The organism is Streptococcus sp. ELY_137, from assembly GCF_058314515.1.
Genome location: NZ_JBZFUL010000011.1, coordinates 1 through 57,671 on the forward strand (window position 1 = coordinate 1; position 57,671 = coordinate 57,671).

A 57,671-nucleotide genomic window follows, 5' to 3' on the forward strand; every position below is an offset into this window, starting at 1 on the left:
TCAGTTGGTAGTAGCGCATGACTGTTAATCATGATGTCGTAGGTTCGAGTCCTACTGGCGGAGTTTAGTAGAGAGGAGGAAGTCCTTCTCTTTTTTTGTGTTTTGGGAGGCAGGCTAGGGGGGGGTGACTGGAGAACTTCATTTGTAAACTTTTTTACTTAGATAGGTGTGGGGGTTGACGGTTTAGATGCGAGATGTTAAGATACTAATTGTTAACTAGTTAAGGAGTTTTTATGTCAGATTTAGCTCATCATTTAGATCGTTTTTTTAATACTATCCTACTTTTGGCTGAACATCAAAATGAGTTGTTGTTAGGGCGTTGTCAATCTGATTTGGAGTTGACTAATACTCAAGAACATATTCTAATGCTCTTAGCCCAAGAGCGTCTTACAAATTCTGAATTAGCTAAACGATTGAATATTAGTCAGGCAGCAGTAACTAAGGCGGTTAAGGCGATGATTAGACAGGATTTGCTGGTGACGACGAAAGATAGTGCAGATGCTAGGATTTCATATTATAGTTTGACAGAAATCGCCAAAAATGTAGCTCAGGAGCATGATGAGCATCATCAGGCGACCTTATCTGTTTATGATAATATTTTAGAGGATTTTTCTGTGGAGGACCAAGAGGTGATTGCATCTTTCCTTGAAAAACTAGAAAGGGAGTTTAATAAGTGAGATATATTACGGTTGAGAATCTGTCCTTTCAATATGATGCAGAGCCAGTGTTAGAAGGTATCTACTACCATGTCAATAGTGGCGAATTTGTGACGTTGACAGGTGAGAATGGTGCTGCCAAGTCTACATTGATTAAGGCTACCTTGGGTATCTTGAAGCCAAAACATGGACAAGTACATATTTCTGAAATCAATAAGGAGGGTAAAAAGTTACGCTTAGCTTATTTACCCCAACAGATAGCTAGCTTTAATGCAGGGTTCCCCTCTACTGTTTACGAATTTGTTAAGTCAGGACGCTATCCTCGTAATGGCTGGTTTCGCAGGCTTTCTCAGCATGATGAAGAGCATATTAAGGTTAGTTTAGAAGCAGTAGGAATGTGGGAAAATCGCCAAAAAAAAATAGGAGCCTTAAGTGGGGGGCAAAAACAAAGAGCTGTCATTGCCCGAATGTTTGCCTCGGATCCGGATGTTTTTGTTCTTGATGAACCAACAACGGGTATGGATGCTGGAACGACAGAGACTTTTTATGAACTAATGCATCATAGTGCTCATAAGCATGGAAAAGCAGTTTTAATGATTACGCATGATCCTGATGAAGTTAAAGATTATGCTGATCGAAATATCCATTTGGTTCGTAATCTGGATTTGCCTTGGCGCTGTTTTAATATCCATGATAAGGAGGAGAGTGGAGCAGATGCTTGAGATATTTCAGTATGAGTTTATGCAGCGAGCGTTTCTAGCTGTGGTAGCAATGAGTTTTTTTTCACCAATTTTGGGTTTATTTCTTATTTTACGACGACAAAGTTTATTGAGCGACACTCTAAGTCATGTCTCCTTAGCTGGAGTTGCTTTTGGAGTTTTGTTGGGGTGGAATAAAACCTGGATGACTATCTTGGTTGTAGTTGTAGCAGCAGTAGCTTTAGAATACTTGAGAACGATTTATCGATATTATAATGAAATTTCTACAGCAATTCTAATGTCATCAGGCTTGGCTGTATCTCTCCTTGTAATGAGTAAAACGAGCAGTTCTAATATTAGCTTAGACCAATATCTTTTTGGATCTATCGTTACAATTAATCAGGAACAGATTTCTTTCTTGTTTGCTATAGCTGTCCTTGTATTATTTCTTACCGTGTTTTTTATTCGTCCCATGTATATTTTAACCTTTGATGAGGATACAGCGTTTGTAGATGGTTTGCCTGTTCGGTGGATGTCACTGGCCTTTAATATTGTGACTGGAGTTGCTATTGCTCTTATGATTCCCGCAGCTGGGGCTCTTTTAGTCTCAACTATTTTGATTTTACCGGCAGCTATTGCGATGCGCATGGCTAATAGTTTCAAGGGGGTCATCCTCACTGCTATTGGGATTGGCTTTATTGGTATGTTTCTTGGTATCGTTCTCTCTTATTATTGGGAGACGCCAGCTAGTGCTACCATCACTGTTATTTTTGTTGCTATCTTTTTATTTGTGAGTCTGTTAGATCGCTTTGTTAAAGAGTAGAAGAGCTTGGGAACGGGATTGCTCCTAGTATCATGATAAGAAAGCATACCTAAATCCTGAGTTGCTAGCTTGTGCTTACCTAGCAAAAATATAAGAAAAATCCCTTTGCTCTGAAGGGATTTTCGTGTATAAAAGATAAGGAGTATAATGCCACAAGAACAGCTTCTGGACAGCAAAAATGCGGGTTTATCAGCCGTTAGTTTTTATGATTCACTTTTGGTTTAGCATTGACGAGGTCCTTAGGGGCAGTCTCCATCAAGGTTAAAAAAGTTTTGGCAAAAATCTCCGGTGGTTCAGGAAAGTCCTCAGCTACCCACTCGCCAACTAGGGCAAAAATGTAGTTGATGACAATCTTAATCATGCTGGGCGTCATCAAGGGACTTTTATTAATAATATAGATATCATCTGCTTCTAAGAGGAGCTTCAAATAACTCTCTTCAAGAAATTTGAAGGCTCTGCCGTCAATAGAGGTGTGATAGAGGATCCGCGCTTGTATCCGCTTTTGATAGACTTTGGGAATAACGTCTCTAGCGACAGCCTCGTAAATAGAATGAATACTAGGATCAGCCAGGCTTCGTTTAAAGGTCGCAAAACCTTCCTCTGTCATGGATCTATGGATATAATCGAAGATCTCATCCACGCTACTGAAATGCTTTTGGTAAATAGCCTGTCGTGACATCCCAGCTTCCCTTGCGATTTCTGTCATCGTAAGGGTATTTTTGTCTGGATTTTTAGAAGCAATTCTAAATACAGCATTGATAATACTTTCTCTACTACCTTGAACCATAGTCCCTCCTTGTATGAAGCTAATCTTATAAAAAAATTGACAGCCTGTCAAATGTCTTCTCAAGCTCAGGCCTTCTTTCACTTAGGGTTCCTTTGTTATAAGGCTTATGAACGAAAGCTAGCTTGACAGGCTGTCAATTTTTAGGTCTTTTATAGTTTATAAAATTCTCTTATAATATCTAGGTCTATAAATAAATTAAACAGGGCTGCGACACTTCGTTTGGTTAGTCGATTTTACTAACCAAACGAAGTTAGTGGGGGAGGAGGTAGCCAATTCACCATAGTGATTGGCGTTTGTTATCAAGTGCGAGGCGCTTAGATAACAAGCCTTTGCCGTATCTTAGTAATTGAACACGGGCCTAATTTCCTCGGATAAAAGACCAACCTCTTCGTGTGTTAAGCACATGTCGTCACTCTCCTATTTTTCTGTCGGAAATTTTCGCCAAGCGAATCGGCCCTATGTATCTTAATAAAGGAGATATTACCAATGGCTTATATTGAAATGAAACATTCTTTTAAACGTTACCAAATGGGGGACACGGAGATTGTTGCTAATAAGGATATTACATTTGAAATTGAAAAAGGAGAATTAGTGATTATTCTAGGAGCTTCTGGTGCTGGTAAATCAACGATCCTCAATATCCTAGGCGGTATGGACAGCAATGATGAAGGGCAGGTCCTCATTGATGGGACGGATATTGCTAATTTCAACTCCAAACAACTGACAGATTATCGGCGGACAGACGTGGGTTTTGTCTTTCAGTTTTATAATCTCGTCCCGAATTTGACGGCCAAGGAAAATGTCGAGTTGGCTTCAGAGATTGTTACTGACGCCCGTGATGCTGCTGCAACTTTAAGAGAAGTTGGTTTGGGACAGCGTCTTGATAACTTCCCAGCCCAGCTGTCGGGTGGGGAACAGCAGCGGGTTTCCATCGCTCGAGCTGTGGCTAAAAACCCCAAGATCTTGCTTTGTGACGAACCGACGGGGGCTCTGGATTACCAGACAGGAAAGCAGGTTCTGCAGATTCTGCAGGATATGTCTCGCAAGCAAGGAGCAACTGTTATCATCGTGACCCACAACTCAGCTCTAGCCCCAATTGCTGATCGGGTTATCCACATGCATGATGCCAAGGTTAGCAGTATTGAAATCAACGACTATCCTCAAGATATTGCTAGTTTGGAATATTAGGAGGCATTTAGATATGAAGAGAATATTTTGGAAGGATATTCGGAAATCTTTCACAGGCTCTAGCGGTCGTTTTATTTCCATTATGACCCTGATGTTCCTAGGCGCCTTTGCCCTGATTGGACTCAAGGTGACTGCCCCTGATATGGAACGGACGGCTAGTGATTATTTGCAGCGTCATCATACCATGGACCTCTCTGTTATTGCTAGTGCTGGCTTCAGCCAGACCGATCAAAGAGAATTAAATAGGATCAGAGGAGCCAAGGTCGAATATGGCTACATGACAGATGTTAGTATCAAAGGAAAAGACGATGCAGTGCGGATCTTTTCCAAAACGGATACATTATCGTCTTATAAGATAGTATCAGGAAAACTGCCTAGCAAGCCTGATCAGATAGCTTTATCATCATCTCTAAAAAAGGATTATCAGCTAGGCGATAAGATTAGCTTCACCCAAAAATCCCAAGGGATTCTAAAGCATACAACTTACAAGATTGTAGGTTTTGTCAATTCTTCTGAGATTTGGTCAACAAAAAATCTCGGAACTTCTACAGCAGGAGATGGTGATTTAGCTGCTTATGCTGTCACGACAGCAGACAGTTTTGCAAGTGATGTTTATAATTTAGCCCGCTTACGCTACCGAGATTTACAATCCCTGAATCCCTACGCTAGTGACTATAAAAAGAAGCTAAAGGAAAAGCAAGAAGCCTTGGATGATAGCCTGCTGGATAATGGGGAGCAGCGTTTAGCCGCTATAAAAAAGGATAAACAGGCAGTGCTTGCCAAATCCCAATCTCAGGTCGATCAAGCTAAGAGTCGACTGGAAGCGCAGGAGCGGCAGTTAGTTTACCTAAGCGGTCAGCAATTGCAGGCTGCAGAGGCTGCCATAAGTCAAGGCAAGACCAAGCTGGCTAAAAGTCAGGCCAGTATCCAAAACGCTAAGGCTGCCCTAAAAACACTGCCAACTCCTAGCTACAGGTCTTACAGTCGTACGACCTTACCCGGAAGTAATGGTTATCGGACCTATGGTGATATCAGTCGTAATATTGATCGCATCGGTGACATCTTTCCCGTTGTTCTCTACCTTGTAGCAGCTTTGGTGACCTTTACGACCATGACCCGCTTTGTCAATGAGGAACGCAACAAGGCTGGTATTCTCAAGGCTCTAGGATACTTTGATGGCGATGTTCTCAAGAAATTTGTCATTTATGGGCTTGTTGCTGGCTTGTTGGGAACCCTTATTGGTGTTTTGGGCGGGCATTATCTGTTACCTTATATCTTGACTCAGAATCCTGCAAAATTGACCATATTGGGCCGGCCGCATTTTTATTTTTATTGGTCTTATACTGTTTTATCCTTGCTCTTAGCCCTTATCAGTGCTGCCCTTCCTGCCTTTTTGGTTGCTAGACGAGAATTAAGAGAAAAACCAGCCCAGCTCTTGCGTCCTAAACCCCCAGTCAGCGGTTCTAAGATTTTACTGGAGCGAATCAGTTTTATCTGGCAGCGCTTGAGCTTTACTCAAAAAGTTACGATTAGAAATATCTTCCGCTACAAACAGCGAATGGTCATGACCATCTTTGGCGTTGTTGGCTCTGTGGCCCTGCTATTTGCTGGTTTGGGGTTGCAATCGTCTTTAGGAAAAATCGTAGAGCGCCAGTTTAATCAGCTGACCCCTTACGATATGCTGATTCTGCGCAATGATCAGGCCAATCAAACAGAAAAACAGCAAGTTGATGACTTTTTGAATTCGGACAAGGTAGTTGATTATCAGGCTGTTCATACTCAGACCATTGATGAAAAAATTAGCGGTCAGGATGAGAAGAAAAGCATTACCATCATGTCGACGAACCAAAAAGATTTTGGCTCCTTTATCCGCCTGCGTGATCCTAAAACTAATAAATCGCTTGATCTGGATCATCAAGGTGCTTTAATCTCCAAAAAATTAGCCGCCTATTATGATGTCAAAAAAGGCGATACTCTCACCCTAAAAGATGACCACGGCCATTCACGAACCATTAAGGTTGCAGGCCTAGCGGATATGAATGTTGGTCACTACATCTTTATGTCGGATAGTTACTACCAAAACGTTTTTGGCCAAAAAGCAACTCATAATGGTGAACTGATTAAGCTGAAGGATAGCTCCCAGTCAGATATTTCTAAGCAATCTAGTCACTTGCTGAATTTAGCAGGTGTTGCTTCTCTGACGCAAAACTCATCCATGATTACGATGGTGAAGACAGCCGTTAATGGCCTCGATTCCTCCATGACCATTCTCATTGTGGTTTCCATCGTTCTAGCTATTGTTATCCTCTATAATCTGACCAATATTAATGTCGCTGAACGTATTCGGGAGCTCTCAACCATCAAGGTTCTGGGATTTCATAGCCGAGAGGTCATGATGTATATCTATCGCGAAACCATCTTGCTATCGGTGATTGGCATGATTCTAGGTCTGGTCGGTGGTTATTATCTCCATGGTGTGATTATTGCCATGATGAGCCAAGATACAGTTTATCCTACTCAGGTAGATCCTTATGTCTATCTAGTGCCTCTGGCAGTGATTACCTTTATCTTAATCGTTCTGGGCTGGGTCGTCTATCGCAGACTAAAAACAGTCGATATGCTGGAAGCCCTCAAATCAGTAGATTAGAATTTTGAAAAGAAAAGTTTCTCGTTTATCAAGCTATCTTTCGCGTTATCCAACTAATCAAGCTAATTAAATGTATAAAAAAATGCTGGGCAAAACTCGCCCAGCATTCTTGTTTTGGAATCAATTCTTGGTACGGCGGTTGGGAGCAAGACTTGTTGGCTACGCCAAGAAGTATTACCCCTGCACAGGGAGTGGGAGTGAAACGGTCTGGGGAGAGACCGTTTTAGGTCACCACCTTAAAACTAGGACGTGGTGAAAACCAAAATTTTCATTTTTTAAGTTGATTCCGCTCCCTTTAATCGGCTCCTTTATTTCTTTGAAAGATATCTTCAACCTGTAAGTTGAAAACTTCTGCGATTTTGAAGGCTAATTCCAGTGAGGGATTGTAACGATTATTTTCCAAATGCAGGATGGTTTCCCTGCGAACGCCTACGGCATCTGCTAGGTCCTGTTGGGTCATTTGCGCTTTTTCGCGTATTTCTTTTAAATTAGTAATAATTTTAGCCATACCTAATCACCCTTTTCAAAAATCCAGAAGCAGACATCAAAAAGGTTGAGCAAAGCGCCAAGATAGATAAACAGAGCTCCTGGTGTCAGAGAGAAAGGAAACCAGCTGGTGATGATTGTCAGACCAAGGAGCGAGCCGATCATTAAGACCAGACATAAAGTCGCTGCCTTGGCTAAATCTTGGTAAAAGCGCTCATCGGGTCGCTCTATGGTTTTTTTAAAGCAGAAATAGCCACCAAGAAGCAAGAGCAAAAAGAACATTCCGCCAATAAAAAGCTGTTTAATCCAAGCTGGTTGGCTGTCAGGAGTTAAAATCCCAATGCCTAAAGTGTAGACAGCCATAGCAAAAAAGATTGTGGGCAAATAGATTTTTTCTGTCAGACCGAACCCCTGCTCTTTCCTGCTGATTGGGCTTACTTTAGACATAAGGCCAAATACTAGAATTTCAAAGAGGCTGACAAGCGTAAAAATAAGCCTCTTAATCCAAACTGGATGACTGGCCGGAGTCAAAAAATAGACGAGGATTAAGAGGGGGAGCCAGATCCAGTAAAGCCATTTCTTATTTTTAAGTATGGTTGGCCTCCCTGTCTTTTCTTAACTGATACCTCAATCCCCAGAGACCCAATAAATCTCCGATGATTGCGGCAAGGAGGACAAAATAAGCGAGTGGACGATTGAAACCGAGGCTAGCGAAAACCCCAAAGGCGATGCCAGCCGTCGTAGTGGCCATAGAAATAAGGACAGGCCATTTATAATTACCAGTTTTTTGCATAATAACCACCTGCTTTCTAAATAATTGATTTGATGGAGGATTTGTTAGAAATACCTCACCTCTTTACGTTATAAATATATCACATTTTCCGGTTGGGGACAAGATAAAATGTGATTTATTTCTAACTTTTTGCCAAAAAGAAAACCAGCCCTATAAAAGAGGCTCAGGGGTTATTCTTATATAAGGATGGGGAGAGGGACAGACAGTCAGTCATGTACCTTTAGGGCTCTTGCCTCTTCCGCCTAGCAAAGTCTACGAAGTGAAACTTTTCAAGCAAATGTCGGCTTTCAGTAAATTGGAACTGCCGGCCGTCGGCCAAATAAACACGGGATCTGACAGATACAGCATGGTGTTCAGCACCCACATCAAGCCAAATTTTATCCTGATTGGTCATCTGCTCGATGGTAATTTCTTTTTTAGCCCCCTCAATAGAAAGGTGTAGCTGGTTCTCCAAGTAATCATAGATCGAGTGCTGGGCAATCTCCTTGGTCATCTGCTTAACGCAATCAATCAGTAGGTAGTCAGTATCAACAACCGAAGCTGTGCCATTGACAAGACGCTGCCGTATGATACGCCAGACCTGCTTGCTGGCGGGAAAACCTGTGAGTTCTTGCAATTTTTGATCAACAATCAGTCGATCTAAGGCTAGAACTTTAGTCTGAGAGTCCATTCCTAAAGTATTGACTAGCTCCTGATAACTGGTTAAATGAGACACCGGAAAATTAAAGTGTTGATGGCGCAGCACCAGCGTCTGTCTTCCTTGAGATTTTTGGACTAAGCCCGCCTTTTCTAACGATTTTAGAGCCTTTCGGATCGTATCGCGGCTGACTTGATAGGTTTTCGTTAGAGTGTTTTCACTAGGCAATGCGGTCTCAGGAGGATAGAGCCCTTCTGCAATTTTGATCTCCAAATCCTGAAAAACCTTTTGGTATTTTTTCATCAATAATTCTCCTATAAGATACAAGGCTGTTAAGCACTCCAAAGAAAAATAAGAAACCTGAGGAAGAATCAGTGAGATTCTAGGCAGGTAAAACTTTTCTCACAAGAGAGCAGCCCGTCTAATTAGCTCGGCTTGTTTTTAGTTTACCATACAAGTTAAGAAAAAAGGTTAAAAAATCAAAGAAATTGTCCAGACAAGTTGCATGAGCATAGCTCGATAAGATAAAATGAAAGCGCAAACAGAAAAAAGGAGCAGGGATAATAATCACTATTACTTAATCGTTGATTTTGTTATTCTAGCTCTCAGCTTCGCAAGGTTGATGACATTTTGGCAAACGAGCCATAGATTGTTAGAAGTTGGAATGAAACTAATATGGTAGCCTATTGACCGCACGCTGAGAGGTCATGAGGACTTGCCTTGCAAAGCTTTATTGACGATTTCGATAACTTATAATCTTACTGTTAAACTAATCAATCTTGTATGTAAACAATTTTTATCACAAAAGGAGTCAACATGGGAAAATTTGAACAAGATGCCCGCGAGATGCTGGAAGCAATCGGGGGCAAGGAAAATGTTGCTGCGGTTACCCACTGCGCAACTCGTATGCGTTTCGTCTTAAATGATGAAAGTAAGGCAGATATTGAGCGCTTAGAAGCAATCCCAGCAGTTAAGGGAACCTTTACCAACGCTGGTCAATTTCAAGCCATCATTGGTAATGACGTACCGGTTTTCTACAATGATTTTACGGCTGTCTCAGGAATAGAGGGTGTTTCTAAGGAAGCAGCTAAAACAGCAGCTCAGAAAAATCAAAATTGGCTGCAGCGGTCATTATCCATGCTGGCAGAAATCTTTACGCCGATTTTACCTGCCATCATCGTTGGTGGTCTGATTCTCGGCTTCCGCAATATCTTGGAGGGGGTTCAGTGGTCAGCTCTTGATGGCAAGACCATTGTAGAGGTTTCTACCTTCTGGCATGGGATTAATGATTTCCTCTGGCTGCCGGGTGAAGCTATTTTCCAATACCTGCCAGTAGGAATTACTTGGTCGGTCAGCCGCAAGATGGGGACCAGTCAAATATTGGGAATTGTCTTGGGGATCTGCTTGATTTCACCTAACCAGTTGCTCAATGCTTACGATTTTGCTTCAACCCCAGCAGCTGAGATTGCCTCTAAATGGACTTGGGATTTCGGTTTCTTTACCGTTGAAAAAGTCGGGTATCAAGCTCAGGTTTTACCTGCCCTCTTAGCTGGTTTATCCCTAGCTTATCTGGAACGCTTCTGGCGCAAACATATTCCAGAAGTTGTCTCTATGATTTTTGTACCATTCTTATCCTTAATGCCAGCCCTGATTTTGGCCCATACAGTTTTGGGGCCAATCGGTTGGACTATCGGTAAGGGAATTTCTTTCGTCGTTCTGGCTGGTTTAACGGGCCCTGTTAAATGGCTCTTTGGTGCTCTCTTCGGTGCCCTCTATGCACCGCTTGTTATCACAGGTCTTCATCACATGACCAATGCCATTGATACCCAATTGGTGGCAGATAGCGGAGGTACAGGTCTCTGGCCGATGATTGCCCTCTCTAATATTGCCCAAGGTTCAGCTGTTCTTTCCTACTATTGGATGAACCGCCACGATGAACGTGAGGCGCAAATTTCCCTACCTGCTGCCATCTCAGCTTATCTGGGCGTTACAGAGCCTGCCCTTTTCGGTGTCAATCTAAAATATATCTATCCATTTATCGCTGGAATGATTGGTTCTTCTATCGCTGGTCTTCTCTGTACGACTTTCAATGTTACCGCTAACGCCATCGGTATCGGTGGTCTGCCGGGAATTCTATCTATTCAGGCTAAGTATATGATTATCTTTGCCATCTTGATGGTTATTGCGATTGTAGTACCTTTTGTCCTAACTGTGGTCTTTCGCCGTATCGGCCTCTTTACCAAGACGGAAGATGCAACTGTCAAAGCACCTCAAGTAGATGCTGTTGCAGAAGCTAAGAAAACAACAGAAGTCGAAAGCGGTACCTTGATTACGGTGCAAAGTCCGCTCCAAGGAACAGTAGATGTGCTCAGTCAAGCACCTGATCCAGTTTTTGCACAAGGAGTGATGGGGCAAGGTGTTGTGATTGAACCAAGTGAAGGGGAATTGGTTGCCCCCGTTGATGCCACCGTCTCTGTACTCTTCCCAACCAAACATGCGGTTGGTCTGGTGACAGATCAAGGCTTGGAAATGCTTATGCATATTGGCATGGATACCGTTAATCTTGATGGGCAAGGATTTACAGCCCACATTAACCAAGGTGACCGAGTTAAGGCTGGCGATAAATTGATTAGCTTCGATATTGAAGCGATCACAGCTGCTGGCTATCCTGTCGCAACACCAGTCATTGTAACCAATCAGAATGACTTCCAAACGGATGCTCTAGGCAGCTTACCACACGATGTCAAACGCGGTGATGATATCCTAACGGCAAGTAAACTATAAGATACAAAGCCTTAAGCGACTCAAAGAAATTTAGGGAGCTTGACGAAGAATCCCTAAAGATTCTAGGAGAGCGAGTCTAATTTCACAGAGTCGTAGGCATGTTCAATTAGTAAGATACTAAGCCGTTAAGCGTTCCAAAGGAATTTACGAAATAGAGTGACGATTCACTGAGAATCTAGCGACATTTATCTAATTCCACAGGAACGTAGGCGGGTTCAATTATCAAGATACGGCAGAGGCTTGTTTGTTATTTAAGGAGTCAGTACTTGATAACAAGCATCAATCACTACAGTGGCTGGCCGTCTACATTTAAAATAAATATGGTTTAAGAAGTTGTTTTGAAAATCAGAGGGGCTGGGACATTGTCTCAACCTCTCTAACTATATAAAGGGAAAGGAAATATATGACATTTGATAAGAGAAAAGTCGTCTACCAAATCTATCCAAAATCATTTAAAGACACAACTGGTAAGGGTACCGGAGATTTGCGCGGCGTCATTGAGAAACTGCCCTATTTAGCTGATCTAGGAGTAGATATGGTCTGGCTCAATCCTTTCTACCCAAGCCCCCAGCGGGACAATGGTTATGATGTGTCAGATTATACGGCTATCAATTCTGATTTTGGGACTATGGCTGATTTTGAGGAGATGATTGCCACTGGCAAGCGTCACAATATCGACTTCATGCTGGATATGGTCTTCAATCACTGCTCGACAGATCATGAGTGGTTTCAAAAAGCCTTAGCCGGCGATCCCTACTACCAGGACTTCTTTATTATTCGCGATCAGCCGACGGATTGGCGTTCTAAGTTTGGCGGCTCTGCCTGGTCTCCATTTGGAGATACAGGCAGATACTACCTCCATCTTTTCGATGAAACCCAAGCTGATCTCAACTGGCGTAATCCAAATGTTCGTGCGGAAATTTTTAAAATTGTTAATTTCTGGCGGGATAAGGGAGTCAAAGGCTTTCGCTTCGATGTTATCAACTTGATTGGTAAGGATGAGCTTCTGGCGGACTGTCCAGTAGATGATGGAAAACCAGCCTACACAGACAAACCCATTGTTCATGACTATCTGCGTATGATGAACGAGGCCAGTTTTGGTCAAGACGATGATTTTATGACCGTTGGTGAAATGAGTTCAACGACTATTGAGAGTTGTATCCTGTATTCGGCTGAGGAACGCCATGAGCTATCTATGGCCTTTAACTTTCACCACCTTAAGGTAGACTATAAGGACGATCAAAAGTGGTCTATCACTCCCTTTGACTTTGAAGAGCTCAAAACTCTCTTTCACACATGGAATGAGGCGATGAGCAAGGCCAATGGTTGGCGGGCGCTCTTTTTAAACAACCATGACCAACCGCGGGCGCTCAACCGCTTTGTCGATGTTAAGCATTTCCGCAATGAAGGAGCGACCATGTTAGCTGCTAGCGTTCACCTATCACGCGGCACCCCTTATATCTATATGGGTGAGGAAATCGGTATGCTTGATCCCGATTTTGACAGCATGGATGACTATGTAGATGTCGAGAGCATCAATGCCTATCAGATCATGTTGGATCAGGGCAAGACAGCAGAAGAGGCCTTTGCTATTATCAAGGCCAAATCACGTGATAACTCCCGTACTCCTATGCAGTGGGATAATTCTGCTAATGCTGGCTTTACTACTGGCACCCCATGGCTTAAGGTCAGCAAGTCTTACCCTGACATCAATGTAGAAAAAGAAAAAACGGGTAAGATTTATCCCTTCTACAAAGAACTGATTCGCCTGCGTAAGACTATGCCTCTGATAGCAGAAGGAAGTTATAAGGCGGCCTACAAGGACAGTCAGCAGGTTTATGCCTTTGAGCGTCAGCTTGATGGTGAGCACCTGCTGGTCCTCAATAATTTCTACGCTCAAGAGGTGACGTTGGAATTAGACCCAGCCTACCAAAATGGCCAAGTACTCCTCAGCAATTATGACGGTGATGTATTAGGGGAGACCATCACTCTCAGAGCTTATCAAACGCTAGCTATTCTGGTTAAAGACTAAGGAAAAGAGTCAAAGCAAGAGCAATTCTGGCTGGGACAGACCTGCACTGGCTATTCGTTTATATCGCGTTTGAGCATTAGTATCTTGCTAATTAGGCTCGACTTAACAGCTTGGACTTTAGAGATAGGTTGCCTTGCTTATAAGCAAACTGTCACCCTCCTAAAATTCTAGTTGAGAGTCTTAGTGTCTTATAGAGCTGAACACGAGGCTATTCTTCTCAAAGAAGGTCAACTTCCTTGCGTCTAAAGATGCGGCGGTGGTGGCTTATGTCGCCTATTTTTCAGCCAAGCCAGAGAGTTTCCCCAAACAAGTCGCTTCTTTGTATCTTATACTTGCCTTGGAGTTAACTCCAAGTGATAAAATATATAATAAACAGCCTGCTTTAGGGGCTTATTATCTCAATCTCGATTGGAGGAAAATCTATGTTTGATTATACTTTAGCCAATGGTCAGAAAATTCCTGCCCTTGGGTTTGGAACTTGGCAAACCCCAGATGGTGATGTAGCTGAAAGTTCTGTCAAGGCGGCTATTGAAGCCGGTTATCGCCACATTGATACAGCTGCCATCTATGGTAATGAAGCATCTGTCGGCCGTGGTATCAAAGCTGCTGGTGTACCTCGTGAGGAGCTTTTCATTACGACTAAACTCTGGAACAGCAACCACTCTTATGAAGCTGCCAAGGCAGCTATCGATGAGTCTATTGCTAAGCTGGACTGCGATTACTTGGATCTTTATCTCATTCACTGGCCAAATCCAAAAGCCTTCCGTGATAACTGGAAAGAAGCTAACGCCGGTGCATGGCGTGCCATGGAAGAAGCTGTAGAAGCTGGCAAAATCAAATCTATCGGTGTTTCTAACTTTTTACCCCACCACTTAGATGCTCTGCTTGAAACAGCTAAGATCAAACCAGTTGTCAACCAAATCTACCTCAGCCCAAGCGTCCAACAAGAAGAGTTGGTGGCTTATAATGAGGCGCACGACATCCTCAGCGAAGCCTACAGCCCGCTAGGAACAGGTAAGATTTTTAGCATTGAGTCTCTTCAAGACTTGGCTGCTAAATATAACAAAACCGTTGCTCAAGTGGTTCTGCGCTGGAGTTTGCAAAAAGGTTTCTTACCGCTGCCAAAATCAGTCCATGAAGATCGTATCGTCGAAAACTTCCAAGTTTTTGACTTTGAATTAACAGCAGATGATATGACAGTTATCGATGCTCTCGAAGGCCAAGTAGGAGAAGCACCAAAACCAGATGAAGTAAACTTCTAATAGAGCTAAAGAATCATATATGAAAAGTGTTCTGACTAATCAGAGCACTTTTTATTATTTTTCCAAATATATCCTTGACAGATATATCGTGGCATGATATATTTATTACATAAACTGATATATCGCATAACGATATAAGGAGGAAATATGAGTACACAGGCACTAACAGAAGCAGTTTACTATATCCTGCTGGTCCTGCTTGAGCCAAAACATGGCTATGGGATCATGCAGGACGTAGAGGAACTGTCCAAAGGTCGCATTAAGCTGGCAGCTGGCACGCTTTACGGGGCGCTAACCAACCTGCAAAAAAAGGGCTGGATCGTCCTTGTTTCAGAGGTCAAAGAACGCAAGAAAAAAGAATATTTGATTACTGAACAAGGTAAAAAAGCCCTAGAAGCAGAAATCAGACGTTTGGAAGAACTGGTCAATAATGGCCATAAGCATTTGAAAAAATAGGAGATGAAAGATGAAGAGAAAAATGACTAAGTGGAAATATTTTGGATTCGGTGATTTTCAAAAAGAAGAAGACTGGCTCAATGATATGAGTGCGCAAGGTTGGGCTTTTGTAAAGCACAAGGGTGCATATAGCTATATCTTTGAGCCCTGTCAGCCTTCCCAGTATACTTATCGTCTGGATTACTTTGGACGCAAGAGTAAAAAAGAAGTGGCAGACTACATTGAGCTTGTCCAAGAGACAGGGGCTGCCTGTGTCGAGCAATTTAATCATTGGGGCTATTTCCGACATACGGACCCTGATTTCAAGCTTTACTCAGATAGCGCCTCAAAACGAAGATTTTTAAATGAAATTTTGTCAGTGTTAACGATGTTTATTCTGGGTCTAGTATTCTCTTTATGTAATCTACCACCACGGTCGCTCATTTGGGTCATGTGTGGCTTAGCCTTACTTCTCCTTCTAGGTCAAATCATCAAGATTCAGCGCCTCAAACATGACCTCAAAAAATCCAGTCAACCAGATATCTTTGAAGACGGTGAGGTATAAAAAGAAAGGAGTCATTCAATGAAAGGACTAAAATCAAAAATAGTATTACTATCGGGGATTATCTTCAGTATTATAGCGTCCCTAAGCGTTACCATGTATATCGTTTTTAAGGGGGCATTGACCCTTGTAGATCATCTATGGATCTGGCCGGTTTTAGTGCTTGCCCTGATTGCAAGTGGCAGTGCCATTGCCAACCTGATTATACAGACAAAAAGTCAGGATGAAAAATCGCATCTTGTAAAATCAAAGGATAAGTAGGGGCTACCAATCAGCAGTGGTTCATTTGGGCTGGGCAAAAACTTGTCCAGTCTTCCTGTTTTGGAATAAACTCTTGGCGCAGGGATAAGACTTCTTGGCTACTCCTAGCCCACTGCGCCAATCTGGTAGATCTAGCATAGCGCTAACGAGTCTGGACTTTTGTCTTAGGCTCTTTTTGTCTGTCCACTGGAGTATACATTTAAATAGATAAATATTTTATATATTTGTCTTGACATCTCTGAAGGACAGCAGTATATTTTATATATAAAAAAATTATATATAAATGAATTGATGGTAAATCTGAGAACGACGTGACCTAATTGTATTAATACTTATTTGCTTAGTGCTAGGAGGTAGTCTTATGAAACATCGAGTTAAAACCTACTTAGTGTGGACCTTTATCTGGACCTGGGGATTTTGGGGACTGGCTATTGTACTCAAGAAATTAGATTATGATGCTGGGTACATGCTTATGCCCCTGATGACATTAGCGAGTTTTGGACCATTTTTAGGAGCCAAAGCTGCTCTTAATCTAACATGGAGGAACCTTCCGCATTTTCTATTTTCAGGCACTAAAAAGTCGTGGAAGCTGCTGGTCCTTTTCATCGGACTCTTAATACTGGCCTCTTTTCTGCTATCAGGCGGTGACCCTGTAGGCCAGGCTCCCTCATGGCTATTACCGATTGATTGGGTGATCAATATCGTTATTATCACCCTGATTGGCGGAGGCAATGAAGAGCCGGGGTGGCGTGGCTTCTTGCAGCCGGAGCTGGAAAAGGTCACAAATGTTCCCTTAGCAACATTCTTGGTAGCTGTGATTTGGACGATTTGGCATCTGCCCTTGTGGTGGTTGGATAGAGGTCAAAATTCCTTCTTAGTATTTTTTATCAGTGTGCTCTTTATGGCATTATGGCTGGCATCCTTACGTCGGGCGGGAGCATCTGTCCTCATCTGTGCCTTATTTCATGCTGCCGTTAATCGTATTCCTATTACTTTCAATGGTGTCTATGGGCTTTTGTCTGTAGGCGATACACATCAAATTTCAGTACCTTATTTGATTTTGGGACTATCCCTCCTGACAGCTTACAGTTGCATCCTAATTCTAAGAGGAAGCAGAAACAAGTCAGAAAATCAAAGGCCCTAGCTTTAAGATCTTTTTGTACCCCAACCAAGTTGATAGTCTCTCTTTTGAACCGTTCAGGGTGAAATAACGACCGTTCACGACATAGACAAATAGAAGCAAAGCGGATTTGTTATAATTTGTCTATCAGAATGATAAAGGGACTATGGGAAAAATCATGAGACCATTAAATAAAGATATAATTAGGAGGTATCATATATGAACAAAATTGCTATAGAAATAAGACAATTATCGAAGGACTTTCAAATTGCTAAAAATAAAAAAATTGAGGTCCTCAAAGATATTTCTTTCACGACTCGCTATGGGGAGTTTATCTCTATATTGGGAATCAGTGGATCAGGGAAGTCCACCTTACTCAACTGTATTTCCAGCCTATCAGAGCCAAGTCAGGGAGAGGTTAAGATCAATCATCGCAATCCTTATCAATTGAGTAATGGCAGGCTCTCAAAACTGCGTAGAGAAGAAATTGGTTTTATTTTTCAGTCCTACAATCTAGTCCCCGCTTTACCAGTGATAGAGAATATTGCCCTGCCACTTAGATTATCGCACAAGAAAGTTGATAAAGATACCATCAAAGCATTATTGGATCACATGAATTTCCAAGCTGACCTAATGGCGCCTGTATCGACCCTATCAGGCGGTGAGAAGCAGCGGGTAGCCATTGCTCGAACCCTGCTTTCTGATAGTCAAATCGTTTTTGCGGATGAGCCCACAGGTGCTCTAGATAGTTCCTCACGTACCATCATTTTTGACATGCTGCGGGAACTAGCTAATCAGGGGAGATGTGTCATCATGGTCACCCACGATATAGAGCTAGCTAGTCAGACAGATAGAGCACTGATTTTAAGAGATGGCAGGTTAGATCAGGAATTGCTAAAACCTTCTGCAGAACTGCTTTATCAGGCCCTTGAGGTAAAAGATAGCGAGGCATCTTGATTATGTTAAAACTTATCTATTATCAATTCAGTTACTCTAAGAAACAATGGCTGAGTATCTTACCCTTATTCTTTGCTTCTAGCTTATTGGTTGGTATCTGTTTAGTAATTGCTTTTAATGTACGAGAGCACCATCAAGTATTTAACAAAGTGGGTACGCCGGCGCCCATATTTGTTGGCCCAATAATCTTTGGTGGTGTGACGTTATTATTTTTAATCTCTGGTTTAATTAAATTGTTACTCCATTTTTTTAAAGAGGATTATCGCTTATGGGTAGTTAATGGAGCCAGTCGCAACCAATTATCTTTTCTGATTAGTGGTCAGTTGACCCTCTTAGCTAGTTTAACCAGTGCTATAGGCGGCAGTTGCGCCATTTTCTGTGCACGCTGGTACTATAGCTATGTGCAAACCTTAGTTGGTAAAGAAATGTTACCGACTATTCCCATTGCCTTTAACGGTTTATCTTTTCTACTAACTGTTATCATCTTAGCTACGGTTGCCTTTCTTGGTGGCTTTATCCATTCCTATAGGATATTAAATAAAAATGCCTTGCTTGGGGATAGTTTTGACTCAAGTAAAGGCAAAGTTCCTAAAATCGCGAGACTCAGCTGTCTTCTTATTAGCTTAGTCCTTTGGGTAACATTAGCCTGGCCATTCCTCTCTATCACTAGTAAAACTAGATTGAGCGAGAGGCTGCTGATGCAAATAGACAGTTCGATTCTTCTTATTTTAGCCTTACATATCATTATTTTAAACTTGATGTCACCCTATATTCAGGTGAGATTGACCAAGTGGCTATTAGGCTGGTCATCCTCTTACAACGTTGTTCTGGCTAAGTGGACCATCTTGCAGGATAGGGACTATTTAAAATCTTTAACGTCCTCAATTGCTATCATGGCCAGCCTCATTTCACAGTTTATGATTCTTTCAGATGTCGCTTACTCGAACTTCTCAAGTGAGGCGGGTAAGGCTGAAACAATGGCGGTCCTATTATTTTTTGTAGCAGGTCCCCTCATTGTCGCCTTAGCTAACATCCTATCTATAACCATTCTCTCCTCTCTCAATGAATATCAGATGGTCAAACAATGGGCGACTCTGGGTATCTCCCATAAGCAGGCTATGCTTATTCGTTTCACCCAATCTCTGGCTTATGGTGGTGTGACACTGGTGACGACCCTGATCTTTAATATGGTCTTCTTTTACCTCATGCGAAAAGAAGCCCTGTTATTAAACTATGAGGAGATTAAGTACAGCAATATTTACCTATACGCTGTCGCCATTACGGTGATGATGTTTGTCTTTGTATTTGTCACAAAAACTATCGCAGACTTAAGAAATCAAGGGAAGACTGTGAAGTAAGTTCAATAATATAATTGTGGGGAACTACTATAATCTCTGATTATGATGCTTTGAAAAAAATCAAGAAAGAGACCGCTAACGATAATCTTCCGCTCAAAAGTTCCACATTATGTAGATAGACATCCCTCAAAAGTCCTCATTTTGGGACTTTTTTGTTACAATAGAGCCACTGATATTTGAAAGAGGAGATTTTTATGGTACGTTTACAAGATGATTTTTTTGATGCGGTTAATGGTGAGTGGGAAAAGACTGCCGTTATACCTGATGATAAGCCTCGTACGGGTGGCTTTTCGGATCTTTCTGACGCTATTGAGGAGCTGATGCTGAATACAACGGATAAATGGCTAGCAGGCCAGAACTTACCTCAGGACAGCGTCCTAGAGAACTTTGTCAAGTTCCACCGTCTGGTGGCTGACTATGATAAACGTGAAAAGCTGGGCGTAACGCCTGTGCTGCCCCTGATTGAAGAGTATCAAGCTTATGCCTCTTTCTCAGACTTTGCTGCACAAATTGCTAAACTAGAAATGCAAGGTAAGCCTAACCTCTTGCCTTTTGGGGTCTCACCGGACTTTATGGATGCTAGAACCAATGTTCTCTGGGCAGAGGCACCATCCACCATCTTGCCGGATACGACTTATTACGCTCCAGATAATGATAAAGGGAGAGAGCTTCTGGCTCTCTGGCGCCAGTCCCAAGAGGAGCTTTTGTCTCAATTTGGTTTTTCTGACAGCCAAATCAAGGATATGCTGGATAAGATTATCGCTCTTGATGCGAAGTTAGCCCAATACGTTCTCTCTAACGAAGAGTCTTCTGAGTATGTCAAGCTCTACCATCCTTATGATTGGGCAGAGTTTATCAAGCTAGCTCCTGAGTTGCCTTTAGATGCTATTTTCAGGGATATTTTAGGACAGTTGCCAGACAAGGTCATTGTTCCTGAGGAGCGCTTCTGGACCGACTTTGCCAAGGACTATTATAGTGAGGCTAACTGGCCATATCTCAAAGCTGTTCTAGTTCAAAGCGCCGCCACAGCCTACACCTCCTATCTGACTGATGATATCCGTGTTATGGCCGGTGCTTATAATCGTGCTCTCTCTGGGACGCCTCAGCCCATGGACAAGAAGAAAGCAGCCTATTATCTGGCTCAAGGCCCTTACAATCAAGCTATTGGCCTTTGGTATGCTGGTCAAAAATTCTCCCCTCAAGCCAAGGCAGATGTTGAGGCTAAGGTAGCTACTATGATTGATGTCTACAAAGATCGCCTGTCTCAGAATAACTGGTTGCAGCAGGAGACAATTGATAAGGCGATTACCAAGTTAAATGCTATTACGCCGCATATTGGCTATCCAGAAAAACTCCCGGAAACTTATGCTAAAAAGGTTATTGATGAGGATTTGTCTCTGCTTGAAAATGCCCAGAAGCTAGCTGAGATTTCGATTGCCCACAGCTGGAGTAAGTGGAACCAGCCTGTTGATCGCAGTGAGTGGCACATGCCAGCCCATATGGTTAACGCTTACTATGATCCTCAGCAGAACCAAATTGTTTTCCCAGCAGCTATTTTGCAAGCACCTTTCTATTCGTTGGAGCAGAGCTCATCGGCCAATTACGGCGGTATCGGAGCAGTTATTGCTCATGAGATTTCTCACGCATTTGACACTAATGGCGCTTCTTTTGATGAGAATGGCAGCCTGAAAAATTGGTGGACCGACGAAGATTATGTAGCTTTTAAAAAGCGCACAGATAAGGTTGTAGAGCAGTTTAACGGTATCGATTTTGCCGGCGGTAAGGTCAATGGCAAATTGACAGTTTCAGAAAATGTGGCTGACCTAGGTGGTTTGGCAGCAGCTCTCGAGGCTGCAAAAAGAGATGCTGATTTCTCTGCTGAGGACTACTTTACTAATTTTGCAAGAATTTGGCGCATGAAGGCGCGTGAAGAGTATCTGCAGCTCTTGATTTCTATCGATGTCCATGCTCCTGGGAAACTTCGCACCAATGTTCAAATACCAAACTTCGATGAATTCTTTGAGACTTTTGATGTTAAAGAAGGCGATGATATGTGGCGGGCTCCGGAAGATCGTGTCGTAATTTGGTAAAAAATAGTTGGATCCTTTAAAATATTAAGGACACTTTAAGTAAGATTGAGTATACTATAGTCAATCCTAAATAAACTTTTCTTTTTCATAATCTCCGGGAAGTGCCTAACCGTTTGGTTAGGTTCTTTCTTTTTGTAAAGTTTAGTGGCTCCTTGTCAACTGTAGTGGGTGATGAAAAGCTATATTCTGGAGAGAGCTCGATTAGTTCTCTCCTTTTTGATGGTTAAGATAAGAAAAATCCCTTTCTTGAAGTTAAGAAAATGGCGATAGCCCAATCCTTGACGGTTATGGATAGGCGTGTATACACTGGATCAGGCCGCTTATATGATGATGCTATAAAAACATATATAAGTAAAAGTTATACTCCGCAGTAAGAAATATAGATTAGGCAGAGCTAGTAGGAAGTGGTATCATTAATAAAAACTCAGCTCTTAAGTCTTGCTACAGACTTTTAAGCCTAATTTTCAGAAAGGACGGCCGCTTATGTTGAAATGGTTCAAGTCACTCCTTATTTACGAAGAGTTAGAAAATGATGAATATGTCTATCGGCTTGCTGGCCTTGATTATCAAGGCTATCTATCTCAGGAAGCTGCGGTCTTACTGCGACCAGCTGATGCTTTATAAGAAATAATTTATCGGATTAAGTAGCGTTAAATATACTTTTAGGGGGATTGGTCATCTGTAGACAGCAGATAACCAATCCTTTTTATATGGATGTAGGTAGAATAACTTTGAATAGTTAAATTGATAAGTTGAGCCTATCGCCATGATAAAAAAATTCAAATCCGACTCTACCTTGGTGATTCAGTGGTATCTCAAGCCCGATCTTAAGGGGCTTGTTTCAGAGTGATAAGGAGAAACTATGGCTATATAGCTTTTATATATTATACAAGCTCTAATTTTGGGAGTATGATGATTAGCAACAAGCTCAAATGAGCAGACATTAAATCTTACGGCTATTAAGGAGGATGGTTTATGAAAAATATTAAAGCGATTGTTGGTCTGGTTATTGTTGTTGTTTTAGTTATTGCAGTAGTTTTGGGTCTTAAAAAGAATGAGCAAGCCTCATCAGGTGGATCTGCTGATGAAAAGGTTATCCGAGTTGGAACGACTGCACAAACTTATCCTAACTCTTACAAAGATGATGCAGGTAATTTGAAGGGTTTTGATGTTGAATTAACTGAGGCTGTTGCAAAAGATCTAGGCTATAAGGTTGAGTGGAAAATCATTGGAGATGTTCCAGGCCTGTTGTCGGCGATAGATTCTAAAAAAATTGATACCGTCGCAAACGGGATTACAATCCTGCCAGAGCGTGAAAAACTTTATGATTTTTCAAAACCAGTTGGCTATTATGCAGCGCAAATTGCCGTTAAGACAGACTCGCCTTATCACTCTGTAGCGGATCTAGAGGGAAAAACCGTCTCGGGGACGCTTGGTTCTAGCAATATTACTCTGTTAGAAGATTATAATTCTAAGGTAAACATCAAGACTTATGATGATCGCAGTGCTGTTTTTACAGACGCTGATAAGGGAACTGTTGATGGCGTGGTTAACCAAAGGCAATTTTTACAGCAAACGATTAAAGAACAAAAATTGGATCTACGTATTATTGATGAAGTCATTGGCTGGAATGTTTCTGCTTATCCATTCGCCAAAACGAAAGAAGGTCAGAACTTAAAATCAGACTTCAATAAAACCATTAAAAAATTACAAAAAGACGGCACAATCACTAAGTTATCCAAAAAATATTATGGGGAAGATGTGTCGAAAAAATCAGAGTAGTCACTAACTAAAGAGAGGTAACCGTATGGATTTGCGATATATGTTCGAGATTCTTCCCAGAATAGCAGCCTATCTGCCAGTTACGATTCTAATGGCCATAATATCCATGTTGCTGGCATTGATTCTAGGTGCAGGGCTGACCTATCTCTATCAAAATAAGTTGTTTCGCTGGTTGGTAGAGCTTTATTTGCTGGTATTCAGAGGCTTTCCTACTATTGTTATTCTATTTGTCATTTATTTTGGCCTACCCCAGCTGTTGGGAGTAGGGTCTAGGTGGTCTGCTAATTTAGTGGCAACTCTAGCCCTAGGCTTAAAGCAAGCGGCCTACAGCATTGAAGTTTTTCGCTCTAGTATCAATGCAGTTGATATAGGCCAGCTAGAAGCAGGTCTAGCCATTGGTTTATCTCCTTTTCAAACCTATAGACGTATCATCATTCCTCAGGCTGTGCGCACTATGATACCACCGCTGGGCAATAACTTTGTAAGTCTGTTAAAAGAGACCTCGCTAGCCTTTTCCATTGGTGTAACGGAAATCTTCGGTGAAGGAAAGATGATTGCTTCTCAAAATTTTCGATATTTCGAAATCTATTTTCTGGTAGGAGTTCTCTATGTCTTGATTATTTTTGTCTACAGTCTTTTCCAAGAGTATTTAGAGCAACGTTTTAGCCAATATTAATATTAAGGAGGGAATATGTCAGAATCTATCTATTTAACGACAGCTAAGCAGGTATCCAACTATTTAGAACGTTATAAAGTTGAGAAAGACGGTGGTATTTACTGGGACATTAGTAAGGCTTTTCAGGGGGAGTGGGAATACTACGATGAGATCTCTCTCTATGCCGGCAGTAGTGGCATTATCAAATACTATATTGACCTCTATCGTGCTACAGCAGATAAGGTCTACTTGGAAAAGGCTAAACAAGCTGGGCGTTATATCCTGAATCGCTTAGATAAAAGCGACCAACTCATCGGTCGGGCCTTCTCAAAGTTTGCGATGACGACTGGTCTAGGTGGAGTTGCCTTCATCCTTGATGAACTCTATGATTTAACAGGGGATAAGGCCTATCATGATGCTGTGGAAAAGATTATCAGAGAAATAGTCGTGACTGATGACGGACGAGGAGCATGGAGCGGACAGGTAGGAATTACTGCTGATGGGGGAACAGCTCTCTTGCTCTTACGTCTAGCTGACAAGTATCCTGTGAATGGGCTGCAAGAGCGCTTGGAGCGCTTTGGTAGTTTTATCCTAACGCAAAAGAAAGTAGATGATGACGGTCAAGTTTACTACCTGGGTATGGAGCAACGCTTTGTCAATGGTCCGCATGATAAGTTTAATTCTGGTTTTCCTTTGGGACCTTCAGGTGTAGCTTATGTCCTTTTGAAACTGTGGGAAAAAACAGGAAAAGAAGAATTTCTAGAAGGTATTCAAGGAATTACGGAGTTCTATCACCATCATTCGGTGGATGATGAAAAGATTTTCCTTCCTCGCTTATTGCCAGACGACAATCACATCTGCTATGTCGGATACTGTGCTGGACCGGCAGGAACAGCTCGTTATTTCTATGAAGGGTACCTTAGAACTGGTGAACAGCACTACTTAGATGATTTTGAAAATGCAATCGCTGGTCTAACCTTAGTCAAGGCACCTTATGAGCGTTCAGCCGGCTACTGGGAAGTTGATAACTATTGCTGTGGAACAGCAAGCATCCTACAATTGTTTATTGCTGCCTATATTGTAACTGGCAAGACTCGTTACCTTACATTAGCCAAGGAAACTGGTGACATTCTAGTGAAAAGGGCAGAGCGTCTAGGTGAGGGAGTTTATTGGAAACAAGCGCTTGAGCGAAAAAATCCTGACAAAATCACGGTTGCCCTCGGTTACTATGATGGTATTGCTGGTATTGCCTCCTCGCTTCTTCAGTTGGACAGCTTATTAAATGGTCATTTAGACGTTATCCGTTTTGTAGATGATCCATTTCCGAGCAGATGGGAGGCTTAAATGATTGAAAGAACGATTCGTCAAAGTCCAGCAGAATATATTAATCAAGTAGGAATTCTCAAAGAATTACCAGATATACTTAGCTTGCATGACTATCAGAATCCGGTTGTTTTGACGGATAAAATCGTTTGCGAAGTCATCAAACCTTATTTGCCTCAAGGATTTTTAAACCAGTATCCTATCGCATGGTTTGAGGGAAATGCTACGCAATCTGAGATTGATCGTTTAACAGGTGTGATTGAAGGCAGAGGAGTTATTCTAGCATTTGGCGGCGGGCAGCTTATGGATACGGCCAAGGTTGTTGCCGATAATTTAGAAATTGCCTTGATTAATATCCCAACGCTGCCTTCTAACTGTGCGGCTCTGACAACAAAAAGTATTCTTTACTCTGAAGGTGAGCATGAGATGGTTGGAGCCCATAGACAAAAGCAAGCTGTCAGTATCGTTTTGGTTGAGCCCGAATTATTAAAGTATGCACCCTATGAATACATCCTGTCAGGCATTGGTGACACGCTTGCAAAGTTTTATGAAATTCGCTTACGCTTGACGTCTGAAAAGACGTCTTTGATTTCTAGGGCCATAGGGAAATCTTACTTAGATATTTGTCGAGAGCAGATGCTGAAGGTAACAGATATTTCCGAATTGACGGGTGAAGCTCTCACGAATTTTTTAGATACCATATTCTTAGTAGCCGCTTCTGTCGATGGCATAGCCGATTTTGATGGCCGCAGCGTTTTGGCACATGCCTTTTACAATGCTTATGTCAAGTGGCAAAAAGGACCTAAAAAAACGCACGGTGAAGTTGTCGCACTCGGTAATCTCTTTCAACTTTATGTTGAAGGGAACCAAGATGAATTAGTGGCTGAGGTACTTTCTTACCATAAAAAAGTAGGCTTGCCTATACATCTTGAGGATGTTTACTGGGATATTGATGAAGTTAGCGATTTTGCTGATTATATCTGTAATCCAGAAGACAGCCGAGTACAGTCATTGTTTCCAGGTTTATCTAAAGAAAAAGTGCTGGGTGCTATACAACAATTAAGGGGGGAGTAGATGTTTGTTAAAGCAGCTGAGCGAATGTCAGGTCGAGGAGACCATTTTTTAGCTAATCAACAAGAAATAATTAAACGTCTGCGTGAAAAGGGGAAGGAAGTAATTGATCTCGGTCGTGGGAACCCTGATCAACCTACTCTTTCTCCGATCGTCGATCATTTCCAAGAAGATGCAAAATTACCGAGTAACTTTGGCTATCCGCCGTATGGAGGTAAGACAAGCTTTAAGGCAGCTATTCGTGACTTCTACAAAGAAGAGTACGGTGTCGAGCTTTTGCTAGATGAGATTACAGTTTTTTCTGGTTCTCTTGCTGCCCTAACAGCTTTGCCCATGGTTCTAGCTAATCCAGGCGACTCAGTCCTAGTACCTGATCCAGCGTTTTTCGGCTATGAAGCAGGTGTTAGGATGGCGGGGGCGCAGACCATTAAAATGGCCTTAACAGCTGAAAATAACTATCTGCCAGATTTAGATAGATTGGACAGGGAGATACTTGCTAAAACTAAGTTGATGTTTTTGAACTACCCCCATAATCCAACAGGTGCTGGCGCAACCCGAGAATTTTTTGACCAAGCTGTTGCTTTTGCTAAACATAACAATATTGCTGTGGTTCATGACTTTGCCTACGCTGATATTAGTTTTGATACCCCTTCCCCAAGTTTTTTGCAGTCCCTGGGGGCAAAATCAGTAGGTGTTGAAATTTATACCCTATCGAAAACTTTTAATATGGCGGGCTGGCGGATAGCCTTTGCAGTTGGTAACAAGGACATTATAAAGCTTTTGGAGCAGTACATACGCTCATCAGTAGGAGGTACTTTTGGAGCTGTCCAAGATGCGGCGAGTTACGCCCTGAAGCATACAAGAGAGGAAAGGGATGGCTTGAGAAGACTCTATAAAGAGCGCCGTCAGCTGGCGATGCGTTTATTGAAAAATTATGATATCTCGGTCTCACCTTCAAGTGGAACATTTTTTCTCTGGATTACTCTGCCTCAAGGTTGGGATGACCTAGCTTTTGCAAATGAGCTGTTAAAGGTGCATGGTCTAGCAGTTGTTGCAGGCTCAGCATTTGGAGCAGCAGGACGTGGTCATATCCGAATCAGTCTCGTATCTGATACAGCTGTTCTGAGACAGGGGATAGAAGAACTCGGGCGTTTTATGAACATGAAAATAGAGGAGGATAAGGATGCTGAAGGTTTCTAATCTCAAAAAATCATTTGCTGATAAAAAAGTTCTTGATGGTGTAGATTTAACAGTCAAGAAAGGGGATGTCGTTGCTATATTAGGACCATCTGGCTCAGGGAAGACAACCCTTCTTCGCAGCCTCAACTATCTGGAGCAGGCTGATAGTGGTCAAATAAATCTAGATGGCCATGTTTATGACTTAAGTCATTTGACACGAAAGGAGATCCTTGAAATTCGTAGGAAAACAGCGTTTGTTTTTCAAAACTATAATCTCTTTGCCAATAAAACAGCTCTAGAAAATATTACAGAAGGATTAGTTGTTGCAAGAAAAGTCCCTAAAGATGAGGCTATCAGAATTGCGGAAGAATCCTTAAAAAAAGTGGGACTCTTGGATCGCAAAGACTACTATCCTAGTCAACTGTCAGGGGGACAGCAACAGCGTATTGGCATTGCCAGAGCGATTGCGGTAAGACCCGATATTATCTTTTTTGATGAGCCAACATCAGCCTTGGATCCTGAGCTGATTGGTGATGTCTTAAAGGTTATGAAGACCTTAGCTGATGAAGGAGTTACTATGGTTGTGGTAACTCATGAGATGAGCTTTGCGCGCGATGTAGCTAATCATGTTATTTTCATGGCAGATGGTCATATCGTTGAGCAAGGCAGTCCTGAAGATATTTTTGTACATCCCAAACAAGAGCGTACCAAGCAGTTTTTGACAAGAATTATCCCAGAACTGAATGTAGATCCTGTGATATAAGTAAGTCTCGGAACTTTATTAGAACGTGATTGGACAAAGAGTCTTCTTCACTTTAAATAGAGTGGAGGAGACTCTTTTAACCCCCATTAGTCATCAAGCTTGTACAGGCAAATACCTTTCTTGTCTATGACCTAAACAGGAGTTCCCATGGGTAACGCCTGCCTTGGATGTTCGTCTCTAAGTATTAACTATAAGTCACCCACTACAGTTTATAAAGAGCCAAATAAAAAAGACCTGACTCCCGTGTCATACAGGAAAACAGGTCTTACAATAATGGTATAAGTCTCTGCTAAACTTATATAAGCATTAAGTCCCTTGGTTGACATCCTCGACAACATCCTGAACCATTTGGTTATAGGTGTCAATGCGCGGCAGATTATACTGACTCTGTACACTAGCAAGGTCGGTAGAATTAGACGGATCTACAGTCGTTCCGTCAGTTAGATTGACCTGATAGGACCCATCCTCATAAGTAGTAAGAGAAATCCCTGTATCCGTTGTCAGGAAATAGGTCTCATCAGTATAGGTTCGCGCTTCAGCACCTTCTGAAGATTTATAGTAGTAAGTATTATCAGCGTAGGTCGTTAAAGTTGAGCCATCATCATAGGCTGCTTTGAAGGTTTGATTTTCATTAACCGTTACTTTGGTTCCTTCTGGAATAGTATATTGGCCTGGGGAGGCCTTAACAATAGTTGTCTCTAATGGAACAGTGGTAACATCACTACTTGGAGTCGACGAAGCAGCAGTATCCTGACTGCTGGACTGGGTATTCGTTACTAGGGCTGTGGCGTCAGTTCTAGCCTTATCAAGATTAAGAAAAACAGCCAGAACAGTCGCTGCAGCAACTGTTAAAGTCAAATAGGTCAATTTTTTCATAATCATAAACATCTCCTTAGCTTGTATTATACTAGAAACACAAAAATAAGGCAAGATTTAATTAAAGAATCTCAGCCTTTTAAATAGTTTGTAACAATGATAAGAAAAGGAAATATCCCCTACTCTTTACCCACGCCAATAAATGTCTTTTGCAGTTCAAAACTGATGGCTAAAATAAAAAGCCTTGAAGAGGCTTTTCAACGGATTAAGTGCTATGAGTAGCGTTAACACTAGAAGGCGGTAGACGGATTTGAACCGACGATCAAGCTTTTGCAGAGCCGTGCCTTACCACTTGGCTATACCGCCTTATAACGCATTATATTTTATCTTAAATTCTTGTCCTAGTCAAGTCAAATTAGCTTGATTTATCCTATGAAATTTGCTATTATGGTAGGGTCGCCAGTTAGGTGATAATACTCATCCTGGATGAATCGTGAGTCTGTTGCTCTTAGAGTTGGCTTGCGAGCTGAAATCCAAGAGAGGAAAAAAACAATTTAAAGGAGAAACTACTCATGGCAGTAATTTCAATGAAACAACTTCTTGAGGCTGGTGTTCACTTCGGTCACCAAACTCGCCGCTGGAACCCTAAGATGGCTAAGTACATCTTTACAGAGCGTAACGGCATTCATGTTATCGACCTTCAGCAAACTGTAAAATTGGCTGATCAAGCTTATGATTTTATTCGTGATGCTGCAGCGAACGAAGCAGTGATCTTGTTTGTTGGTACTAAAAAGCAAGCAGCTGAAGCTATCGCTGAAGAAGCTACACGTGCTGGTCAATATTTCATCAACCACCGTTGGTTGGGTGGTACCTTGACAAACTGGGATACTATCCAAAAACGCATCGCACGCCTTAAAGAAATCAAACGTATGGAAGAAGAAGGAACTTTTGAAGTTCTTCCTAAGAAAGAAGTTGCCCTTCTTAACAAACAACGTGCCCGTCTTGAAAAATTCTTGGGTGGTATCGAAGATATGCCACGCATCCCAGATGTGATGTACGTTGTTGATCCACATAAAGAACAAATCGCTGTTAAAGAAGCTAAGAAACTTGGTATTCCAGTTGTGGCTATGGTTGATACCAACACAGATCCAGATGACATCGATGTTATTATCCCAGCCAATGATGATGCTATCCGCGCCGTCAAGTTGATCACTTCTAAGATGGCAGATGCTATCATCGAAGGAAACCAAGGTGAAGACAGCTCTGTTGAAGAAGAACTGGCAGCTAGCGAAAATGCTGCAGATTCAATGGAAGAAATCGTTGAAGTAGTTGAAGGCGACAACGAATAAACTTTAGGAAATGAAAAAGCCTTAAGGGCAGGGCTCAGCCCTCGCTCTTTTATATTAAGATATAAGCTCGTAAAGCGACTGAGAATTTAGGAAAGTACATGTTTTTGTGTGTTTGAGCACAAGGTGACTTATCTCAAATATTGGGCTTTCAAAACGTGCTTGATTTTAAGACACTAAACCGTCAGCGATACGATATAAATAGTGAGGGCAACGAGATGCATGGGCATTTAAGAAAGCTTCATCTTTTACACAGTGTCGTGGATGAGTTCAATTATTATTCATATATTATTTGGAGGATGAATCATGGCAGAAATTACTGCAAAGCTTGTTAAAGAATTGCGTGAAAAATCTGGTGCTGGCGTCATGGACGCTAAGAAAGCACTTGTAGAAACTGATGGCGATATCGAAAAGGCGGTCGAGTTGCTGCGCGAAAAAGGTATGGCTAAGGCTGCTAAAAAAGCAGACCGCGTTGCCGCTGAAGGCTTGACAGGTGTTTACGTTGCTGGTAATGTAGCTGCAGTTGTTGAAGTTAACGCTGAAACAGACTTTGTTGCGAAAAATGCTCAATTTGTTGACCTTGTTAATGAAACGGCTAAAGTGATTGCTGAAAGCAAACCAGTTAACAACGAAGAAGCTCTTGCACTGGTAATGCCTTCAGGTGACACACTTGAAGCTGCCTATGTAAACGCTACAGCAACTATCGGTGAAAAAATCTCATTCCGCCGTTTCCAAGTATTGGAAAAAGCAGATAATCAAGTCTTTGGCGCTTATCAACACAATGGTGGCCGCATCGGTGTTATCTCCGTAGTTGAAGGTGGCGATGAGGCTTTGGCTAAGCAAGTCTCTATGCATATTGCAGCCATGAGTCCTAAAGTGCTCTCTTACAAGGAATTGGATGAGCAATTCATCAAGGACGAATTGGCTCAGATGAACCACAAAATCGATCAAGATAACGAAAGCCGTGCTATGGTTAACAAGCCAGCTCTTCCGCACTTGAAATACGGCTCTAAGGGTCAATTGACAGATGATGTGCTTGCTCAAGCAGAAGCGGACATCAAAGCTGAATTGCAAGCTGAAGGCAAACCAGAAAAAATCTGGGATAAAATCATCCCAGGTAAAATGGACCGCTTCATGTTGGACAATACTAAAGTTGACCAGGAATACACATTACTTGCCCAAGTGTACATCATGGATGACAGCAAGACGGTTGAAGCCTATCTTGACTCAGTAAATGCCAAAGTTACCGAATTTGCGCGCTTTGAAGTTGGTGAAGGTATCGAAAAAGCTTCTAATGACTTTGAAAACGAAGTTGCTGCAACAATGGCTGCTGCCCTTAATAATTAAGGTATTAAGCCTTTTACGCTCAAAGCAAAATAGGGATGTAGAGGCAAACTTTGGGAAGCTTTCCCCCTTTTGCAAGTATTGCAGGCTGCTTTTATTCTAAGAATACTGGGTTCATAGAAGCAACTAAGATTTTAAGAAGGTAGCCTTGCGCACAAGGAGGCTTATCTAGATACCGAGTTTGGAGCGTATTCAATTTAGCACAGAGAGTGGGGCTCAATCAGTAAATCGTGGTAAAATCACGATTTTGATTTTCCTCGCTCTCTTATTTTATGGTTCAAACCTCTGCCACTTTCTTGTTTTTAGGTGGCAGGTCTTGGCAGTCTATCCCCACTGCCAAACTCCACTGGACTGTTTAAGGAGTCGTCTAAAAATAGGACTGCACCTCAAGATAAGGATCGCCAATCAGCAGTGGTTCATTGGGTGTTAAAGCACCTAATGAACTGTGCAGGAGTAAGACTTCTTGGCATAGCCAAGAAGTCTTACTCCCAACCACTGCGTCGATCTGGTAAATCTAGGATAATGCTAACGGGTCTGGACTTTTGTCCCAGACTCTTTTTTATTCCAAAAAGTTCGGGAATTAAGCCTTTAGCCCCGAATATTCGTAGAAAAAAGCTTATTTATATGATAAAATACTAACAATATTAAACGAAGAGGTGTTTAACATGAAAGCGATTATTACCGTTGTTGGGAAAGATACCCAAGGAATTGTGGCTGGCGTTTCAACTAAAATAGCTGATTTAGGTCTTAACATTGATGATATTACTCAAACTATTTTAGATGAGTATTTTACGATGATGGCCATAGTTTCTTCAGAAGAGAAGAAGGACTTTGCTATTTTGCGCTCTGAGTTGGAAGCGCTGGGAGAGAGGCTGCAGGTTAAGATTAATATTCAAAGCTCTGCTATTTTTGATGCCATGCACAATTTATAAGGGGGTAAGGAAATGGATATTAAGCAGGTCACAGAAACCATAGCCATGATTGAAGAGCAGAATTTTGATGTTCGTACCATTACCATGGGTATCTCTCTTCTTGATTGCATTGATTCAGATATCAGTAGAGCTGCTGAAAAAGTCTACCAAAAAATTGTTGATAAGGCGAGCAGGTTGGTTGAAGTTGGGGATGAAATTTCAGCTGAATTGGGGATTCCAATTGTCAACAAACGTATCTCTGTAACACCTATTTCCATCATTGGCGCAGCGACGGATGCAGACAGTTATGTTCCTTTAGCTAAGGCGCTGGATCGCGCAGCTAAAAATATTGGTATTAATTTTATCGGCGGTTTTTCAGCATTGGTGCAAAAGGGCTATCAAAAGGGAGATGAAATTCTCATCAATTCTATTCCCCAAGCTTTGGCTGAGACTGACTTTGTCTGTTCATCTGTCAATATCGGATCAACCAAGTCTGGTATCAATATGACTGCAGTACGTGATATGGGGCGCATTATCAGGGAGACTTCGGCAGCTTCTGAGATGGGTCCTGCTAAGCTGGTTGTTTTTGCGAATGCTGTTGAGGACAATCCTTTCATGGCAGGTGCTTTTCACGGCGTAGGAGAAGCCGATGTTGTCATTAATGTTGGTGTCTCAGGACCAGGGGTGGTTAAGCGTGCTTTGGAAAAAGTTCGCGGTCAAAGCTTTGACGTTGTCGCTGAAACGGTTAAAAAAACAGCTTTCAAAATTACTCGAATTGGCCAATTAGTAGGTAGTTTGGCGTCGGAGCGCTTGGGTGTTAAGTTTGGTATTGTTGATCTGTCGCTTGCTCCGACTCCGGCAGTCGGCGATTCAGTTGCTCGAGTTCTTGAAGAAATGGGGCTGGAGACAGTCGGCACTCATGGTACAACGGCAGCGCTGGCTCTGCTTAATGACCAAGTCAAAAAGGGCGGTGTTATGGCCTGCAACCAAGTTGGCGGTCTATCCGGTGCCTTTATCCCTGTGTCGGAGGATGAAGGGATGATTGCAGCAGTGCAAAGCGGTTCTCTGAATCTGGAAAAATTAGAAGCAATGACAGCGATTTGTTCGGTTGGTTTAGACATGATTGCTATTCCCGAGGAGACCCCAGCAGAGACTATTGCGGCCATGATTGCTGATGAGGCAGCTATCGGCGTGATCAATCAGAAGACAACAGCGGTGCGCATTATTCCTAAAGGAAAAGAAGGCGATATGATCGAATTCGGCGGTCTGTTGGGTGCAGCCCCAGTTATGTCTGTCAACAAGAAATCATCTGCAGATTTTATTGCGAGAGGTGGTCAGATTCCTGCCCCTATTCATAGTTTTAAAAATTAATTATTGGACACCTATTTTTTGATAGGTGTTTTAATTGGCTTAAATTTGGTATAATAATAAAAAACTCGGGAGAAGGTCTTATTATGGCAAAAACACGACTATTTATTGCCCGTCACGGGAAAACCATGTTTAATACAATTGGTCGGGCGCAGGGGTGGTCAGATACACCCTTGACGAAAGATGGAGAAAAAGGAATCAAGGAGTTGGGTCTTGGCTTGAAAGCGGCCGGTTTGCATTTTGCTGCGGCTTACTCTAGCGACAGTGGCCGGACTCTACAGACGATGGAAATTATCCTGAGTGAACTGGGGCAAGAGACGATTCCTTATAAGCGGGATAAGCGGATTCGTGAGTGGTGCTTTGGTAGTTTGGACGGAGGGTATGATGCTGAACTCTTTAACGGTGTTATGCCACGGGTTTTTGATAAGCCTGTTGAAGAGCTGACATATAAGGATATGGCTGATGCTATTTTAGCCGTTGATACAGCAGGCTGGGCTGAGCCTTGGGATGTGCTGAGGGAACGGATCCTTTCGGGATTTACCGATATTGCTAAGGAAGTTGAGAGTCAAGGGGGTGGTGATGCTATCGTAGTTAGCCACGGTATGACTATCGGCACACTGATGGGACTGCTGGATTCAACTTTACCGCGCAGTCTAGCTCTAGATAATGGCAGTGTTTGTCAGCTGACTTATGAAGAAGGTCGATTTCATATTGATGCTATCGGTGATATGTCTTATCGCCAAAAAGGCAGAGAATTGTTAGAAAAGGAAGTGTATGAAAAGTCGTAATCGCAATCTCTTGGTAGCTTTTATCGCTGCCCTGCTAATTATTTTTGGTGTTGCCTATGTTCGTGATAAACAAGAATCTCACCAGTCTCAAGTCAATTCGTCTTCTCATCAATCTGCTATGAAAGAGTCTAAAGCAACTGCAGAATTACCAAATGTTTCAGCAGACGATTGGCAGCTGATTCTTGTCAATCGGGATAATCTTACAGAAGAACTTAATCCTGAATTGACTTCAGTGGATAATATAGAGGTGGATTCTCGAATTGCTGATAATGTTAGAGATTTTTTAGAGGCGGCCCAACAAATTGATAGCAGTGAGCATTTGATTTCAGGCTATCGCAGTGTCGCCTATCAGGAGGAGCTCTTTAGTTCTTATGTTAAACAAGAAATGTCCAGTGATCCTAGTTTGAGCGAGGATGAGGCCAAGGAAAAGGTCAAGACCTATTCGCAGCCGGCAGGTGCTAGTGAACATCAGACAGGTTTAGCTATTGATATGAGTACCGTTGACAATCTTAACGAAAGCAATCCAACTGTTGTTTCTCAAATTAAGAAGTTGGCCCCCCGATATGGTTTTGTGTTACGCTTTGAAAAGGGCAAAAGTGACTCAACAGGCGTAGACTATGAAGACTGGCATTTCCGCTATGTCGGTAAGGCCTCGGCCAAATATATGACGAAGCATGATCTAAGCTTGGAAGAGTACCTTGCAGTGCTCAAGAAGAAATAAGTAAGGAGGTATATTTATGAGAACTAGGCTAAAATTTCGGCCTTTTATAATTGTTTTTGGCTTTGTTTTAGCCCTTATCCTTTTGCCCTTGCTTTTTAACATGAGAACTAAGGCTGCCAACACTAAGGTGGTATCTCACTATAGTCAGGAAGCTTTTATCAAGGAGGTTGCTCCAACTGCTCAAAAACTATCCAAAGCGTATGGAGTCAAAGCTTCTATTATCATTGCCCAGATGGCTCAGTCGTCTGACTATGGCTCTAATTTACTAGCGGTGCGTTATCACAACTATACAGGTATGTTAGCACAATCAGGACAGGCAAGGATTGTTTTAACGACTCAGTCTTACGAATCGGGTCAATGGCGGACAGTTAAGCAGCCTTACGCCATTTATACGGACTGGCAGAGTAGCCTTTCGGCTTATATGGAGGCATTGAGTTCTGGACTGTGGGGGACCCAGCTTTATACAACAGTAGCAACAGCTGAGGAATACACGACTGCTGTTCAAGCCTTGCAAAAAGCTGGCGTTAGTCCCGATCCTCATTATGCGGATAAACTCACTGCTATTATTCAGAAGCATCAGCTAACAAAGTATGATAAATGAGGTGGATGGAAGGTTCCTAAACCTATTGCCCAAATTGCAGTAGAAATAAGTCTTTTAGCACTCTTTTTGAAAGAGTGCTAATTTTTTGAGTTTTTCCCTTGACATCAATTTTTAGAGCAGTATAATAGAAACATAAGTTAGCACTCGTGTCATAAGAGTGCTAAATCTGACAGGAGGTGTCGGGGATGATTACACAGCGTCAAAATGATATTTTGTCCGTCATTATTGAATTGTTTACACAGACTCATGAACCTGTCGGATCAAAGCTTTTACAGAACTACATTGCTTCTAGCAGTGCTACGATTCGTAATGATATGGCTGCTTTAGAAAAAATTGGTTTATTGGAAAAAGCTCATACATCAAGTGGTCGCTTGCCCAGTCGTCAAGGTTTTCAATACTATGTCAATCATTTGTTAAATCTTGAGCGTGTTGATGAAGCGGATGTTTATGAGGTCGTCAAGGCTTTTGATTTTGAATTTTTTAAATTAGAGGATTTGTTACAAAAGGCTAGTGATATTTTGGCAAAGCTGACTGGCTGTACTGCTGTTGCTCTGGATGTTGAACCTAGCAATCAGCGCTTGAGCGCTTTTGATATTGTAAAGCTCAGTCACCACGATGCTCTAGCTGTCATGACTTTTGATGATTCCAATACTGTTACAAGTCAGTTTGCTATTCCCAAGAATTTTCTTGATGAGGATTTAGCCACTTTAAGCAATCTGGTATGTGAACGCTTTTTAGGGCAAACAGTGATGGAAATTCATTATCGGATTCGAACTGAGATCCCGCAGATTGTCCAACGCTATTTCAAGGTAACAGATAATGTCTTGGAATTATTTGAACATATCTTTAAGGAAATGTTTGTAGAAAAACTGTTCTTATCTGGTAAAGAGAATCTCCTCAGATATGCTGATGTTAAAACCTATCGCTTGTTTGATAATAATCAAGAGTTGGCTCTGGATATTAGAAAACAATTTCAAGATGAGCAGCCTTATGTTATTCGATTGGCTGAAGAAAATCAACAAGGGCTTAAGTCTTTGACTCAGTTATCCTACAAATTTTTAATCCCTTATCGTGGATTCGGTAGCTTGAGTCTTATGGGGCCTGTTACTGTAGATTATCAGCGGACTTTGGGACTTCTTAGCATTGTTAGTCGGGTTTTAACGATGAAGTTAGCGGATTTTTATCGCTATCTTAGCAGTAATCATTACGAGGTAAATTAAATAGGAGGCATTATGTCAGAAGATATTAAAAAAGAAAACGAAGAGGCTGCTGAAGAGACAGTGACAACGGTTTCTGAAGATGAAGAAAATCAGCAGGAGGCGACTGTAGTCGATAATGATGAAGAGGCTCCTGAAAAATCAGAACTTGAAGAAGCTCTTGCGAAGGCAGATGATTTTGAAAATAAATATCTGCGGGCTCACGCGGAGATGCAAAATATTCAGCGACGCGCCAATGAAGAGCGCCAGCAGCTGCAAAAGTATCGTTCACAGGATCTAGCTAAGGCGATTTTGCCTAGTTTGGATAATTTGGAGCGTGCTTTAGCGGTTGAGGGCTTGAGCGATGATGTGAAAAAAGGCTTGGAAATGGTACAAGAAAGCCTGATCCAAGCTCTCAAAGAAGAAGGCGTGGAAGAAGTAACAGTCGAAAGCTTTGATCACAATTTTCACATGGCAGTGCAGACCTTACCAGCTGACGATGAGCACCCAGCAGACAGTATTGCAGAAATCTTCCAAAAAGGCTACAAACTGCACGATCGGCTGCTTCGGCCAGCTATGGTGGTGGTGTATAACTAGTCAATAATGATGGGCATTAAAACGCCTCATCATTATACGGCAACCGCTATGGCGGATTGCCTAGACTCCTTACTAGCTCGATAGCAAAATGGTATCGATTTTACTATCAAACTAGTAACAGACTGACTTGTCCGAAATGACAGAAAACTAGTAAATAACGAACAAGAATAATAATTTAAATTTTGAAAGGAATTGAACGTTAATAGCAGTCGCTGGACTGTTTCAATGTTCTTGGTATCTTGTATTATGTCTAAAATTATTGGTATTGACTTAGGAACAACAAACTCAGCAGTTGCCGTTCTTGAAGGCACTGAAAGTAAAATTATCGCTAACCCAGAAGGTAACCGTACAACTCCTTCGGTTGTTTCATTTAAAAATGGGGAAATCATTGTCGGTGATGCCGCTAAGCGTCAAGCAGTAACAAACCCAGATACGGTTATTTCCATTAAGTCTAAAATGGGAACCTCTGAAAAAGTTTCTGCCAATGATAAAGAATATACTCCTCAAGAAATTTCAGCTATGATTCTGCAATACATCAAGGGATATGCTGAAGATTATCTTGGTGAAAAAGTTGAAAAGGCTGTCATCACTGTTCCGGCCTACTTCAATGATGCGCAACGTCAAGCAACTAAAGATGCTGGTAAAATCGCTGGTCTTGAAGTCGAACGGATCGTCAACGAACCAACTGCAGCAGCCCTTGCTTATGGTCTTGATAAACAAGATAAAGATGAAAAAATCTTAGTGTTTGACCTTGGTGGCGGTACCTTTGATGTCTCTATCCTTGAGTTGGGCGATGGTGTCTTCGATGTATTGGCTACTGCTGGTGATAATAAACTAGGTGGTGACGATTTCGACCAAAAGATTATTGACTACTTGGTTGATGAATTCAAGAAAGAAAATGGCATTGACCTGTCAACTGACAAGATGGCTCTGCAACGTTTGAAAGATGCTGCCGAAAAAGCTAAGAAGGACTTGTCGGGGGTCACCCAAACACAAATCAGCCTGCCTTTCATCACTGCGGGTGATGCTGGACCGCTCCACTTGGAAGTCTCATTAACACGTGCTAAATTTGATGATTTGACTCGCGATCTTGTTGACCGCACCAAGACCCCTGTTCGCCAAGCTTTGTCTGATGCTGATTTGAGCCTGTCAGAAATTGATGAAGTCATCTTAGTTGGTGGTTCAACGCGTATCCCTGCTGTTGTTGAAGCAGTTAAGGCTGAAACTGGTAAAGAACCAAACAAATCTGTAAACCCTGATGAAGTCGTAGCCATGGGTGCTGCTATTCAAGGTGGTGTCATCACTGGTGATGTCAAAGACGTCGTGCTTCTTGATGTTACCCCACTGTCACTTGGTATCGAAACTATGGGCGGTGTCTTCACGAAGTTGATTGACCGCAACACAACTATCCCAACTTCTAAGTCACAAGTCTTTTCAACCGCAGCCGATAACCAACCAGCTGTTGATATCCATGTTCTCCAAGGGGAACGCCCAATGGCAGCTGATAACAAGACACTTGGACGTTTCCAATTGACCGATATTCCAGCTGCTCCTCGTGGTGTACCACAAATCGAAGTAACCTTTGATATTGACAAGAACGGTATTGTATCGGTTAAAGCCAAAGACCTTGGAACGCAAAAAGAACAGCACATTGTTATCAAGTCAAATGACGGTCTTTCTGAAGAAGAAATCGATCGCATGATGAAAGATGCGGAGGCCAATGCTGATGCTGATGCTAAGCGTAAAGAAGAAGTTGACCTCAAGAATGAAGTTGACCAAGCGATCTTTGCAACAGAAAAGACCATTAAAGAAACTGAAGGCAAAGGCTTCGATAGCGAACGTGACGCAGCCCAATCAGCTCTTGATGAATTAAAAGCCGCTCAGGAATCAGGCAATCTTGACGACATGAAGTCTAAACTTGAAGCTCTCAATGAAAAAGCTCAAGCTCTTGCGGTAAAACTTTACGAACAAGCTGCTGCTGAGCAGCAGGCAGCTGGCGGAGCAGAAGGTGCGCAAGCAACTGACTCAGCTGACAATAACGGTAATGGTGGCGATGATGTTGTAGATGGGGAGTTCACGGAGAAATAACCCACCAAAACTGACGACTATACTAAAGAGCTCATCAGTTAACAGTTGTCGCTATAGCGAATAACTTAGGTGTCTTACTAACTCGTCAGTAAAATATTATCGATTTTGCATCCTCGTGTCGCAAAAACGCCCCACCCAGTGGGCAATTTATCCCACGAGCCAAAAAATGATGAGCTGGTGGCAAGACCTGTGAACTGTTCTACCCTGAGCGTGGAAATTCGAAAGCGAGATAGTAACTCTACTATAAAACCAACTGCAGAGGTTGCAACTCAGCCTCTGTTTTTGAGAATAAGGCAAAAATCGATCAGCAGAGTTGTGATTTCGTCGTCTCACCTCTATAAGAGTGATGAGGACAGGTCACAAACATGCTGTAAACTGCTTCCATCAGCTACTTTGACTAATTATTTCTTTGCAATTTTGATAGCGATTTTATCAATTTTCGGTAAGGATTTTCCAAGCTTAAACAGAAAGAAATACAGGTGTTCTCAACTGAACGCGGACTAAGGACTGTGCCAAAAAGATAAACTTTATATAGATGCAAGGAATCATCGGACAGTTTTCTATTTTTTAAGTCTCTTAGGAGTTTGTCCACAGAAAAAAACTTTATAGAAAGGAATTGAACCCGCCCTAAAAATTTGTGTGAAAAGATAAATCGTCTAGAAAATCAGGATTTTCTGTTTTCTCATAGTACATCAATAGAAAGGAATACAAGTTCGTTTATTCGAACACAGGCTAAAAACCTAGTGAAAAAGATAAACTTCCTAGTGTGTTTGACACACTGCGTCAGTTTTCTATTTTCATACGGTTTTCTTAACGCCTTTTGTATCATAAATTATGAACAATCAAGAATATTATGACCGTCTGGGGGTGTCCAAGGATGCCTCGCAAGATGAAATCAAAAAAGCCTATCGTAAGATGTCTAAGAAATACCACCCAGACATCAACAAAGAGCCTGGGGCTGAGCAAAAATACAAGGATATTCAAGAGGCTTACGAAACCTTGGGAGACGAGCAAAAACGTGCTGCTTATGATCAGTATGGACCAGACGGTGCCAATGCAGGATTCGGTGGCGGTTTTGGCGGTTTCGATAGCGCAGGATTCGGTGGTTTCGAAGATATCTTTTCCAGTTTCTTTGGTGGAGGTACTAGCCGCAATCCTAATGCGCCACGTCAAGGTGATGATTTGCAATATCGCTTGAACTTGAAATTTGAAGAGGCGGTTTTTGGGGCTGAAAAAGATGTTACCTATAATCGGGAAGCTGAGTGTCACACCTGTCATGGTTCTGGGGCCAAGCCTGGAACGAGTCCAGTGACCTGCAGTCGATGTCACGGTCAAGGTGTGATCAATGTAGATACTCAAACGCCCCTTGGTATGATGCGCCGCCAGGTGACTTGTGATGTCTGCCATGGTACTGGTAAGGAAATTAAGGATCCATGTACGACTTGTCAAGGTAGTGGTCATGAAAAGAAATCACATAAGGTTTCTGTTAAGGTGCCAGCAGGTGTTGAAACTGGTCAACAGATCCGTTTGCAAGGTCAAGGGGAAGCAGGGTTTAACGGCGGTCCTTACGGTGATCTCTTCGTTATTATTAATGTCTTACCAAGCAAGAAATTTGAACGTGATGGTTCAACTATCTACTATACCTTGAATATCAGTTTTGCCCAAGCTGCTCTTGGAGATACTGTTGAGGTACCGACAGTCCATGGTGATGTTGAAATGACGATTCCTGAAGGTACTCAAACGGGTAAAACTTTCCGTCTCAAGGGTAAAGGAGCTCCTCGTCTGCGCGGGGGCAGTCAGGGGGATCAGCATGTAACGATTAATGTTGTCACTCCTACTAAGCTTAATGAGGCACAAAAAGAGGCCCTGATGGCTTTTGCAGCAGCCAGCGGCGAAAGCAGTATTCAACCTAAGAAAAAAGGATTCTTTGATAAGGTTAAAGACGCCTTTGATGCTGAATAGATTTATAATCAAAGGGCAGATATTTAGAACAAGGTCATTAAGTTATCAAAATCAAAAGAAACTATTCCCGAATGTAGCTGTTCCTACATAAAATGGAATAGTTTTTTTATAGGTTCAATCTGTCCGGGGACAGATTGACTCTTTTTCTCTGGGCGAGACTGATTAATCATGCTAAAATAAGGCTATGGTAAGATACAAGGCGATTATCTCTTATGATGGCACCCTGTTTGCGGGCTTTCAGAGGCAGACTAAGGAACGGTCAGTTCAAGAAGAGTTAGAAAAAACTTTGCAGCGACTAAACAGTGGTTTTCCTGTAAAGGTACATGGAGCTGGACGAACGGATAGTGGCGTTCATGCCTATGGGCAAGTCATTCATTTTGATTTACCTCAGGTTCGTGATGAAGAAAAGCTGAGGTTTGGGTTGGATACTCAGTTACCTGAAGATATTGATGTGGTTAGTGTTGAGCAAGTGACTGATGATTTTCATGCTCGCTATCATAAGCATAGTAAGACGTATGAGTTTCTTGTTGACATTGGCCGTCCTAAAAATCCTATGATGCGGGCCTATGCAACGCACTATCCTTATCCTATCGATTTGGCTGCTATGCAGGAAGCTATCAAAGATTTAGTGGGCACCCATGATTTTACTGGCTTTACAGCTTCAGGGAGCTCGGTGACTAATAAGGTGAGAACGATTACAAGGGCAGAGGTGACGGTTGATGCCAAGACTGGCTTTTTAGTTTTTACTTTTACTGGTAATGGCTTCCTCTATAAGCAGGTGCGCAATATGGTAGGAACTCTCTTGAAAATTGGCAATGGGCGTATGCCTGTAAATCAGGTTAGGACAGTATTAGAAACGAAGAATCGTAATTTGGCTGGGCCAACAGCTGCTGGCAACGGCCTTTATCTGAAGGAGATTATCTATGATGACTAATGTTTTGGCTATTTCGGGAAACGACGTATTTAGCGGGGGTGGTCTTTACGCAGACCTCAATACATATACAGCTAATGGCCTGCGTGGTTTTGTGGCAGTAACGTGTTTGACAGCTATGACAGAAAAAGGCTTTGAGGTATTTGCGACAGATGGACAGGTCTTTAAAGCACAGTTGGATAGCCTGAAACCTGTTGCCTTTGGAGCTATTAAACTGGGATTATTGCCAAATACTGCCATTGCCACCCAAGCACTGAAATTTATAGAAGACCACAAGGGAATACCAATCGTTTTAGACCCTGTTTTGGTCTGTAAGGAAAAACACGATGTCGCAGTCAGTGCACTGCGTGATGAATTATTAAAATTTTTCCCTAATATCACTATAGTGACTCCGAATTTATCAGAAGCCGAGTTGCTTGCCCAGCAGGAAATCAAGACACTGGAAGATATGAAATCTGCAGCTAAGACTCTTCATCAACTTGGTGCTCCAACAGTTGTTATTAAAGGGGGCAGTCGCTTGGATTCTGAGAGAGCTGTAGATCTTTTCTACGATGGGGAAGATTTTAGAGTTTTGGATTACCCTGTGCTTGACAAAAACAATGTCGGAGCAGGGTGCACCTTCGCGTCTAGTATTGCTAGCCAATTGGTTCTTGGCAAGGAGATTTTCGAGGCAGTAAGGATAGCTAAGGGCTTCGTTTATCAAGGTATTCAACATTCTGATCAGTATGGAGTGGTACAGAATTATGAGGCAAATTAGACTACACCAATTAACACTTCTAGCTTTGCTAGCGGCACTTAGTACGGTATTAGGTTTTATTCATATTCCATCTCCAACTGGTTTTTTGACCTTGCTGGATGCAGGAGTTTTCTTTACCGCCTTTTATATGGGTAGTCGCGGCGGAGCAGCCGTCGGGGGGATATCTGCTTTTCTTTTAGATCTATTGTTGGGCTACCCCCAGTATATGTTGTTTAGTTTGCTAGCCCACGGCTTGCAGGGACTCCTTGCTGGTTTACAAGGAAAATATCGCTTTGTTGGAGTGCTATTGGCCTCTATAACTATGGTCGGTGTTTATGTTTTAGCTGCTTTGATACTTGGTTATGGCTGGGGAGCGGCTGTCGCCGGGATATGGGGGAATTCTTTTCAGACGATACTTGGTGCGGTGATAGGCTTTATAGCTTTTAAGCTGTTTTCAAATTTATTTCCTAAGAAATGAGGATATGATGGATTTAGACCTACTAAAAAAACAAACAGAAGGAATTATTGTAGATATATTGGAACGCTCTGCGATTAAACCGGGACAGATTTTTGTCCTAGGCTTATCTTCCAGTGAGGTAGCTGGTGGTCGTATTGGCCAAAACTCCAGCTTAGAAATTGGTGAAGTCGTTGTACAGACTGTCTTAAATGAGACGCAAAAGCGTGATGTCTATTTAGCTGTTCAGGGCTGTGAGCATCTCAATCGAGCTCTAGTCGTAGAAGAGTCTGTTGCAGAGGAAAAGCAGCTGGAGGTGGTTAATGTGCTTCCCAGTCTTCATGCTGGCGGCAGTGGCCAGCTAGCCGCATTTAAATTTATGGAGCACCCTGTTGAGGTTGAAGAGCTTGTTGCGCATGCAGGTCTAGATATTGGTGATACCTTTATTGGCATGCATGTTAAACGTGTTCAAGTTCCTCTGATTCCCATTCAAAGGGAACTCGGAGGAGCTCATGTAACAGCCCTTGCTAGCCGCCCAAAACTCATCGGAGGCGACCGGGCTCTGCATGAAAAAGATTCTATTCGAAAAGCCTAAAAGCTGATAATGTGGTAGTTGTTTGCTGTCATAAAAAGAGCTGGACTTAAGCTCAGCTCTTTGATGTTGGTGGAATGATGTGGGCACTGGGTGTGGGGAGTGTCATGCCATCTTTCAATAATGCCTCCTGATAAAGACGGAAAAATTTGGAGTAGATACGGAACTGTTGCCCATTTTGCACAAAAATATCTACTCGAAAAACGAATTGCCCATTGATAGCTGTTCGGGGACCTAAGATATTAGGGACTCCTACAATTTCTGGATTGCTAGGAACCTCTTGGCTATTAACCTCCTTGATGATCTGAGTCACCCGATCAAGATTCGTGGTGGCATAGATAGGAATGTCAACTTGAGCCCGCATATCTCCGCGAGATTGGTTGCTGACCAGCAAAATTTGCCGATTTGGAATGAAATGCAGTGTTCCGTCAAAATCTCGAATTTCTGTCGTACGAATCCCCACGCTGGACACTGTTCCTGAAACAGAGTCCACCGTTACGGAATCTCCAACATCAAATTGCCGCTCAATAAGGATGAAAAAACCATTGACGAGATCAGACAGAAAACCTTGTGCTCCTAAACCGATAGCCAAACCTGCAATTCCTGCTCCGGCAATTAGACTGGAGACAGGTAGACCTAGAATAGCTAAGATCCAGTAGATAAGCATGAAATAGAGCAGGTAACTCATAATATTGTGAAAGAGCTTTATCAAGGTTTTACGCCTTCCTTCGGTTTGCCCCAACAGACGGGGAGAACGTTCAAAGAATTTTTTAAAGGCCCAGTCTGCAATACGTTTACCGATAATAAAGACGAAAATCAGCAAAGCGAGTGATATAACTTTGGACAGCAGTGTGACTGCCATATCTTCCAAATGGAGTGATTCCCAGTATTTGTTTAAGATATTCATAGAGAAATCCTTTCTGCCTATTAGTCTAACAAATTTTTGCGGAAGTAGCAGTTTTTAGTTGATAAGCGGGGAATTTCGCATAAAAAAACTTTTAAAACCCCCTAAATTATGATAGACTAAGGTGTATTACGATTTTTTAAGGAGATAAAGATGTCTGTATCATTTGAAAACACGGCTGCTAACCGCGGTGTGCTTACATTTACAATCAGTCAAGAACAAATTAAACCAGCTCTTGACACAGCCTTCAATAAAGTAAAAAAAGATTTAAATGTTCCTGGGTTCCGTAAAGGGCATATGCCGCGTGCTGTCTTTAATCAACGCTTTGGCGAGGAAGCGCTTTATGAAGATGCCTTGAATAGCATTTTACCTACAGCTTACGATGCAGCTGTATCTGAAAGTGGGCTTGATGTCGTGGCTCAACCTAAAATTGATGTTGATTCAATGGAAAAGGGGCAGGATTGGGTTATCAAAGCTGAAGTTGTAACTAAACCAGAAGTTAAGTTGGGTGACTATAGGAATCTTGAAGTTTCTGTTGAGGAAACGAAGGAAGTGTCGGAGCAAGAAGTTAACGACAAAATCGAGCGTGAACGTAACAATTTAGCTGAGTTGACTATTAAGGATGCTGCTGCTGAAAATGGAGATACCGTTGTTATTGATTTTGTCGGTACCGTTGATGGCGTGGAGTTTGATGGTGGCAAGGGAGATAATTTCTCTCTTGAGCTTGGCTCAGGTCAATTTATTCCAGGCTTTGAAGAACAGTTGGTTGGCTCTAAAGCTGGTGATGAAGTAGAAGTCAATGTAACCTTCCCTGAGGATTATCAAGCTGATGATCTTGCTGGTAAAGACGCAGTTTTTGCAACAACAGTGCATGAAGTTAAATCTAAAGAAGTCCCAGAACTTGATGATGAGTTAGCTAAGGATATCGACGAAGAAGTGGAAACACTTGATGAGTTGAAAGCTAAATACCGCAAAGAGTTAGAAGCCGCTAAAGAAATTGCTTATGACGATGCTGTTGAAGGCGCTGCGCTTGAATTGGCTGTTGAAAATGCAGAAATTCCGGAACTACCAGAGGAAATGGTACATGATGAAGTGCACCGTGCGATGAATGAATTCCTGAGCAATATGCAACAACAAGGAATTTCACCTGATATGTATTATCAACTGACAGGTACGACTGAGGCCGATCTTCACAAACAATATGAAGCAGATGCTGATAAACGTGTGCGTACAAATCTTGTTATCGAAGCGATTGCAGCTGCTGAAGGATTTGATGCAACAGACGAAGAAATTGAAAAAGAGATTACAGATCTTGCTGTGGAATATAATATGGATGCTGAACAGGTTCGTTCACTGCTTTCATCTGACATGCTGAAACATGATATCACTATGAAGAAAGCTATTGAAACTATTACTAGTTCTGCGAGTGTCAAGTAGTTTTTATCTTGACTTTGTTGATGAGACTTGGGGAGAACTCCAAGTCTCTCGTTTTTTAGCTGTTTAAATTCGGCTGCCCATAAGATTAGAATAACGCTGAGCAAGTTGATAGAAAGCAGGATTCAGGGCATCGTGAAGAGGTTATTATGATAAAGCTGATTATTTTTGATATGGATGGTGTCATTGTTGATACAGAATATTTAGATTTTCAACTGCAACAGAATTATATTAAACAGATTGCATATAATCCCTCACAACTGACTTTTAAGGATTTCTCGGAGCTGGTTGGACGCTCTGGACAAGACCTCTTAGAAAGAATAAAGCGTCTCAGTCAGACGTCGCTTTCCCTGAGTGAAATTGCAGCTGGACTAGATGAGATTGAAAGGATAAAATATCGCAAAGAAAATTGTTTGTCTCTGTTTCGCAAAGATGTTTTGGCTGTTTTAGAGTATGCTAGGGCAGAGGGGATCGCCTTAGCTCTTGCCTCGTCAACAAAGAGAGATTATATAAAAACTGTTTTAACAACTTGTGGTATTAAGGGGTATTTTGATGCTATTGTCAGCGGCGAGGATTTTGAAAAGAGTAAACCAAATCCAGAAATCTATCTGGCGGTTCTTGAACGTTTGGCTATTTCAAGTGGGGAAGTACTGGCTATTGAAGATTCGCCTTCAGGGATAGCAGCGGCTAAAGGTGCAGATCTGACGGTCCTTGCTTATCGAGAAGATCGCCTCGGTATTGATCAGTCGCTGGCTGATTATATAGCCGAAGATATGCGGGATATCTTGGCCTTTGTTAAAAAATCAACCAGTTAAACTAGTTTGTTTTTGGATGTATAAGGAAAATCATTTTTGACTTACTACTAAAAATATCGTAAAATATAAGTTAATGACAAAATAAGGAGAACAGCCTTGGAATTAGAAGTATTTGCTGGACAAGAAAAGAGCGAACTGTCAATGATTGAAGTTGCCCGTGCTATTTTAGAGACACGTGGTCGCGATAATGAAATGTACTTCAGCGATTTAGTCAATGAGATTCAAAACTACTTAGGAACATCTGATGCTGATATTCGCTATGCTCTGCCATTTTTCTATTCAGATTTGAATACTGATGGCAGCTTTATTCCTCTAGGTGAAAATAAATGGGGACTTCGGTCATGGTATGCCATTGATGAAATTGATGAAGAAGTGATTACACTGGAAGAAAATGGTGAAGACGTTCCTAAACGTAAGAAAAAGCGTGTTAATGCCTTCATGGATGGGGATGAAGATGCCATTGATTATAATGATGATGATCCAGAAGACGAGGATGATTTTACGCCAACGGATGTTGAGTACGATGAAGAAAATCCTGATGATGAAAAATCAGAAGTTGAGTCTTATGATTCAGAAATTAACGAAATTATCCCCGATGAAGACGTAGACGAGGATACTGTAGACTTAAATGAATCTGATGACGAAGAAGATGATGAGGACGACGAGGAAGCTTGATTTTCTGATTGACAAAAGCCTCTGGATAATCTATACTAATTATCGGGCACCTCTTTTAGAGGTCGGAATGCTCCCTAGGCAAATAGGGGGCTATTTTTATTTTTAAAAGTAAAAGCCTTGTGTACTATAAAATAAGGCTGGCTGTGTGTCTAGCTGTGCCGTTTGAGATAATAAGGAGTGTGTATGACAAAGTACATTTTTGTTACAGGTGGTGTTGTTTCTTCGATTGGTAAGGGAATTGTAGCGGCTAGTCTTGGACGGCTGCTTAAAAATCGTGGACTAAAAGTTACAATTCAAAAATTTGATCCTTATATTAATATTGACCCAGGGACAATGAGCCCTTATCAGCATGGTGAAGTCTATGTGACAGATGATGGAGCTGAAACAGATCTTGACCTTGGTCACTATGAACGCTTTATTGATATCAACCTTAATAAGTATTCAAACGTTACAACAGGAAAAATTTACAGCGAGGTTTTGAGAAAAGAGCGTAAGGGTGAGTATCTTGGTGCCACTGTTCAGGTTATTCCCCATATTACGGATGCCCTCAAGGAGAAAATTAAGCGTGCCGCTACAACAACTGACTCTGATGTTATTATCACTGAAGTTGGCGGAACAGTCGGAGATATTGAGAGTCTGCCATTTTTAGAGGCTCTTCGCCAAATGAAAGCAGATGTGGGCTCTGATAATGTTATGTACATTCATACAACATTGCTTCCTTATCTTAAAGCTGCTGGTGAAATGAAGACCAAGCCCACTCAGCATTCAGTCAAAGAATTGCGCGGGCTAGGGATTCAGCCTAATATGTTGGTTATCCGTACAGAGCAACCGGCAGGGCAGGCGATTAAAAATAAGTTAGCGCAGTTTTGTGATGTGGCGCCAGAGGCTGTTATCGAGTCCCTTGATGTTGATCATATCTATCAAGTTCCCCTTAATATGCAAGCACAGGGTATGGATCAGATTGTCTGTGACCATTTGAAATTAGATGTACCTGAAGCGGATATGACCGAATGGTCAGCCATGGTTGATAAGGTCCTTAACCTCAAAAAGACCACTAAAATCGCCTTGGTTGGTAAATATGTTGAGCTGCCAGATGCCTATCTTTCAGTTGTCGAGGCGCTTAAGCATTCAGGCTATGTCAACGACTCTGCCATTGACCTTCAATGGATCAATGCTAACGATGTTACAGCTGAAAATGTTGCTGAACTCCTTGGTTATGCTGATGGAATCATTGTTCCTGGTGGTTTTGGTCAACGCGGGACTGAAGGTAAAATTCAGGCTATTCGCTATGCGCGTGAGAATGATGTTCCGATGCTTGGTATCTGTTTGGGTATGCAGCTGACTTGTGTAGAATTTGCTCGCCATGTTCTTAATATGCAAGGAGCTAATTCCTTAGAGCTAGATCCAGATACGGCTTATCCTGTCATCGATATCATGCGCGATCAAATCGATGTTGAAGACATGGGGGGGACTCTTCGTCTGGGTTTGTATCCATGTAAACTTAAGTCTGGCTCAAAGGCTGCTGCAGCCTATAGCAACCAAGAGGTTATTCAACGCCGTCATCGTCACCGCTATGAGTTCAATACTAAATTCCGCGAGGATTTTGAAGCAGCCGGTTTTGTTTTTTCAGGCGTATCACCTGACAATCGCTTGATGGAGGTTGTTGAGCTGTCAGATAAAAAATTTTTTGTCGCAGCTCAATACCATCCAGAGTTGCAAAGTCGTCCTAATCGTGCTGAAGAACTTTACACAGCTTTTGTAACAGCTGCAGTTGAAAATGCTAAATAAAAGAAATTATTCGAAAACGACTCTAGCCTTCGGGCTAGGGTTTTCTTCTCATTTTTAAAAATCTATTTTGAAGGCCTCTGAAAAAATTAAAAAATGTTATTGACAAGAAAAATCTCCCTTGATATAATAAACTCTGTTGTAAGAACAGCGGAAATGGCGGAATTGGCAGACGCGCAGGACTAAGGATCCTGTGACCGCTTTAGGTCGTGAGGGTTCAAGTCCCTCTTTCCGCATTGAAAGATAAGCAGGCGTAAGGTCTGCTTTTTTGTTTTATATGAGGAGATTGAAAGGAGGAAGAAAGTGGATATCGAGGCGATTACAGCTTACATGGCAGAACATTTGGCGGATGACATTTCCTTGGAGAAAGTCGCCCAGCATTTTCATTATGTGCCGTCCTACTTTTCTCGGCAATTTAAAAAGTTGACAGGTGTAACCTATCGAAAGTACTTGGAATCCATGCGAATTCAAGTTAGTATGCGAAAGTTGCTGGCTGAAGAAGGCAATGTCACACATATTGCTGGTCAGGTTGGTTACGACTATAGCAGTAATTTTTCAAAAATATTTCGCAAGCAAACAGGGAGCCGAGCTAAGGCTTAAAAGTCTTCGGCTAGTTTGGCCTATAGGCTTTTAAAAGATTTTATAGAAACCAAAGAGAATCTTCACTATCGCCATTTTAAAGATATAAGGACAAATAATCAGGTTAAGATTAATCTCATCTATCCAAAAGATTATGTGCCAGAAATAGTTTTTGTCGGCCTCTTTCCTGACCCTCTGCCCAATCAAGTACCTATTGTAGGGCTGGCAACAACAGCAACAAAAGGTCTTTGTCTGGATAGGGTACCAGCAGGGAGCTATTATCTACTTGCTTGTGATCTTGCTACAAATACCAATTTTTCTTCTACTTTTATCATGCTGGATAATTATCGTAGTAGGCATGATAGCCCCTTAATCTTTGATGAAGATTCTAGTTATACTGTTAATCTTTTGATGGAAGAGCCTCAACCCCATCACCCTTTAATTACGGTCAATCTACCGAAGTTAGTTATGGACAGCCTTTTAAAAAAGTCAAAATAGGATAAGTTTTATAAGGTCATGTTTGCTATACTCAGTCTATAAGAAATGATAAAGGATTCTAAGATTAGGTTCACTTAGATAGAAACTTTATCAATTAAAATAACTCATATAGAAGCATAGGAGGCAACATCATGACTAAGGTAAATGTATTTTTGGGATTTAGGGACCAAGCTGAGGAGGCTTTTCAACTTTATAGCCGAGTATTTAATAGCCCAATTGGGCAAATCTTTAGAGTCAAGGACTTATCTAATAGTGCTGATTTTTCAAGTGAAGCAGGAGAGAAAGTCGCTTGGATGTTCCTCCAATTGGGAAATATCCAACTTTGGGGTGAGGATCGCGGCTACTTTGCCCAATACGGGACAGAAGTTGCAGACCCCAACCAAATTCCACGGCAGTTTATCTCTGTCTATATGGCAGATAAAGCGGAAGCTGATCAGACGATGGTGCAACTCAGTCAAGGAGGTAACATCATTGTGCCCTTTGCCCCTAATTTTTTCAGTCCTTATTATGGTCGTGTGATAGATCGTTATGGTATTGGCTGGGAATTGTTGGTAAGCCCGTAAAGATTGAGTTAGATTCGTTAAGGAGAAGGTATGGTGTACGATAGACAACTTGCGATACTGTTCGCAAAGAGCTGGAGCAGCAGCTTGGGCCGGAATTATTTGAAGATGAGGTGGTTGAGAAAAAGATGTTTGGTGTCTTAGCTTTTATGGTCAGGGGACATCTTTGCCTCACGATTAGCGGTCGAAAGGGCGTATGTCTGATGGTTCCGGTAAAGAGAGTCATGACGATTTGCTAAAGAGAACAGGTGCCTCCACACTATGAAGAGAGGAAAACCACGCAAGGGCTATCTGGATTTGGATGAGAGAGGGCTAGGAGCGTTAGACTATTGGGTTGGTAAAGCGCTGATGTTTAATAATACATTGCAAAGGTAAAAAAGTTTTATTGTAACTTATCTCAATGTACATTTTTTGATTTAAAAAGTGATGAGCGGCATCGGTATCTTTGCCTTGGAAAACGCTTTAATCTTTTGTTGAGACTAGTTTTTTAATGTGATTTGTGCTAGAATGAACATGTAAACGGGTTCAGCCCGAAAAATAAATAGGAGGCCTTTATAATGGCAATCGTTTCAGCAGAAAAATTTGTCCAAGCAGCTCGTGACAATGGTTATGCAGTTGGTGGATTTAACACAAACAACCTTGAATGGACACAAGCAATCTTGCGAGCTGCAGAAGCTAAGCAAGCGCCAGTATTGATCCAAACTTCTATGGGTGCTGCTAAGTACATGGGTGGTTATAAACTTTGCAAGACTCTCATTGAAAATCTTGTAGAGTCAATGGGTATTACTGTACCAGTTGCTATCCATCTTGACCATGGTCATTTCGATGATGCTTTGGAGTGTATTGAAGTTGGCTACACTTCTGTTATGTTCGATGGTTCACATCTTCCAATCGAAGAAAATCTTGAAAAAGCTAAAATTGTTGTTGAAAAAGCGCATGCTAAGGGTGTATCAGTAGAAGCAGAAGTTGGAACCATCGGTGGTGAAGAAGATGGTATCGTTGGTGATGGTGAGTTAGCGCCAATCGATGATGCTAAGGCAATGGTTGCCACTGGTGTAGACTTCTTGGCAGCTGGTATTGGTAACATTCACGGACCATATCCAGAAAATTGGAAGGGCCTCCATCTTGATCACCTTGAAAAATTGACTGCAGCTGTGCCTAATTTCCCAATCGTATTGCACGGTGGATCAGGCATCCCTGATGATCAAATTCAAGCAGCTATCAAACTTGGTGTTGCTAAAGTTAACGTTAATACTGAGTGTCAAATTGCATTTGCAAATGCAACTCGTCAATTTGTACGTGAGTACGATGCTAACGAAGCTGAATATGATAAGAAGAAACTCTTCGACCCACGTAAGTTCTTGAAACCTGGCTTTGAAGCTATTACAGCCGCAGTTGAAGAACGTATTGATGTTTTCGGTTCCGAAAACAAAGCTTAAGCTATAAAATTTAGTGATAATATGCCCCTGCACGAAAGTGCGGGGTTGTTTTTTTGAGATCGCTTCTTACTGTTGTTGGAGGCTAGTCTTTCTTGAAATTCAAAATATGTATGAAATAGCTTGTCAAGTCAGGCTAATTCTGGTAGACTAGTATGGTATGTGGTGCTAGCACATCCGTAAAAAATAATGTGGGAGGAAAGAGTAAGATGGCAAAAGTATGTTATTTTACAGGACGTAAGACAAAATCTGCAAACAACCGTTCACACGCAATGAATAAAACTAAACGTGTTGTGAAACCAAATTTACAAAAAGTAACCATTTTGGTTGATGGTAAGCCTAAAAAAGTTTGGGCTTCAGCCCGCGCCCTTAAATCAGGGAAAGTAGAACGCGTTTAATAAATCGAGCCTAGAGGCTCTTTTTTTATTTCCGAACATGGTGTAACTAGGTGGGAGAGTATTAGTTTGTAAGTGTCGCTATCGAGGGATAAGACTGTATTCTTTGTACTTTAGTCTTAGATTATGATAGAATAAAGTGATAAAAACTTGAGAGGTAGCAGTATGACTGTAAAGATCAATACAAAAGATGGTCAAATTGAGTTATCTGATGACGTCATTGCAACCGTTGTCGGTGGTTCAGCAACAGAAATTTTTGGTGTTGTTGGTATGGCAAGTAAAAGTGCCATCAAGGATAATTTCCAAGCTCTTTTGCGCAAGGAGAATTATTCAAAGGGTGTTGTTGTTAAATCGTTGGAGGATGGTATTACGGTTGATGTTTATACTGTCATGAGCTACGGTGTCAAGATTAGCGAGGTCTCAAAAAATATTCAGGAACGTGTGAAGTTTAATCTTGAGAATCAATTGGGTATTCATGCTAATGTAGTTAATGTTTATATTCAAAATATTAAAGTTGTAGGAGAAGATTAGTGTCAAATATTACGACAAGCTTATTTCAAGAAATGGTGCAGGCTGCGGCTACTCGTCTTGGAAATCAAGCAGAGTATGTAAATTCATTGAATGTCTTTCCTGTCCCTGATGGAGATACTGGTACCAATATGGGGATGACTATCGAAAATGGTGCTAAAGCCGTTGCTGATCAACCGGCTTCTACAGTCGGTGGAGTAGGGCAGATTTTATCCAAGGGGCTTTTAATGGGAGCGCGTGGGAACTCTGGCGTTATCACATCACAATTGTTCCGTGGATTTGGCCAAGCCATTAAAGATTTAGAAGAGTTAGATGGTAAAGCCTTGGCTAACGCCCTTCAGGCAGGTGTAGAGGTCGCTTATAAAGCTGTTATGAAGCCTGTAGAAGGAACTATCCTGACGGTATCAAGAGGGGCTGCCATCTCTGCTATGAGGAAGTCTGAGACCACTAATGATGCTACTGAGGTCATGCGGGCTGCCCTTGATGGTGCTAAGGCGGCTTTAGCTAAAACACCTGAGATGCTACCAGTCCTTAAAGAAGTGGGAGTAGTGGATTCAGGGGGGCAAGGGCTGGTTTTTATCTATGAAGGTTTCTTGTCAGCCTTGACTGGGGAATACATGGCTTCTGAAGAGTTTCAAGCAACTCCTGCTAATATGACTGAAATGATTAATGCTGAACATCATAAATCTGTAGCTGGACATGTGGCTACGGAGGATATTCAGTACGGTTATTGTACGGAGATTATGGTGGCGCTGCGTCAGGGGCCAACTTACGTTAAAGATTTTGATTATGAGAGCTTCCGTAATTATCTAAACGAGCTTGGGGACTCCCTCTTAGTTGTTAATGATGATGAAATTGTTAAGGTTCATGTCCATACAGAGGATCCTGGCCTTGTTATGCAGGAAGGTTTAAAATACGGAGCACTTGTCAAGGTAAAAGTAGATAATATGCGCGGACAGCATGAAGCGCAGCTGAAAAAGGAAGAAGCACTTGAAGCCCCTGTACAGACTGAAAAGAAAGGGTATGGCTTGATCGCGGTTGCGGCTGGTGATGGTTTGGCTGAAATTTTTAAATCTCAAGGTGTGGATTATGTTATTTCAGGCGGTCAAACGATGAATCCGTCGACGGAGGATATCGTTAAGGCGATTGAATCTGTTAATGCTGAAAACATTCTTATTCTTCCTAACAATAAGAATATCTTTATGGCTGCTCAATCTGCTGCAGAGGTTGTGGATGTTCCGGCTGCTGTTGTTGAAAGTCGAACGGTGCCTCAAGGTTTAACTAGTCTACTGGCTTTCAATCCTGAAAATAATTTAGAGGATAATGTAGCAGCCATGTCAGCCAGCTTGTCAGAGGTCGTTAGCGGTAGTGTAACCTTGGCGGTTAGAGATACGACCATTGACGGTCTAGAGATTCATAAAGACGATATACTTGGCATGGTTGACGGTGAAATCCTTGTATCTAATCCAGATATGGAAGCAGCCTTGCTTGCTACTGTGGACAAAATGATTAACGAGGATAGTGAAATTGTGACGATTTACATCGGTGAAGATGGCAATCAAGAATTAGCTGAAAAACTGGCTGAGATTTTAGAAGCTCAGAACGAGGATATTGAAGTGGAGCTCCATGAGGGAAATCAGCCTGTTTATCCTTATATTATGAGTGTTGAATAGTGTTTCTAAGAGTTTTCTCTTTGATTAATATCCTTTTAATTCTTGCTAAAATAAATCCCCTCCCGCTTTTATTGGAAAGAAGTAGGGGATTTTTATTTATAAAAGAAAACGATTTTCTTAGTGTATTGGACTTGCAATATTCTTAGAAAATGTTATCATAGAAATCAAGAATTTTGAATTGTTAGAATTTTCTATAAAACTCTGAAAAAGGAGGTAGTATGAATCAAGTTTCGTTAGAACAGGCTAAGACAGGGTCTGATTTACTGTTAGATACTCTAGTGGAGCTGGGAATTGATACTATTTTCGGTTATCCTGGAGGAGCGGTTCTTCCTTTATATGATGCAATTTATCAGCACGATGATATTAATCATATCCTTGCTCGCCATGAGCAAGGCGCCCTTCACGAGGCAGAAGGATTTGCTAAGTCAACTGGGAAAGTTGGTGTGGCTGTAGTAACTAGTGGACCTGGTGCTACTAATGCTATCACTGGTATCGCTGATGGTATGAGCGATAGTGTACCTATGCTGGTTTTTACTGGGCAGGTAGCCATGGCTGGTATTGGTAAAGATGCTTTTCAGGAAGCAGATATCGTTGGTATTACAATGCCAATTACAAAATATAATTATCAAATTCGAGATGTAGCAGAGATACCGCGTATTGTAAAGGAAGCCGTTCATATTGCAACAACAGGACGACCTGGTCCAGTATTGATTGATCTTCCTAAAAATGTCTCTGAGACCAAGGTGACTAGCTACAATGATTCTGAAGTGAACTTACCTAGCTATCAACCGACGATTTTGCCAAATGCCCTTCAAATTAGAAAACTATTGGCCCAGCTGAAAAAAGCTAAAAAACCTTTAATCATTGCTGGCGGTGGCGTTAATTATGCTGGTGCTTCTAAAGAATTAGTAGCTTTTGCAGAACGTTATAATATCCCAGTTGTTTCCACGCTTCTGAGTTTGGGAACGATTCCGATTGGCCATCGTCTAGCATTGGGGATGGGAGGGATGCACGGCTCCTATGCTTCGAATATGGCGATGACGCATTGTGATTTTATGATCAACTTTGGATCGCGCTTTGCGGATCGCCTAACAGGTAATCCCAAGACCTTTGCTAAAGATGCAGTTGTAGCCCATGTAGATATTGATCCGGCTGAGATCGGCAAGGTTGTCCAGACTGATATTCCTATTGTTGGTGACGCTAAAGAAGCTTTGAAACTTCTTTTGGATGAAGAGACGGTTCGGACGCATCATGACAGTTGGACTGAGGAAGTATTGGCTAATAAAGCTAAGGCTCCATTTAGTTACAAGTTTGATAGTGATATTATTAAGCCCCAGCATGCTATTGAAACTATCGGTAAATTAACACAAGGAGAAGCTATCGTAGTGACAGATGTTGGGCAGCATCAAATGTGGGCTGCTCAGTTTTACCCTTACAAGAATGAGCGTCAGCTTATCACATCGGGTGGCTTGGGAACGATGGGATTCGGTATACCAGCTGCAGTGGGCGCAAAGTTAGCTAATCCTGATAAGGAGGTTGTTCTCTTTGTCGGCGATGGCGGCTTCCAAATGACAAATCAAGAGTTGGCT

At 41.9% G+C, this 57,671-nt stretch carries 56 protein-coding genes and 2 tRNA genes (1 of these 58 running past the window's edge); 50 read left to right on the forward strand and 8 right to left on the reverse strand.

The window, feature by feature from the left end; all coding sequences use genetic code 11:
- Positions 1-233: 233 nt before the first annotated feature.
- Genes AC4HAO_RS08060 through AC4HAO_RS08070 form a run of 3 tightly spaced genes read left to right on the forward strand, consistent with a single transcriptional unit; the run spans position 234 to position 2,177 of the window.
- Complete coding sequence (locus AC4HAO_RS08060; RefSeq protein WP_491093699.1) at positions 234-677, forward strand: zinc-dependent MarR family transcriptional regulator; 444 nt, start codon at positions 234-236, stop codon at positions 675-677.
- Entirely contained in the window at positions 674-1,378 is a 705-nt protein-coding gene (locus tag AC4HAO_RS08065; protein ID WP_491093698.1) for a metal ABC transporter ATP-binding protein, read from the forward strand. The genes AC4HAO_RS08060 and AC4HAO_RS08065 overlap by 4 nt, the downstream gene beginning before the upstream one ends.
- Entirely contained in the window at positions 1,371-2,177 is an 807-nt protein-coding gene (locus AC4HAO_RS08070) for a metal ABC transporter permease (RefSeq protein WP_491135070.1), read from the forward strand. The genes AC4HAO_RS08065 and AC4HAO_RS08070 overlap by 8 nt, the downstream gene beginning before the upstream one ends.
- Before the next feature lie 196 nt (positions 2,178-2,373).
- Here the strand turns inward: AC4HAO_RS08070 and AC4HAO_RS08075 are convergent, their stop codons facing one another.
- On the reverse strand, positions 2,374-2,964 hold the full coding sequence (locus AC4HAO_RS08075) for a TetR/AcrR family transcriptional regulator (RefSeq protein WP_447452820.1): 591 nt from the start codon (positions 2,962-2,964) through the stop codon (positions 2,374-2,376).
- A gap of 486 nt (positions 2,965-3,450) precedes the next feature.
- Here AC4HAO_RS08075 and AC4HAO_RS08080 point away from each other — a divergent pair, with 486 nt between their 5' ends.
- Together AC4HAO_RS08080 and AC4HAO_RS08085 are read left to right on the forward strand one after the other, a co-directional pair.
- On the forward strand, positions 3,451-4,152 hold the full coding sequence (locus AC4HAO_RS08080; RefSeq protein ID WP_491093694.1) for an ABC transporter ATP-binding protein: 702 nt from the start codon (positions 3,451-3,453) through the stop codon (positions 4,150-4,152).
- 13 nt (positions 4,153-4,165) lie between these two features.
- A complete protein-coding gene (locus AC4HAO_RS08085) occupies positions 4,166-6,799 on the forward strand; it encodes an FtsX-like permease family protein (protein ID WP_491135071.1) in 2,634 nt (877 codons plus the stop codon).
- 295 nt (positions 6,800-7,094) lie between these two features.
- Here the strand turns inward: AC4HAO_RS08085 and AC4HAO_RS08090 are convergent, their stop codons facing one another.
- The 4 genes from AC4HAO_RS08090 to treR all read right to left on the reverse strand — a co-directional run bounded on the left by AC4HAO_RS08090 (position 7,095) and on the right by treR (position 9,018).
- Positions 7,095-7,307: a helix-turn-helix transcriptional regulator gene (locus tag AC4HAO_RS08090; RefSeq protein WP_003048877.1), complete on the reverse strand. Its 213-nt coding sequence runs from the start codon at positions 7,305-7,307 to the stop codon at positions 7,095-7,097.
- Between the two features lie 2 nt (positions 7,308-7,309).
- Positions 7,310-7,879 (reverse strand): hypothetical protein, encoded by a 570-nt coding sequence (locus tag AC4HAO_RS08095; RefSeq protein ID WP_491135093.1) that lies wholly within the window; start codon positions 7,877-7,879, stop codon positions 7,310-7,312.
- A complete protein-coding gene (locus tag AC4HAO_RS08100) occupies positions 7,872-8,078 on the reverse strand; it encodes a hypothetical protein (protein ID WP_165212885.1) in 207 nt (68 codons plus the stop codon). Before AC4HAO_RS08100 ends, AC4HAO_RS08095 begins: the two co-directional genes overlap by 8 nt.
- 220 nt (positions 8,079-8,298) lie before the next feature.
- Positions 8,299-9,018, reverse strand: coding sequence for a trehalose operon repressor (gene treR / locus AC4HAO_RS08105; protein ID WP_491135073.1), 720 nt, complete (start codon positions 9,016-9,018; stop codon positions 8,299-8,301).
- Between the two features lie 513 nt (positions 9,019-9,531).
- Here treR and treP point away from each other — a divergent pair.
- The 17 genes from treP (at position 9,532) to AC4HAO_RS08190 (ending at position 28,349) form a co-directional block, all read left to right on the forward strand.
- On the forward strand, positions 9,532-11,499 hold the full coding sequence (treP, locus tag AC4HAO_RS08110) for a PTS system trehalose-specific EIIBC component (protein WP_491135075.1): 1,968 nt from the start codon (positions 9,532-9,534) through the stop codon (positions 11,497-11,499).
- A gap of 403 nt (positions 11,500-11,902) precedes the next feature.
- Positions 11,903-13,531, forward strand: coding sequence for an alpha,alpha-phosphotrehalase (treC, locus tag AC4HAO_RS08115; RefSeq protein ID WP_491135076.1), 1,629 nt, complete (start codon positions 11,903-11,905; stop codon positions 13,529-13,531).
- A 422-nt stretch (positions 13,532-13,953) separates the two neighbouring features.
- Positions 13,954-14,793, forward strand: coding sequence for an aldo/keto reductase (locus tag AC4HAO_RS08120; RefSeq protein WP_491093689.1), 840 nt, complete (start codon positions 13,954-13,956; stop codon positions 14,791-14,793).
- A gap of 147 nt (positions 14,794-14,940) precedes the next feature.
- On the forward strand, positions 14,941-15,249 hold the full coding sequence (locus tag AC4HAO_RS08125; protein WP_491093688.1) for a PadR family transcriptional regulator: 309 nt from the start codon (positions 14,941-14,943) through the stop codon (positions 15,247-15,249).
- Positions 15,250-15,259: 10 nt separating this feature from the next.
- Complete coding sequence (locus AC4HAO_RS08130) at positions 15,260-15,793, forward strand: DUF2812 domain-containing protein (protein ID WP_491093687.1); 534 nt, start codon at positions 15,260-15,262, stop codon at positions 15,791-15,793.
- An 18-nt stretch (positions 15,794-15,811) separates the two neighbouring features.
- A complete protein-coding gene (locus AC4HAO_RS08135) occupies positions 15,812-16,051 on the forward strand; it encodes a hypothetical protein (protein WP_491093686.1) in 240 nt (79 codons plus the stop codon).
- A 361-nt stretch (positions 16,052-16,412) separates the two neighbouring features.
- Positions 16,413-17,195, forward strand: a complete 783-nt coding sequence (locus AC4HAO_RS08140; RefSeq protein ID WP_491135077.1) for a CPBP family intramembrane glutamic endopeptidase — start codon at positions 16,413-16,415, stop codon at positions 17,193-17,195.
- 195 nt (positions 17,196-17,390) lie between these two features.
- Positions 17,391-18,128: an ABC transporter ATP-binding protein gene (locus tag AC4HAO_RS08145; RefSeq protein WP_447452831.1), complete on the forward strand. Its 738-nt coding sequence runs from the start codon at positions 17,391-17,393 to the stop codon at positions 18,126-18,128.
- A gap of 2 nt (positions 18,129-18,130) precedes the next feature.
- Positions 18,131-19,486 carry a hypothetical protein gene (locus tag AC4HAO_RS08150; protein WP_491135078.1) on the forward strand — a complete coding sequence of 452 codons (1,356 nt, stop codon included), beginning with the start codon at positions 18,131-18,133 and terminating at the stop codon, positions 19,484-19,486.
- Between the two features lie 194 nt (positions 19,487-19,680).
- Positions 19,681-21,576 (forward strand): M13 family metallopeptidase, encoded by a 1,896-nt coding sequence (locus AC4HAO_RS08155; protein WP_491093682.1) that lies wholly within the window; start codon positions 19,681-19,683, stop codon positions 21,574-21,576.
- Positions 21,577-22,059: 483 nt separating this feature from the next.
- Complete coding sequence (locus tag AC4HAO_RS08160) at positions 22,060-22,200, forward strand: hypothetical protein (protein WP_491093681.1); 141 nt, start codon at positions 22,060-22,062, stop codon at positions 22,198-22,200.
- Between the two features lie 351 nt (positions 22,201-22,551).
- On the forward strand, positions 22,552-23,358 hold the full coding sequence (locus AC4HAO_RS08165) for a transporter substrate-binding domain-containing protein (RefSeq protein ID WP_491093680.1): 807 nt from the start codon (positions 22,552-22,554) through the stop codon (positions 23,356-23,358).
- A 25-nt stretch (positions 23,359-23,383) separates the two neighbouring features.
- Positions 23,384-24,034 carry an amino acid ABC transporter permease gene (locus tag AC4HAO_RS08170; RefSeq protein ID WP_491093679.1) on the forward strand — a complete coding sequence of 217 codons (651 nt, stop codon included), beginning with the start codon at positions 23,384-23,386 and terminating at the stop codon, positions 24,032-24,034.
- A 15-nt stretch (positions 24,035-24,049) separates the two neighbouring features.
- Positions 24,050-25,357: a lanthionine synthetase LanC family protein gene (locus AC4HAO_RS08175; RefSeq protein ID WP_491093678.1), complete on the forward strand. Its 1,308-nt coding sequence runs from the start codon at positions 24,050-24,052 to the stop codon at positions 25,355-25,357.
- The gene (locus AC4HAO_RS08180; protein ID WP_491135080.1) at positions 25,358-26,410 is read left to right on the forward strand and encodes an iron-containing alcohol dehydrogenase family protein; all 1,053 of its coding nucleotides are present in this window, start codon (positions 25,358-25,360) and stop codon (positions 26,408-26,410) included.
- A complete protein-coding gene (locus tag AC4HAO_RS08185) occupies positions 26,411-27,607 on the forward strand; it encodes an aminotransferase class I/II-fold pyridoxal phosphate-dependent enzyme (protein WP_491135081.1) in 1,197 nt (398 codons plus the stop codon).
- Positions 27,591-28,349: an amino acid ABC transporter ATP-binding protein gene (locus tag AC4HAO_RS08190; protein ID WP_491135083.1), complete on the forward strand. Its 759-nt coding sequence runs from the start codon at positions 27,591-27,593 to the stop codon at positions 28,347-28,349. The genes AC4HAO_RS08185 and AC4HAO_RS08190 overlap by 17 nt, the downstream gene beginning before the upstream one ends.
- 306 nt (positions 28,350-28,655) lie before the next feature.
- Here AC4HAO_RS08190 and AC4HAO_RS08195 read toward each other — a convergent pair whose 3' ends face one another.
- Complete coding sequence (locus AC4HAO_RS08195; RefSeq protein WP_447452842.1) at positions 28,656-29,231, reverse strand: hypothetical protein; 576 nt, start codon at positions 29,229-29,231, stop codon at positions 28,656-28,658.
- Between the two features lie 229 nt (positions 29,232-29,460).
- Positions 29,461-29,531: transfer RNA gene (locus AC4HAO_RS08200), tRNA-Cys, on the reverse strand.
- A 206-nt stretch (positions 29,532-29,737) separates the two neighbouring features.
- Here AC4HAO_RS08200 and rpsB point away from each other — a divergent pair.
- From rpsB to AC4HAO_RS08275, 15 genes are all read left to right on the forward strand, one after another.
- The gene (rpsB, locus tag AC4HAO_RS08205; protein ID WP_447452843.1) at positions 29,738-30,514 is read left to right on the forward strand and encodes a 30S ribosomal protein S2; all 777 of its coding nucleotides are present in this window, start codon (positions 29,738-29,740) and stop codon (positions 30,512-30,514) included.
- A 303-nt stretch (positions 30,515-30,817) separates the two neighbouring features.
- The gene (gene tsf, locus AC4HAO_RS08210; RefSeq protein ID WP_491135084.1) at positions 30,818-31,858 is read left to right on the forward strand and encodes a translation elongation factor Ts; all 1,041 of its coding nucleotides are present in this window, start codon (positions 30,818-30,820) and stop codon (positions 31,856-31,858) included.
- A gap of 662 nt (positions 31,859-32,520) precedes the next feature.
- Positions 32,521-32,787, forward strand: a complete 267-nt coding sequence (locus AC4HAO_RS08215) for an ACT domain-containing protein (RefSeq protein WP_447452845.1) — start codon at positions 32,521-32,523, stop codon at positions 32,785-32,787.
- A 12-nt stretch (positions 32,788-32,799) separates the two neighbouring features.
- Positions 32,800-34,137, forward strand: a complete 1,338-nt coding sequence (locus AC4HAO_RS08220) for a PFL family protein (protein WP_491135085.1) — start codon at positions 32,800-32,802, stop codon at positions 34,135-34,137.
- An 83-nt stretch (positions 34,138-34,220) separates the two neighbouring features.
- Positions 34,221-34,922: a histidine phosphatase family protein gene (locus AC4HAO_RS08225; RefSeq protein WP_491093671.1), complete on the forward strand. Its 702-nt coding sequence runs from the start codon at positions 34,221-34,223 to the stop codon at positions 34,920-34,922.
- On the forward strand, positions 34,909-35,643 hold the full coding sequence (locus AC4HAO_RS08230) for a M15 family metallopeptidase (protein WP_491135086.1): 735 nt from the start codon (positions 34,909-34,911) through the stop codon (positions 35,641-35,643). The genes AC4HAO_RS08225 and AC4HAO_RS08230 overlap by 14 nt, the downstream gene beginning before the upstream one ends.
- 16 nt (positions 35,644-35,659) lie before the next feature.
- Positions 35,660-36,244 carry a glycoside hydrolase family 73 protein gene (locus AC4HAO_RS08235; protein WP_447452849.1) on the forward strand — a complete coding sequence of 195 codons (585 nt, stop codon included), beginning with the start codon at positions 35,660-35,662 and terminating at the stop codon, positions 36,242-36,244.
- A gap of 185 nt (positions 36,245-36,429) precedes the next feature.
- Complete coding sequence (gene hrcA, locus AC4HAO_RS08240) at positions 36,430-37,464, forward strand: heat-inducible transcriptional repressor HrcA (protein ID WP_491093669.1); 1,035 nt, start codon at positions 36,430-36,432, stop codon at positions 37,462-37,464.
- 12 nt (positions 37,465-37,476) lie between these two features.
- Complete coding sequence (gene grpE / locus AC4HAO_RS08245) at positions 37,477-38,037, forward strand: nucleotide exchange factor GrpE (protein ID WP_491093668.1); 561 nt, start codon at positions 37,477-37,479, stop codon at positions 38,035-38,037.
- A gap of 246 nt (positions 38,038-38,283) precedes the next feature.
- Positions 38,284-40,125 (forward strand): molecular chaperone DnaK, encoded by a 1,842-nt coding sequence (gene dnaK, locus AC4HAO_RS08250; protein WP_491093667.1) that lies wholly within the window; start codon positions 38,284-38,286, stop codon positions 40,123-40,125.
- An 834-nt stretch (positions 40,126-40,959) separates the two neighbouring features.
- Positions 40,960-42,087, forward strand: a complete 1,128-nt coding sequence (gene dnaJ, locus AC4HAO_RS08255; RefSeq protein ID WP_491093666.1) for a molecular chaperone DnaJ — start codon at positions 40,960-40,962, stop codon at positions 42,085-42,087.
- A gap of 184 nt (positions 42,088-42,271) precedes the next feature.
- On the forward strand, positions 42,272-43,021 hold the full coding sequence (gene truA, locus AC4HAO_RS08260; RefSeq protein ID WP_491093665.1) for a tRNA pseudouridine(38-40) synthase TruA: 750 nt from the start codon (positions 42,272-42,274) through the stop codon (positions 43,019-43,021).
- Complete coding sequence (locus AC4HAO_RS08265) at positions 43,014-43,775, forward strand: bifunctional hydroxymethylpyrimidine kinase/phosphomethylpyrimidine kinase (protein ID WP_491093701.1); 762 nt, start codon at positions 43,014-43,016, stop codon at positions 43,773-43,775. Before truA ends, AC4HAO_RS08265 begins: the two co-directional genes overlap by 8 nt.
- Positions 43,762-44,232, forward strand: coding sequence for an ECF transporter S component (locus tag AC4HAO_RS08270; RefSeq protein WP_447452857.1), 471 nt, complete (start codon positions 43,762-43,764; stop codon positions 44,230-44,232). The genes AC4HAO_RS08265 and AC4HAO_RS08270 overlap by 14 nt, the downstream gene beginning before the upstream one ends.
- Before the next feature lie 7 nt (positions 44,233-44,239).
- Positions 44,240-44,803: a TIGR01440 family protein gene (locus tag AC4HAO_RS08275; protein WP_491093700.1), complete on the forward strand. Its 564-nt coding sequence runs from the start codon at positions 44,240-44,242 to the stop codon at positions 44,801-44,803.
- A gap of 52 nt (positions 44,804-44,855) precedes the next feature.
- Here AC4HAO_RS08275 and AC4HAO_RS08280 read toward each other — a convergent pair whose 3' ends face one another.
- Entirely contained in the window at positions 44,856-45,707 is an 852-nt protein-coding gene (locus tag AC4HAO_RS08280) for a mechanosensitive ion channel family protein (RefSeq protein WP_491093664.1), read from the reverse strand.
- A gap of 150 nt (positions 45,708-45,857) precedes the next feature.
- Between AC4HAO_RS08280 and tig the strand changes: the two genes are divergently transcribed.
- From tig to AC4HAO_RS08345, 13 genes are all read left to right on the forward strand, one after another.
- On the forward strand, positions 45,858-47,141 hold the full coding sequence (tig, locus tag AC4HAO_RS08285) for a trigger factor (RefSeq protein ID WP_491093663.1): 1,284 nt from the start codon (positions 45,858-45,860) through the stop codon (positions 47,139-47,141).
- A gap of 146 nt (positions 47,142-47,287) precedes the next feature.
- Positions 47,288-47,953, forward strand: coding sequence for an HAD family hydrolase (locus tag AC4HAO_RS08290; RefSeq protein WP_491093662.1), 666 nt, complete (start codon positions 47,288-47,290; stop codon positions 47,951-47,953).
- A gap of 96 nt (positions 47,954-48,049) precedes the next feature.
- Positions 48,050-48,628, forward strand: a complete 579-nt coding sequence (rpoE, locus tag AC4HAO_RS08295; protein WP_447452861.1) for a DNA-directed RNA polymerase subunit delta — start codon at positions 48,050-48,052, stop codon at positions 48,626-48,628.
- A gap of 183 nt (positions 48,629-48,811) precedes the next feature.
- A complete protein-coding gene (pyrG, locus tag AC4HAO_RS08300; RefSeq protein WP_491135087.1) occupies positions 48,812-50,416 on the forward strand; it encodes a CTP synthase in 1,605 nt (534 codons plus the stop codon).
- Between the two features lie 147 nt (positions 50,417-50,563).
- A tRNA-Leu gene (locus AC4HAO_RS08305) sits at positions 50,564-50,649 on the forward strand.
- A 67-nt stretch (positions 50,650-50,716) separates the two neighbouring features.
- Positions 50,717-51,013 (forward strand): helix-turn-helix transcriptional regulator, encoded by a 297-nt coding sequence (locus AC4HAO_RS08310; protein ID WP_491135088.1) that lies wholly within the window; start codon positions 50,717-50,719, stop codon positions 51,011-51,013.
- A gap of 135 nt (positions 51,014-51,148) precedes the next feature.
- The gene (locus AC4HAO_RS08315; RefSeq protein WP_491135089.1) at positions 51,149-51,490 is read left to right on the forward strand and encodes a hypothetical protein; all 342 of its coding nucleotides are present in this window, start codon (positions 51,149-51,151) and stop codon (positions 51,488-51,490) included.
- Between the two features lie 131 nt (positions 51,491-51,621).
- Complete coding sequence (locus AC4HAO_RS08320; protein WP_491135090.1) at positions 51,622-52,053, forward strand: VOC family protein; 432 nt, start codon at positions 51,622-51,624, stop codon at positions 52,051-52,053.
- A 554-nt stretch (positions 52,054-52,607) separates the two neighbouring features.
- The gene (locus tag AC4HAO_RS08325; RefSeq protein WP_447452867.1) at positions 52,608-53,489 is read left to right on the forward strand and encodes a class II fructose-bisphosphate aldolase; all 882 of its coding nucleotides are present in this window, start codon (positions 52,608-52,610) and stop codon (positions 53,487-53,489) included.
- Between the two features lie 206 nt (positions 53,490-53,695).
- Positions 53,696-53,884, forward strand: coding sequence for a 50S ribosomal protein L28 (rpmB, locus tag AC4HAO_RS08330; RefSeq protein WP_165212339.1), 189 nt, complete (start codon positions 53,696-53,698; stop codon positions 53,882-53,884).
- Between the two features lie 162 nt (positions 53,885-54,046).
- Positions 54,047-54,412, forward strand: coding sequence for an Asp23/Gls24 family envelope stress response protein (locus AC4HAO_RS08335; RefSeq protein WP_002960106.1), 366 nt, complete (start codon positions 54,047-54,049; stop codon positions 54,410-54,412).
- Positions 54,412-56,082: a DAK2 domain-containing protein gene (locus tag AC4HAO_RS08340; RefSeq protein ID WP_491135091.1), complete on the forward strand. Its 1,671-nt coding sequence runs from the start codon at positions 54,412-54,414 to the stop codon at positions 56,080-56,082. The genes AC4HAO_RS08335 and AC4HAO_RS08340 overlap by 1 nt, the downstream gene beginning before the upstream one ends.
- A 218-nt stretch (positions 56,083-56,300) precedes the next feature.
- Positions 56,301-57,671: the 5' portion of an acetolactate synthase large subunit gene (locus AC4HAO_RS08345; protein WP_491135092.1), read on the forward strand. It continues 333 nt past the right edge of the window; 1,371 of the gene's 1,704 nt are visible here — the first part of the coding sequence; its start codon is at positions 56,301-56,303; its stop codon lies off the right edge, out of view.

Coding starts and splice junctions, on each gene's coding strand:
- AC4HAO_RS08320 (WP_491135090.1), top strand. CDS start 51,622: ATGACTAAGGTAAATGTATTTTTGGGATTTAGGGACCAAGCTGAGGAG.
- AC4HAO_RS08290 (WP_491093662.1), top strand. CDS start 47,288: ATGATAAAGCTGATTATTTTTGATATGGATGGTGTCATTGTTGATACA.
- rpsB (WP_447452843.1), top strand. CDS start 29,738: ATGGCAGTAATTTCAATGAAACAACTTCTTGAGGCTGGTGTTCACTTC.
- truA (WP_491093665.1), top strand. CDS start 42,272: ATGGTAAGATACAAGGCGATTATCTCTTATGATGGCACCCTGTTTGCG.
- grpE (WP_491093668.1), top strand. CDS start 37,477: ATGTCAGAAGATATTAAAAAAGAAAACGAAGAGGCTGCTGAAGAGACA.
- AC4HAO_RS08170 (WP_491093679.1), top strand. CDS start 23,384: ATGGATTTGCGATATATGTTCGAGATTCTTCCCAGAATAGCAGCCTAT.
- AC4HAO_RS08080 (WP_491093694.1), top strand. CDS start 3,451: ATGGCTTATATTGAAATGAAACATTCTTTTAAACGTTACCAAATGGGG.
- AC4HAO_RS08275 (WP_491093700.1), top strand. CDS start 44,240: ATGGATTTAGACCTACTAAAAAAACAAACAGAAGGAATTATTGTAGAT.
- AC4HAO_RS08220 (WP_491135085.1), top strand. CDS start 32,800: ATGGATATTAAGCAGGTCACAGAAACCATAGCCATGATTGAAGAGCAG.
- AC4HAO_RS08160 (WP_491093681.1), top strand. CDS start 22,060: ATGTTGAAATGGTTCAAGTCACTCCTTATTTACGAAGAGTTAGAAAAT.
- AC4HAO_RS08180 (WP_491135080.1), top strand. CDS start 25,358: ATGATTGAAAGAACGATTCGTCAAAGTCCAGCAGAATATATTAATCAA.
- AC4HAO_RS08130 (WP_491093687.1), top strand. CDS start 15,260: ATGAAGAGAAAAATGACTAAGTGGAAATATTTTGGATTCGGTGATTTT.
- AC4HAO_RS08270 (WP_447452857.1), top strand. CDS start 43,762: ATGAGGCAAATTAGACTACACCAATTAACACTTCTAGCTTTGCTAGCG.
- dnaK (WP_491093667.1), top strand. CDS start 38,284: ATGTCTAAAATTATTGGTATTGACTTAGGAACAACAAACTCAGCAGTT.
- AC4HAO_RS08120 (WP_491093689.1), top strand. CDS start 13,954: ATGTTTGATTATACTTTAGCCAATGGTCAGAAAATTCCTGCCCTTGGG.
- treC (WP_491135076.1), top strand. CDS start 11,903: ATGACATTTGATAAGAGAAAAGTCGTCTACCAAATCTATCCAAAATCA.
- AC4HAO_RS08235 (WP_447452849.1), top strand. CDS start 35,660: ATGAGAACTAGGCTAAAATTTCGGCCTTTTATAATTGTTTTTGGCTTT.
- AC4HAO_RS08100 (WP_165212885.1), bottom strand. CDS start 8,078: ATGCAAAAAACTGGTAATTATAAATGGCCTGTCCTTATTTCTATGGCC.
- AC4HAO_RS08195 (WP_447452842.1), bottom strand. CDS start 29,231: ATGATTATGAAAAAATTGACCTATTTGACTTTAACAGTTGCTGCAGCG.
- pyrG (WP_491135087.1), top strand. CDS start 48,812: ATGACAAAGTACATTTTTGTTACAGGTGGTGTTGTTTCTTCGATTGGT.
- AC4HAO_RS08265 (WP_491093701.1), top strand. CDS start 43,014: ATGACTAATGTTTTGGCTATTTCGGGAAACGACGTATTTAGCGGGGGT.
- AC4HAO_RS08175 (WP_491093678.1), top strand. CDS start 24,050: ATGTCAGAATCTATCTATTTAACGACAGCTAAGCAGGTATCCAACTAT.
- AC4HAO_RS08135 (WP_491093686.1), top strand. CDS start 15,812: ATGAAAGGACTAAAATCAAAAATAGTATTACTATCGGGGATTATCTTC.
- AC4HAO_RS08140 (WP_491135077.1), top strand. CDS start 16,413: ATGAAACATCGAGTTAAAACCTACTTAGTGTGGACCTTTATCTGGACC.
- hrcA (WP_491093669.1), top strand. CDS start 36,430: ATGATTACACAGCGTCAAAATGATATTTTGTCCGTCATTATTGAATTG.
- AC4HAO_RS08070 (WP_491135070.1), top strand. CDS start 1,371: ATGCTTGAGATATTTCAGTATGAGTTTATGCAGCGAGCGTTTCTAGCT.
- tig (WP_491093663.1), top strand. CDS start 45,858: ATGTCTGTATCATTTGAAAACACGGCTGCTAACCGCGGTGTGCTTACA.
- AC4HAO_RS08185 (WP_491135081.1), top strand. CDS start 26,411: ATGTTTGTTAAAGCAGCTGAGCGAATGTCAGGTCGAGGAGACCATTTT.
- AC4HAO_RS08090 (WP_003048877.1), bottom strand. CDS start 7,307: ATGGCTAAAATTATTACTAATTTAAAAGAAATACGCGAAAAAGCGCAA.
- treP (WP_491135075.1), top strand. CDS start 9,532: ATGGGAAAATTTGAACAAGATGCCCGCGAGATGCTGGAAGCAATCGGG.
- treR (WP_491135073.1), bottom strand. CDS start 9,018: ATGAAAAAATACCAAAAGGTTTTTCAGGATTTGGAGATCAAAATTGCA.
- AC4HAO_RS08060 (WP_491093699.1), top strand. CDS start 234: ATGTCAGATTTAGCTCATCATTTAGATCGTTTTTTTAATACTATCCTA.
- rpmB (WP_165212339.1), top strand. CDS start 53,696: ATGGCAAAAGTATGTTATTTTACAGGACGTAAGACAAAATCTGCAAAC.
- AC4HAO_RS08190 (WP_491135083.1), top strand. CDS start 27,591: ATGCTGAAGGTTTCTAATCTCAAAAAATCATTTGCTGATAAAAAAGTT.
- tsf (WP_491135084.1), top strand. CDS start 30,818: ATGGCAGAAATTACTGCAAAGCTTGTTAAAGAATTGCGTGAAAAATCT.
- AC4HAO_RS08325 (WP_447452867.1), top strand. CDS start 52,608: ATGGCAATCGTTTCAGCAGAAAAATTTGTCCAAGCAGCTCGTGACAAT.
- dnaJ (WP_491093666.1), top strand. CDS start 40,960: ATGAACAATCAAGAATATTATGACCGTCTGGGGGTGTCCAAGGATGCC.
- AC4HAO_RS08085 (WP_491135071.1), top strand. CDS start 4,166: ATGAAGAGAATATTTTGGAAGGATATTCGGAAATCTTTCACAGGCTCT.
- AC4HAO_RS08215 (WP_447452845.1), top strand. CDS start 32,521: ATGAAAGCGATTATTACCGTTGTTGGGAAAGATACCCAAGGAATTGTG.
- AC4HAO_RS08150 (WP_491135078.1), top strand. CDS start 18,131: ATGTTAAAACTTATCTATTATCAATTCAGTTACTCTAAGAAACAATGG.
- AC4HAO_RS08335 (WP_002960106.1), top strand. CDS start 54,047: ATGACTGTAAAGATCAATACAAAAGATGGTCAAATTGAGTTATCTGAT.
- AC4HAO_RS08225 (WP_491093671.1), top strand. CDS start 34,221: ATGGCAAAAACACGACTATTTATTGCCCGTCACGGGAAAACCATGTTT.
- AC4HAO_RS08125 (WP_491093688.1), top strand. CDS start 14,941: ATGAGTACACAGGCACTAACAGAAGCAGTTTACTATATCCTGCTGGTC.
- AC4HAO_RS08145 (WP_447452831.1), top strand. CDS start 17,391: ATGAACAAAATTGCTATAGAAATAAGACAATTATCGAAGGACTTTCAA.
- AC4HAO_RS08155 (WP_491093682.1), top strand. CDS start 19,681: ATGGTACGTTTACAAGATGATTTTTTTGATGCGGTTAATGGTGAGTGG.
- AC4HAO_RS08230 (WP_491135086.1), top strand. CDS start 34,909: ATGAAAAGTCGTAATCGCAATCTCTTGGTAGCTTTTATCGCTGCCCTG.
- AC4HAO_RS08165 (WP_491093680.1), top strand. CDS start 22,552: ATGAAAAATATTAAAGCGATTGTTGGTCTGGTTATTGTTGTTGTTTTA.
- AC4HAO_RS08280 (WP_491093664.1), bottom strand. CDS start 45,707: ATGAATATCTTAAACAAATACTGGGAATCACTCCATTTGGAAGATATG.
- AC4HAO_RS08075 (WP_447452820.1), bottom strand. CDS start 2,964: ATGGTTCAAGGTAGTAGAGAAAGTATTATCAATGCTGTATTTAGAATT.